This window comes from Flavobacterium aquicola, from assembly GCF_003385115.1.
GTDB lineage: Bacteria > Bacteroidota > Bacteroidia > Flavobacteriales > Flavobacteriaceae > Flavobacterium > Flavobacterium aquicola.
In genome coordinates this window covers 115,343-173,013 of record NZ_QUNI01000008.1, presented here as the reverse complement: position 1 = coordinate 173,013, position 57,671 = coordinate 115,343, and the positions used below count along the sequence as shown (strand labels likewise).

Genomic DNA, 57,671 nt, shown 5'->3' with positions numbered 1-57,671 from the left:
TTGCAAAATGCTTATACCGATTATTTTGAAAAAGGGGCGTTTAACTTTGTTAGAGGTCTAGGTGCTTCAAATGACAGTAATTATTTTTATGATCCTAAATTGTACCACCGATGAGAAATATATTAATGTTTATTTTCAGCCTTTCTGCATTGAATTTTTACTCACAGAAAAAAGATTTAACAATAACAGCAACATCGAATTCCGAGGCAGAAGTTGTTATAAGAATAATTAATAATACATCTAAAAATAAATATTTATTTTTAGATGTAAAAAATCTAGGTGTTTTTTACCAAAGTAAAATGACATTTGCTAATATTAATTCTTCAAAAATGTATTTAGATTTTTTACAATTGAATGAAAATAAATCTTTCATACCTGTATCGACATTTAATAACTATAATTCTAGTACAAAAAACGGAGAGGACTTTAAATCTGAAATAATAAATAATACTATTCTGTTTTTACCAAATCAAGAAAGGCAATTTGTAATTAATCTTTATAAACAAGATGAGTCTGATTATTTGAAGAGGTATAAAGTTTTGCCCTCAAAATATTATAAAGTTTCATTGAAAATATGTGGAAATAAAATAAAAGAAAAAATAAAAAACACAAATATCAAAAAAAAAGAATTTAGAAATATCATTTCAAAGTACGATTTTAATGATTATCAGTCGAATGAATTTATGATAAAAATTAAAGCAATAAAGAGTCCACCACCTCCGCCTTTACAACCAAGCAAAAAATATAATAAATATACTTTCAAAGAACTTATGATAATGATGAAGTAATTTGCGAAAATATTGGAGTATTAACGGGCTTGATGTTTATTGGACTGAATCATGCAATGCACGATGGCGCATATATGTTCTCACAACGATAGCACAGAATTGCATTCTGTGCCCGCAACGATTCGACACAGAAGAAAGCATCCGACCAATCGGGTTCTATTATTTTCCGAAAAAGCATTGTGACATTTATTGCAACAATTATAGAAAATCCTGATTTATATAAAAATGAAAATTTAAGAATCAGCAGACCCAATTAAAAGTATACTAATAATTAAAAAAATATTTGGTAAAAATGAGAGTAACTATACAGAGCTCGGCAGGATTTGAATTTTCATAAGGCCTACTTTAAGTTCTCAAAAAAAGTTAAAATAGGGATTAAGTGTTCGACTGTAAACCCTGACAGCCCACTGTGAGGGATAACAGAAATGTTATCCCTCTTTTTTTTTGTATATAAGATAACCTCTTTCCTCCATTTTTGTTTGCTTATTTTATATTTGAATAAACTATTAAAAATTTATGAAAATAAAGGACAATGTATTCAGCATGTATTTGTTCTATATTGTTTTATTTTCTTTATTTGTTAATAGAAATTAAAAAACAAACAAAATGGAGCAGTTTCTTTATACCTGCTGCAGCAAATCCGCTATTGTTTTATATTTTACCAGGCGTTATCTACTATTTTACTCTAGTCTTCAGTTTTCATATTATTCCCGATTATTTCAGGGAAGGTATGCCAGGCATTATTTGGTCATTTATTTTTTCAATCCTAATGTTGTTTGTAATGAAAATATGTAATAAATATAAAATTCAGCTCCATTTATAAAGCTAATTATTGTTTTGTCTTCAAAATCTGTTGTTTTTAAATAACATCTCTGTTTTATTGTTTTTATCAGTTATGATTTGAATTCATAATGGATTAATAAATTTGAAAAACGTTAAAACATTTTTTGCTTTTAGAAATGAAAAAAAATGCCTTATTTTTACACTAAATAATTTAAAAACTCATAGAATGGATTGGATTACCGCTAAAGAATTTGAAGATATAACCTATAAGAAATATAATGGTGTTGCAAGAATAGCATTTAATAGACCTAATGTACGTAACGCATTCAGACCCAAAACAACATCTGAATTATATCAAGCATTTTATGATGCACAGGAAGACACATCAATAGGAGTAGTTTTGCTTTCAGCTGAAGGACCTTCTTCTAAGGATGGTGTTTATTCTTTTTGCAGCGGTGGTGATCAAAATGCCCGCGGACATCAAGGTTACGTAGGAGATGATGGTCAGCATCGTTTGAATATTCTTGAAGTACAGCGTCTGATTCGTTTTATGCCGAAAGTGGTTATTGCTGTAGTTCCAGGCTGGGCTGTTGGAGGTGGACATAGTTTACATGTGGTTTGTGATATGACTTTGGCAAGTAAAGAGCACGCTATTTTTAAACAAACTGATGCTGATGTAACCAGTTTTGACGGAGGTTACGGTTCTGCTTATCTAGCTAAAATGGTGGGGCAGAAAAAAGCACGTGAAATTTTCTTTTTAGGACGAAATTATTCGGCTCAGGAAGCTTTTGAAATGGGGATGGTCAATGCGGTTATCCCGCATGCTGAATTGGAAGAAACAGCTTATCGGTGGGCACAGGAAGTTTTGGGTAAATCACCAATGGCAATTAAAATGCTCAAATTTGCAATGAATCTAACGGATGATGGTATGGTAGGACAACAGGTTTTTGCTGGTGAAGCAACCAGACTTGCTTATATGACTGAAGAAGCTAAAGAAGGCAGAAATGCATTTCTAGAAAAACGCAAGCCGAATTTTGAAAAAAAATGGCTGCCTTAAAAAAGGTTTGAAAGTTTAAAATAGTTTAAAGTTTTGCGTTTGAAACTGAAACGTGTAAACGAAACAATAATTTAATAAATGGAAGATTTTATAAACGAAACTATTGATACTACTCAACTGCCTAAATTTGAAGAAGTGCAATTTTCTGTATTACACCCAGACTATTGGAAAGTGATTTTGGTGTCAGTTGCCTCATTCTTTCTGATTAGCGGGATAGTAGCAGGACTTATATTGTACTTTAATGAGGAATTCAATCCGTTTATTATGGAATTCGGTATAGTTTATGTGATTTTGTTATTGCTTGTGGTTTTCTTTTCTCGATTAGGTTTTAAGAAAAAAGGATTTGCATTTCGAAATCACGATGTGCTATTCAGACATGGAATAATAGCTACAAATACTCTTGTAATTCCTTATAACAGAGTGCAGCATGTGTCTTTACATGAAGGCTTGATTTCTCGTTTTTTTGGTTTGGCTAAAGTCGAAATTTTTACTGCAGGAGGCAGTTCAAGTGATATAATGATACCTGGAATTGCTAAAGAGCAGGCCGAGAATATAAAACAGCTGCTGATGGGGAAAATTCAAAAGCAATTATAATGAGTGCCGATTTTAATCAGCCACAACGGCAATCCATTGTGGGGATTTTGGTTATGTTTGTGTATTCACTTCAGGCATACGCCAAGGCTTTATGGCCGATTTTGGTCATTTGGATTTTTAAATTCAATGAAGTCAATAAAATCTATCTACTGGCAGGGACTTTGGCCGTTTTTTTAATCATCGGAATTGTTTCCTATTTTAAATACCTGAATTTTACATTTTATATCGATCAGGAAAATGAAGAATTTATCATAACCGAAGGCGTTTTTAACAAAACAAAAACGGCAATACAGCTTTATAAAATTCAGCAAGTAAATATTAACCAGTCTTTAATTCAAAGATTGGTTGGTGTTTATGAATTAGCAGTCGATACTGCGGGTTCCAACAAAAAGGAAGGGAATATTAAAGCTATTTCACATGCATTAGCATTAGATTTGAAGGCACGTTTATTAGAAAATGATAAAAAAAATGTGGTTAATACTGATGAGCATATAGATTCTGATGAATTTCCAGCAGAAAAAACAGCTGATGCAGAAATTCCCTTTATGAAAATCAGTTTTTTGAGCTTATTGAAAATTGGAATTACGTCAAATTATGTAAAAAGTTTTTTTGTACTGTTAGCATTTTTTATCTCTCTTTTCGATCATATCAAACAAATTACCGGAAGAGATGTTTTGCACGATGAAAACATTGAGGATTATGTTGGAGAAAGCCAGATTGCAACAGCATTTTTGATTTTATTTATCCTTTTCTTTCTGACAGTAATTATTATTAATTTGGTCAGAACCATATTTACTTATTTTGATTATAAAATAGCGAGACAAAAAGGTTCTTTACTGCTTTCTTATGGATTGCTGAACACTAAAAGTACCATTATAAAACCTGAAAAAGTTCAAATTACAAGTATTACGCAGAATTTTTTCCAAAAGAAAATGAATGTTTTGCATTTAAAAATAAAACAGGCAACTGGCGGAGAAAAAGAAGATCACAAACAGCATATTGAAATTCCTGGCTGTAATAATTTAGAAAAAGACGCAATTTTAAAATTGCTGTTTCAAAAAATACCTGAAAAAGGAGCAATGCTAAAACCAAATTTTAGAAAGCTTGGATTTGCAGTTTTTCTAACCATCGGATTGCCATTACTGGGATTTTATTTTATAAGAGACCTTATAATTGAACAGCTTCCAAATGTTGATTATTTTGCAACGCTGTATATTGTTTTTGTAGGGACTATTCAGTTTTTTATATTCAAAAATAACCGTCTTTACATTAATGATGACTTTATAATTCTGCAAAGCGGGGCTTGGGATGTGACAAATAAAATTATTATTCCTAGTAAAATTCAAGCAATTACAACTTCGCAGTTATTTTGGCACAAAAATATCAACATTGGTTCCTTAACTTTACATACCGCAGGAGGAAATATTAGTTTTCAATTAGGTAATTTTACAGCAATAAAACAATACGTCAACCTTTGGCTGTACGAAATGGAAACTTCCGACAGCAATTGGATGTAAAAAAAATAGTTTCAAGTTTTAGGTTTTTAAGTTAGAAACCTAAACATGAAACTTTAAACTTTAAACAAAAAATATGAAACACTGGATTGAAGCAGCAAGATTAAGAACATTACCATTATCCGTTTCCGGAATTATAGTGGGAAGTATGTATGCACAGGCAAACCCAACCAATGAGATTTTGACTCCAAGTGAAGTTTTCAACTGGAAAATATTTGCGTTTGCATTATTAACAACTTTGGGTCTGCAGGTGCTTTCCAATTTTGCCAATGACTACGGCGATGGTGTAAAAGGAACCGACAATGAAGACAGAGTAGGACCAAAACGTGCTATTCAAAGCGGTGTAATCACTCCGCAGGCAATGAAAAAAGCTTTGGTAATCACTTCAGTACTTACATTATTTTCGGCAATATTCTTGATTTACCTTGCCTTTGGAGAAAGTAATCTTGTGTATTCTTTATTTTACTTGGTATTAGGAATTTTGGCTATAGCTTCCGCAATTCGTTATACTGTCGGAAGTTCTGCATACGGATACCGTGGTTATGGAGATATATTTGTCTTTGTCTTCTTTGGTTTAGTAAGTACTCTGGGCGTTAATTTCTTGTATTCAAAACAATTGGATGCCATTTTAATTCTGCCTGCAATTGCTGTCGGATTATTGAGTGTAGCAGTTTTGAATCTGAACAATATGCGTGATCAGGCATCGGATGCTAAATCCGGAAAAAATACTGTCGTGGTTAAAATAGGTGGCGAAAAGGCTAAAAAATACCATTATTTTTTAATAATTACCGCCATGGTTTCAGTTATTGCTTTTGCGGTTCTGAGTAACTTTCGTTTCGATCAATACTTGTTTTTATTGGCATATATTCCGCTGACAAAGCATTTAATCACAGTTTCTAAAAATCAAGATCCAAAACTGCTTGATCCAGAATTGAAAAAAGTAGCTTTGAGTACCTTTCTGCTTTCTATATTGTTATCTCTATCAATGATTTCGCTGATTTCAGACATCATTGTGAATGTTTTCTTAGGAGGAAGATAAATAGCAATGTCAAAAATCAATTGTAATTTAAAAAAAAAGCACTCTTTAGTCTAACAATAATAAGCTAAAAAAGATGAAAATAACATTCTACGGTCACGCCTCTTTGGGAATTGAAGTAAGCGGTAAAAACATTATTGTGGATCCTTATATTTCGGCAAATCCAAAAGCTTCACATATTGATATTGATACACTGGAGGCCGATTTTATTCTCTTGACTCATGCTCACGGCGATCATATACTCGACGTAGAAGCAATTGCCAAAAGAACCAATGCTGTAATTGTTTCCAATGCTGAAATCGCAGGATATTACGGTAAAAAAGGTTTTCAATCACACCCAATGAACCACGGCGGAAGCTGGAATTTCGATTTCGGAAAAGTAAAATATGTCAACGCAATTCATTCCAGTTCATTTCCCGATGGAAGCAATGGCGGGAATCCTGGCGGTTTTGTAATCGAAGGAGAGCATAAAAATATCTATATTGCCGGCGATACTGCTTTAACGATGGATATGAAACTTATCCCAATGCGTACTAAACTCGATTTGGCAATTTTCCCTATCGGCGACAATTTTACGATGGATATTGATGACGCCATAATCGCCTCCGATTTTGTGGACTGCGATAAAATCCTCGGTATTCATTACGATACCTTTGGTTATATTGAAATCAATCATGAAGAAGCTATTAAGAAATTTTTCGACAAAGGAAAAGACTTAATGTTGCTTGAAATAGGCGATTTCATTGAATTATAATTTGGAGCTATTTCCAGCTGTCCACTATATCTGTTGTCCCGAACCCCGGGACAACAGGATGCCGTTTCCATCTGGGCTAGGGCATTCCAGATTTCAAGAACATTTTTAAATTGTAATCCGAAATTGTTCAATTTTAAATCTTTCAATCATTTTTATAATGACCAAAAAACTTCTTTTATTCATAACATTTCTTTCTGCAGTAAATACATTTGCACAACAAGACGGTTATTGGGATAAAGACCGATCAACCACAAAAGAAATCAATGTCTCAGCCAGAGATAGAATCGTTATCAAAACTGAGGATTTACCTTTAGGAACCACTGAAATTGTTTATAGAATAACACTTCTAGACGAAAATCAGCAACTGGCTAGCAGTTTGGTTTCTGTTCTAAAATCAATTCCAGATCCAACAGGAATCAGTCAAGGTTCAGCTGGAGCTGTTTTTATTCTTTCAAAAATATCAGGGGACGACAAATGTACTTACGCAATTTTTCCTACCGATAAATTAGCTGTAGAATACAAAGATTCTGGAAAAACACTAGAGTCTTGTTTAATTCAGGATACACCTGTAAGTAAAGATGCCAAAAGGCTTTCGATAGATAAATCAAGCTGTTTAAGCGATAATTCATCTGCTTTATGGTTTGGTTTCGAAAGCAAAAACTGGATTATGAAACAAAAGATAATTTTGGAAGTTGTGCCTTGGGTTGATAAAAAATTAAGCCGAGGATGGAGTGTCGATAATCGAAAAATGATTATTGATCAATGCAAAACTTCCAATATGGCTCAAAAAATGACCAATTCGGATAATTTTTGTGTATGTGTTTTGGATAAAATACAATCTAAGTACAGATATCAGGAGTTTCAAAAATTATTGCCAGTAGAGCGTTCCAAAGTTTTTAAAGATGCAGGTGATTCCTGTTTTAGCGAAACAAGCACTTCTAGCGCTGTTTATTCTGATTTACGTAAAGAAGCCTCGCTTTTGATAAAAAAAGGCAAATACGGCGATGCAATTGCAAAATTGGGTATAATTATCAACGATGGTAAAGGAACGGTTTTAGATTATAGCACTATCGGAAATAGTTACTTAATGACAAAACAATATGGGAAAGCATTAAAATACCTGCTGGATGGCGAAAAACTGGACAATATTGAATTATTGGTTCAATTGAATCTCGCTCACGCATACCTTCTGAACGATAATTACAAAGAAGCTAAAAAAATCTACAAAAAATATCAAAATCAAAACGTAACTGACAGCCTGAGCTGGGTTCAAAAAACCGAACAGGACATCGAAGCTTTCAAAAAAGCCGGAATTAAGAATGAGGATTTTGAGAAGGTTTTGAAGTTGATTAAAGAGTAGGTGACGATTTCCTAACAGGTTTCTTTCAATTTGTTAGGTGTAAAGTTTTAGATCCTTAAATTCCACAATCGAAGCCATTGCAAGGAACGAAGCAACCTCAATAACCTAAGTAACTAAAAGGTGCGCTGCATAACTAAACTAAATGTGATTGCTTTGTTCCCAGCAATGACAAGACGATTAAAAATTAAAAATATGAAAGCAAGCTGCCACAAATACATTCTAAACTTCAAACGCCCATCAGGAACTTCCCGTGGCGTAATGACCGAAAAAGAATCCTTTTTTATCGTTTTGGGACAAAATGGAAAAATCGGAATAGGCGAGTGCGGTATTCTAAGAGGATTGAGTATTGATGACCGTCCCGATTATGAAGAAAAATTGCAATGGGCTTGTGATAATATTCAATTTGGGAAAGATTGGCTTTGGGATGCATTGTTAGAATTTCCATCCATACAGTTTGGAATTGAAATGGCATTTCTGTCTTTGGACAGTGAAAACCCTTTTTTACTTTTTCCTTCCGACTTTACAAATGGTACAAAATCAATCGAAATAAACGGCTTGGTTTGGATGGGTGAAGAAGCTTTTATGAAGCAGCAGATTGAGGAGAAATTAGCCGATGGTTTTCGTTGCATAAAACTCAAAATTGGAGCCATAGATTTTGATAAAGAACTACAGTTATTGCGCTATATTCGGGAACATTTCACTCCGGAACGAATCGAAATCAGAGTCGATGCAAACGGTGCTTTTAATTCAAATGAAGCTTTACTTAAATTAAATCAATTATCTGAATTTGAATTACATAGTATAGAACAACCGATTCGAAAAAACAACACTGACAGTATGTCAGAGCTATGTAAAACTACACCTTTTCCTATTGCTTTGGATGAAGAATTGATTGGTGTCTTTACATTAGCTGAAAAAGAAGATTTGCTATTAAAAATCAAGCCTCAATATATCATTTTGAAACCTAGTTTTGTGGGCGGATTTAGAGGAACTCAGGAATGGATTTCATTAGCTGAAAAACACAATATCGGATGGTGGATAACATCAGCTTTGGAAAGTAATATTGGATTGAATGCAATTGCGCAATGGACATATACGCTCAACAATCCGATGCCTCAGGGTTTAGGGACTGGAGCGTTGTACACTAATAATTTTGATTGTCCTCTCAAAGTTTCTCAAGGACAATTGTGGTACAGCAATGATTTAGATTGGAATTTGGATATAAACAATACTTTTGGTTCTTAAATTTGATTTGCATAAAACAAAAAAGGCTCGAAACTTAATTTTAGTTTCGAGCCTTTTGTATATCAAAAGATTGCAATTAATAAGGTAAAACTCTTTTGTTTTTTTGTTCTTCCAAAAGTTCAGCTACAGCTAGGTAAAAAGCACTGCTTCCGCAGATTACACCAATTCCTCCCGCGATTGGAGCTAAAGATTCGATACCAGTAATTTTTTCTATTGCTAAAACAAAAAACAAAATGGTTAAGGATAAAAACACAAACTGCTGCACTTTACTGCCTCCCCAAGTTCCCCACCACATAAAAGCAGTAAAGATTCCCCAAAGCGCTAAATAGCATCCGAAAAATGGCGCTGGTGTTGTTCCTGCCATTTCAAATCCAGTATTTGGAAAAAGCCAAATGCCAACTAAAGTAAGCCAAAAGAAACCATAAGAAGTGAAAGCGGTACCGGCAAAGGTTTTGCCGTTTTTGTATGATAGTATTCCTGCGATTATTTGGGCTAGACCGCCATAAAAAATTCCCATTGAAATAATTACGGCGCTTACTGGGAAGAATCCCAAATTGTGAATGTTTAATAAAATTGTGGTCATTCCGAAACCCAAAAGCCCTAAAGGCGCAGGATTAGCTAATTTGTTTTCCATTTTTTAGTTTTTTATTGTTAATAAAGTTAAATATAACGTTATAGTTCGTTACCAATTGATATAAAAATGACATTTTATGATAGGAAATGTTCATAGAATAATTCTTAAGCGTCTAAATCCAAACCAAAAGTAGTCCGCAATAATTCGATATTTGGGTTTATTTCCAAAAGACGATTGTAGCGGTCCTGATCAGTGAAACTTCTTTTTATCTCTATGCTTTCATTTACATTTACTTCAATAATTATATCGTGATTGTGTAAATGTCCCCGCAAATGTCCTAAAAGACCAATCATTTCTTTTTCAAAATCCAGCTTAGATCCTTCATTGGGTAATTCAAAGGTAATTTTTGTGCCGTTTAATTTTGGGTCGTTAATAAGTAATAACGATTCCATAATTTTATAGCCTTTACTCCCAAGGCGTTCGGCATATTTTGTCCATTGTAGGAGCATTTCTGTTTCAGTAAATGACTCGGTAGGAAGTATAGTGTTGTCTTCCTTTACAAATCCCTTTAAGTTTTCTTCTAAAGTTTTTTTGGCTCGGATACTGGAAAGCGACAAAGCTGAAAATTTCGCTTCGTTATTTGAAGGAGCTGTAACCGCAGGATTTGAAGTCTGAGGTTTTTCTTCTATTGAAATAACAGGTTTAGCAATTTCAGTGTTTGAAACTGTTTTTGCACTTTCTGGAGCAGCTGGAATCTGGTTTTTATCTTTTGAAATTTCTGCTATCGAATAATCTGCAGTTTTTCTAAAATAAGTAGACGGAATTATAAATTGCTCAACTTTTTTTTTTCTCCATCATAAGTGATAGAGGCAAGCTGCATCAAACAAAGTTCGACAAGCAATCGCTGGTTTTGACTGGCTTTGTATTTTAAATCGCAGTCATTTGCAATATCTATTCCTTTTAACAAAAACTCCTGACTGCATTTTTGAGCCTGAATTCCGTACATTTTTTGTGCCTGCTCGCCAACTTCCAGTAAAACAAGAGTAGAAGGAGTTTTGCTTACCAATAAATCTCTAAAATGGGTGGCTAATCCTGAAACAAAATGATGTGCATCAAAGCCTTTGGCAAGAATATCATTAAAAGCTATTAATAAGTCTGGGATTTTATTTTCCAGAAGTAAATCAGTAATGGTGACGTAGGTTTCGTAATCTAAAACATTTAAATTCTCGGTTACGGCCTGACGTGTCAAATTGTTTCCGCAAAAGGAAACCACTCGGTCAAAAATTGACAAAGCATCACGCATCGCTCCGTCTGCCTTTTGGGCAATAATATGCAGTGCGTCATCCTCAAAAGCCACACCTTGACTCGAAGCTACATCAGCAAGATGTTCCTTGGCGTCTTTTACGGTAATTCTTTTGAAATCAAATATCTGGCAGCGCGATAATATCGTTGGGATAATCTTGTGTTTTTCGGTGGTTGCCAATATAAAAATGGCATGTTTCGGCGGTTCTTCCAGTGTTTTCAAGAAAGCATTAAAAGCCGCAGAAGACAGCATATGCACCTCGTCAATGATATATACTTTGTATTGTCCGGTTTGTGGCGGGATACGAACCTGATCGATCAAATTACGAATATCATCAACGGAATTGTTCGAAGCAGCATCGAGTTCGAACACATTGAAGGCGAAATCTTCGTTTGGATCATCATATCCTGGCTGATTTATTTTTCGAGCCAAAATACGCGCGCATGTCGTTTTTCCGACACCACGAGGTCCTGTGAATAAAAGGGCAGAAGCTAAGTGATTGCTTTCTATGGCATTGAGCAGCGTATTGGTAATCGCTTTTTGCCCCACTACATCTTTAAATGTCTGAGGACGGTATTTACGGGCCGATACTACAAATTGTTCCATGCTTTTCTTTATTCGAAAGCAAATATAGGATTTGAAAATTCAAAAAACAAGTTCCAAAATTTTAATTTTATGCAGTTTTAATTTCTGCCAAAATGAAATGATTTATTCTTTTATCTAATGAGATTTGTGTATTTTCACAATACTTTATCGTTATGATTTTATAAATCGTCTTAATATGGATGTATCCAAAGGAATAATAATTGTTGGAGGTGGATTAGCAGGACTTACAGCAGCGATTCATTTGTCTAAAATTGGATTAAAAGTCATTGTATTCGAAAAAAACGAGTATCCAAAGCATAAAGTCTGCGGAGAGTATATTTCAAATGAAATTACGCCTTATTTAGATTGGCTTTCTCTGGATATATCAGAATTAAATCCTACACAGATTTCAAAATTGGAATTTTCAACCGCTGACGGTAAAATGATTCATTGTGATCTGCCTCTTGGCGGATTTGGTGTCAGCCGTTATGCTTTAGATGCTTTTCTGTATCAAAAAGCAATTCAAAATGGCTGTGAAATTATTCAGGACACTGTAGAAGATATTGTTTTTGAAAATGATGTCTTTACCGTTTCTACTTCGAATAGCAGAAAGATTACTTCCGCGATTGTAATTGGTGCTTTTGGGAAAAGATCTGTTCTTGATCAAAAATTAAAGCGCGGGTTTGTCAGTAAAAAATCGGGTTGGCTGGCTGTAAAAGCTCATTATTCGGGTGAATTTCCAAATGATTTAGTCGGGCTGCATAATTTTGAAGGCGGGTACTGCGGTGTTTCAAAAGTAGAAAATAATGCTGTTAATATTTGTTATCTGGTTAGTTATGATTCATTTAAAAAATATAAAAATATAGAAGATTTTCAAAATCAGATAGTTGTAAAAAACCCGCATTTAAAAGTGATTTTTGAAACAACTAAAATGCTTTTCGAAGCTCCGTTAACAATTAGTCAGGTGTCATTTGATAAAAAAGAACTGATTGAGGGTCATATATTGATGATTGGAGATACCGCCGGCCTGATTCATCCTTTGTGCGGGAATGGTATGGCTATGGCGATTCATAGCGCCAAAATTCTTTCTGAATTGATCGAGAAACTGCATAAAAATGAAATAAAATCCAGAGAGGAATTGGAAAAGAAGTATCGGTGTGAATGGAATTCTAATTTTGAAAAAAGATTAAGGATGGGACGTTTTTTAGCATTTATACTACAAAAACAGAAGGTGAGTGTTTTTTTGATGAAAATAATGATTAAATTCCCAAAGTTATTGCCGATGATAATAAAACGGACTCACGGTCAGTTAATATGTATGAATGATTAGTAAGAGATAATTTTCAAATTATAATTCTGATTAATAAAAATCGATGTTTGTAAATACCAGATATAGAACTGAAGCTCCGGAAATAATGGACGATTTTAATTTGAAAGGTGATGTTTTAAAAGCATCGCTGGATAAAATTGCTCAGATAAATCAGCTTTTAGGAGGGAATACATTGACATTGAAAGGAGTTACTGAATTACTTAAAAAAACATCCAATTCAGATTTGATTACGATTGTGGATGTTGGCTGTGGAAATGGTGATATGCTACGGAAATTAGCGGATTTTGGAATTGAGAATAATTTGGATTTTAAACTAATTGGTATTGATGCTAATGAGTTTACTGTGAATTATGCGGTTGATTTGTCTAAAGATTATTTAAATATCACATATGAAAAACTAGATGTTTATGATGAATCTTTCAAAGAGATAAAATGCGATATATTACTGTGTACATTAACGTTGCATCATTTTAAAAATAATGAAATTATTAAATTGCTAATTTCTTTTTATTCAAATTCCAAACTCGGTTTTGTGATTAATGATCTTCATAGAAGTTCTATGGCATATCGATTATTTCAGCTGGTTTGTTTTGTGTTTAGGCTGGGTGAAATGCCTCGAAAAGATGGCTTGACTTCTATTTTGAGAGGTTTTAAAAAGGAAGAACTGATTGCTTTTTCTAAAAAATTAGGATTCAAAAAATATAGCATTCAATGGAAGTGGGCTTTTCGGTATCAATGGATAATTGAAAAATAAATGGATTAGATTTTATTGATTTCAAATATAACTATCAAATGAAATAATGAGTGTAAAAATAAAATGTGTTGCCAAGCAGTTACCGAAGTTTTCAAGAACTACTGAGGAAATTCTTCCATTTTTGGATATTTGGTTAGAAGGGCAGGAGGAGCGTTTTATTCGAAAAGTAAAGAAGATTTTTGAGGGAGCTGAAGTTGATAAAAGGTATTCGATAATGGATCCGATTTCGGTTTTTGAAAATACTTCTTTTGAAGAGAAAAACGATATTTATATCAGAGAAGTCATTGATTTAGGGGAGAAAGTTTTGGATAAAGCTTTGAAAAAAGCACAATGGCAGCCCGAAGAACTGGATTTTATTATAACTGTGAGCTGTACAGGGATCATGATTCCGTCATTAGATGCTTATTTGATTAATAGTTTGAAATTACGGCAGGATATTGTGCGTCTGCCAGTTACCGAAATGGGGTGTGCGGCAGGAATTTCAGGAATTATTTACGCAAAGAATTTTCTCAAAGCAAATCCTGGTAAAAAAGCAGTGGTTATTGCAGTTGAAAGTCCTACGGCAACATTTCAATTGAATGATTTTTCGATGGCAAATATTGTGAGTGCTGCTATTTTTGGAGATGGTGCGGCTTGTGTGTTGCTTTCTTCGGCTGAAGAGGATGAAGGAGTTGAAATTTTGGATGAGGAGATGTATCATTTTTATGATAAAATTGATATGATGGGATTTAAGCTGACTAATTCTGGACTGCAGATGGTTTTGGATATTGAAGTTCCAGAAACAATTGCTTCTCATTTTGATGCAATTGTACATCCTTTTTTGCAAAAAAATAATTTAAAAATTGAAGCAATCGACCATTTAATTTTTCATCCGGGAGGGAAAAAAATTATACAGATTGTTGAACAGCTGTTTTCTGGTCATGAAAAAAATATTGATGACACCAAAGAAGTTTTAAAGCTATATGGAAACATGTCAAGTGCAACTGTATTGTGTGTTTTAGAGCGATTTATGGATAAAAAACCTAAAAAAGGCTCGAAAGGATTGATGCTGAGTTTCGGGCCAGGATTTTCGGCTCAAAGAGTTTTACTGCAGTTTTAGAGAAAATTTGTTTTAATAATGGAAAAAACTGATATAATTTCAAGGTTGCCTTATGCTAAGCCGTTTCTGTTTGTGGATGAGATTATAAGAATTGATGAAAACGGAGTGGAGGGAGAATTTACTTTTGATGAAAACCTTGATTTTTACAATGGTCATTTTAAGGATAAGCCAGTTACGCCAGGAGTTATTCTAACTGAGGTTATGGCGCAGATAGGAGTTGTTTGCTTGGGTATATTTCTGTTAAATGAAAATACGAATAAAATATCGCTAATTAGTTTAACATCAGTTAATATTGATTTTATAAAACCAGTTTTTCCAAATGAAAAAGTAACAGTGATTTCAGAAAAAATCTATTTTAGATTTGGAAAATTAAAATGTAAAGTCACTATGCAAAATGCAAAAGGCGAAACAGTTTGTAGCGGTGTAATTGCCGGTATGGTTGGTTGAATCAGAATCGAAATGACTAAGCAGTCATTAAATGTCACTTTTTTGAAATTTTACAGATATTTTAGTTTAAATGAAAAAACGCGTTGTCATAACAGGTATGGGTGTTGCAGCTCCAAACGGAGTAGGGCTTGACGCGTTTCAGCATGCGGTAAAAAATGGAATTTCGGGAATAAAGCATTTTGAAGAATTGGAAAGATTAAAATTTTCCTGCCAGATTGCCGGAATGCCAGATATCTCTACAGAATTAGCATTAAAATATTTCACAGAGCTTGAGCTTAAAAATTTTAATTCTTCAGGCATTTTATATGGGGTTATTGCAGGAATTGATGCTTGGAATGATGCCGGTTTATCAATGGAAAGATTTGACGAACCTGATTGGGACAGCGGTACAATCTTTGGTTCTGGAACTTCTGGAATTAATAAATTCAGGGAAAGTATTTATAAAATTGATGAATTTAAAGTTAGAAATTTAGGAAGTAATTCGGTAATTCAAACAATGAATAGTGGTGTCAGTGCTTATTTAGGAGGGAAATTAGGATTGGGAAATCTTGTTACTTCTAATTCTTCTGCCTGTACTACAGGAACCGAAAGCATTATTTTGGGATATGAGCGAATACAATCTGGGCAGGCAAAACGCATTTTAGCTGGTAGTACAAGTGATTCCGGACCTTATATTTGGGGGGGATTTGATGCAATGAGAGTTTGTACTTATAAACACAATCAATCGCCTGAAACAGGTTCAAGGCCAATGTCTGCCAGTGCATCGGGATTTGTTCCTGCAAGCGGTGCGGGAGCTTTGGTTCTGGAAGATTTAGAAACAGCTTTGGCACGCGGTGCGAGGATATATGCAGAAGTTACTGGAGGAGCCTTGAATTCAGGAGGGCAAAGAGGTTTAGGAACATTGACTGCGCCAAATCCTGCTGCTGTTCAAAAATGTATTCAAAGTGCGATGTTAAGTACTGGAATTACTGGTCAGGAAGTTGATGCTGTTAACGGTCATCTTACAGCAACTGCAAAGGATGGTTTGGAAATTCTGAATTGGAGTACGGCTTTAAACCGAAAAGGAATTGATTTTCCTTATATAAATTCGCTGAAATCGACTGTAGGGCATTGTTTGTCAGCAGCTGGAAGTATTGAAAGCGTTGCCACTGTTTTGCAATTGTATCAAGGATTTGTTTTCCCAAATCGAAATTGTGAAGACTTAAATCCTGAAATTGAAACGGTTATAGATGCTTCGAAAGTTCCTTTAAAACTGATTGAAACCGATTTAAATGTTGTTTTAAAGGCAAGTTTTGGTTTCGGAGATGTTAATGGATGCGTTGTTTTTAAAAAATATATATCTTAGTAGTCTTGATATTAAATAGTTAATGTTGTAAAAAGGTAAATTTATGGATAGAGAAGAAGCATTAGAAAAGTTGAAAAATATAATAAGGCCTTATGTTCAAGATCAAGGAGCTTTTGAATCTCTTTCTGAAGAAACAGATTTTATCAATGATTTGAAAATAAATTCGGCTAATCTGGTGGATGTCATTTTAGATATTGAAGAGAAGTTTGATATCTTAATTGATAACGAATCGATGAAACAAATGGTGAATGTAAAAGAAGCTATCGGTATTATTGAAAAGGAGCTCTTAAAAGAATGATTGGGAATGATATAATAGATCTGGAATTATCCCGGAAGGAAAGTAATTGGAAAAGAAAAGGTTTCTTAGAAAAAGTATTTTCTTGGGAAGAGCAGAATATGATTTATAATGATTCCAATCCGGAAATAATGGTTTGGAATTTATGGAGCAGAAAAGAAGCTGCTTATAAAATTTATAACCGCCGTACGGGAATTAGAGGTTATTTTCCGTGGTTGTTGCAGTGTTTTTATGAAAATCAGAATTCGGGAAAGGTTGTTATAGAAGATTTTGTTTTTTATACCCAAACAGAAATTACTGAAAACAGCATTTATTCTATTGCTGTTTCTGATATTGCCGATTTTGACAGAATAAAATCTTTGGAAACATTGGAAAATATAAAAAAGGCTAATGGAATTCCGTATTTTTTAGATACAACTGCAGAGACAAAACGGCCAGTTTCTATTACGCATCATGGTCGTTTCCAAAAGATAATTTCGCTCTAAGGTTTGCCGATTACTTAATGCCTAATTTTTTCTTCAATTTCAAAAATAATAAAGCAATCGTATAAGCATCTTCCGAAGGTGAATTGCGATAGTTTTTAGGGAGTTTAAAAATTTCTGACAATTCATCCAATGAAAACTGTTTGTCATTGATGTCGACTAGTTTTCGATACATTACATCAATGTCTAAGGCTTCATTTTTTAATCTGCCACAATCTAGTCTTTCTAAGGCATTGTTAATCATTTCAACATCAAAATCAACGTGATGTCCTATCAAAACAGCATTTCCTATATATTCTATAAAGCTTTGAATAGCTTCTGGTTCGCCTAATTTTTTCATTTTACTTTCCAGAATAAATTCATTTGACAAGCCATTGTCATGAAAATATTTGTATTGCAGTAAAATAGACTCAAAATTATCACCGATATGGATTTTATTATTAATTATAGCAAAAGAACCTATAGATAAAATAACATCTTTCTCGGGATTTAATCCTGAAGTTTCAGTAGTAAACACCACGTACCGCTTAGGTTTTTGGTCAAACTTAGCAAGGTAAGTTTTCCAAAATTCGGGATGTTCTTTGTTTATATTTTTTAGCCAATCTAGCATTATTATGAGAATTGCGTTAGTTTGAAATTACTTTTAATTAACTCTTCCAGGTCTTTCATTGGGGCTAAGGCATTCTTTAGTTTTTCCTTGTCTAATTTGCTAAGTTCATTCATACTTATATACTGACCAGAATTTTCATTTTTCAGTCCTTCATTTACTCTAAATTTAGATAAAGTCAAAAATGCTTCGGCACAGTTTAAATAAATATCTGAATGTTTGGAATCGATAATAGCTAATTGTTTGAAACGTGAATACGTATTGTTAAGTCCTTTGATGTTAAAATGTAATGCAAATAATCTTGCTCCATCAATAAGAGGCATTAAAGCTCTTGTTTTTATATCAAATTTGCCTTTGTATGGTTCTTCTTCTTCTAGTGCAAATTTCTTGAAAAATGTAAGAGGCGAATTTTTTCTTAACGCATCATTGCCTAGGAAATCGAAAAATAAAGAGTTGTGTTCCTGATTTTTTGAAATAACATTTTCAATAGCTTCAAATATTTTTTTCTCACCAAAAACAAGTTCTAAGTCAAAGAAAATACTGCTTAAGTCGTTGCTGTTTTCTCCTGGAGTATTCATCCAGCTGTCATATTGTTTAGTCCAGTCTGTCAGTGATTTACACCAAAGTATATTGCTTGCCATATGACCATTCGGACACAATTCGTAGCCTACTTTTTCGAGTGTGGCCGTCGTCCTTTTTCCTAATTTCAAAAAGTAATCTCTTACGTCCCTGTATTTATCAGGAAGTACATCTTCGAATATTAAAATACTATCTTGGTCGGTAAGTAATAATTGCTCTTTTCTGCCTTGACTTCCAATGCTTAACCAAACAAATCTTGCTAGGGGAGAACCCAATTCCAAAATCGATAATTCTACTGCGCGTTTTAAAATAGCGGAGTTTATTTCGCTCGCAATGTTGTTTATATTGGAAAGCGGAATGTTCTTGTGAATTGAATTTTGAATTAATTCTGTTAGTCGTTCTCTAATATGTTTTAAATCCTTAGGGCTGGATGCACGTTTAATTTCTTTTATTAAAACTCCAGGATTATTGGCCTGAGCTATAATTAAATCATGTTCGGAAATCACACCTTTAATTACTGATTTATCTGTCCCATCCAAAGTAACGCATAGGTGAGTCACATTGTTTTTCAGCATTAGCAGCTGTGCCTCAGCTAGTGAAATGTTTTCTACAACGGTTACAACAGGAGAAGACATAATAGCTTTCATGGTAACTGTCAAAGGAAATTGCCCCGTAGCGATTTTGGAACACATGTCACTATGAGTAATAATTCCGATAGGCAGCTGATCCTGACATATAGTAACACTTGTTGTAGCATTTTCTGTCATTAAAACAGCAACATCCTTCGCTGTATCATTGATGGAAGCTGTCAGTGGTGAACGATTATAATTTAAAGATTGAAAATACTGCATTTCTGACTTCTGATCTAAATTAAAGACATTGTCATTAGCCAGTTTCCCTCTTAAGCTTTCTTTTTCTTTAGGATTCCAGGTGTTAGTTGCAAAACTTTCCAAAAGGAAATTTAATACGTCTGGATTATTAGCAACAAAAGGCCTGAATGTTGTAATTGGAATACCATATACGATACTGTCTTCTCTGGATTTCGCCGTCATCATATAATTGTTTTTGGCAAAAAAGGGTCTTAGCCCTAAAACATCACCGGTATGACACTTATTTAAAAGTGTTTCTTCAGCATCTGCAATGACTGATAAATTAATCGTACCAGAGGCAACTACATAAAAACAATCATGTAATTTGTCATTTATTTGAAATAAAGTTTCGTTTTTATCTAAATTTAAAACGCGGATATTTGTCGCAATAGCTGATAGCTCTTGGAAAGTCAAGTTGTCAAACGGTGGATATTCTTTTAAAAAATCAGCAATATTTTCGGCAATTGTATTCATAGTTTTGTTCTAAAAGTAAGGCTTGTAAAAATAATAAAAAATTGGCTTCAAAACGAAGATATAAAATTGTTAAGTGTTTAAATTACAGAATAGTTAAATTTTTCATAAAATAATATGTGATGGTATGGTATTGGCGGCAATTATTTAATTTTATTTCAAAATAATTAAAAAAACACTATGAAAGCCTTAAAAAATCAATTCGCTGTATTAATTGCATTATTTACTTTAGTATTTGCAAATGCGCAAGACAAACCTAAAAGTCCGGCTGAGACTGTAACGGGAAAAATTAAAGGAGCTACAATTACAATCAATTATGGAAGTCCGTCTGTAAGAGAGAGAAAAATTTGGGGAGAATTAGTACCATTTGATGCTGTTTGGCGTGCTGGAGCAAATGATGCAACAACATTTGAAACAGATAAAGAAATTACTATTGAAGGTTCAAAACTGCCGGCAGGAAAATATTCGTTTTTTGTAATCCCAAATGAAAAAGAAAGTACAATTATATTTAATAAAGAAGCTAAACAATGGGGAGCTTATAAATATGATGAAAAGAAAGATCAGCTTCGTGTAAAAGTAAAACCAAAAACTGCTGGTTCAAGCGTTGAAAAATTAGTTTATAAAATTAATTCAAATGATGTTGTTTTGAGCTGGGATACATGGAATATCAGTTTTAGCGTAAAATAATATTTCTAAAATATTTTGCTGAATAATTTAAAATCATCGTCAAATAGGCGATGATTTTTTTTTGTCTTTAGTTTTCAAGTAGGTGTATGTATTTGTTTAAAGTTTTTTTTGTCTCGTGAGTTGAAGAAAGTAATAGAATGATTAAAAGAAATAGATCTTTTAATTATTCTATTTTACATAATATAAATTATAATTCATTTACATATGCATGTTTTTTATGAGAAACTGGTGAAAATCTCATTGTTTTGAACGTTTTATATATGATATCGTTCTTCAATTTAAAGCAGCAATAATTTTCATTTAACGCTTCATGAAAATTATAATATTTCAATACCCTATCTTTGCGGCAGACAAAAAAGATTATGACAAAAGGAAAATACATTCAGCTGATACTGATTTTGGGTTCTATGACGGCTCTTGGGCCATTTTCGATTGATATGTATTTGCCTAGTTTTTCGGGGATTGCTAAGGATCTTCATACTTCGGTAACTTTGGTTTCAGAATCGCTTTCGAGTTATTTTATAGGAATTTCATTTGGACAATTATTATATGGTCCGTTATTGGATCGTTTTGGACGAAAAAAGCCTTTGTTTATTGGGCTGATGGTTTATATTCTGGCTTCTTTTGGATGTGCTGTGGTGGCTGATATTCATGTTTTTATCGGACTTAGATTTATTCAGGCTGTTGGCAGCTGTGCGGCTACAGTCGCTGCGGTTGCGATGGTTCGGGATTTGTTTCCTGTGAAGGAAATACCAAATGTTTTATCCAAATTAATGCTGGTTCTTGGGCTTTCGCCAATGCTGGCACCAACCATTGGAAGTTATGTTACCACTTACTACGGCTGGCATCCAATTTTTTATATCCTAATGTTTCTAGGGACTTTTATATTGATTGCATCACAAGTAGGTTTGCCGGACAGTCATAAACCTGATCCAACTATTTCGCTGAAACCCAAACCAATCATTGCTAATTTTGTATCAATCATCAAAGTGCCACAGTTTTATACATATGCCTTGACGGGATCTATTGCATTCTCTGGGTTGTTTACTTATGTTGCAGCTTCTCCAATTCTGTTCATGGATATTTTAAAAGTTGATGCTACAGTTTACGGCTGGATATTTGCTTTTATGTCTGTGAGTTTTATTGGTTCAAGCCAATTGAATTCCATATTACTGCGAAGATTTTCCAGTGAGCAGATGATTTTTGGTGCATTGACTGCCCAAATAGCAATCAGTACGGTCTTTTTGATTTTGGCAATAAATGATGATTTAGGATTGTACAGTACAATGACACTGTTGTTTCTGTTTTTGGCTTGTTTGGGTATTTCCAACCCTAACACAGCTGGATTGACCCTCGCTCCTTTTGCTAAAAATACTGGAAGCGCCTCGGCATTGATGGGTGCTACTCAGTTGGGTATTGGTGCTTTATCATCGTTTGCAGTTGGGATTTTTGTAAAAGATTCGATGGTTCCGATGGTGGCTATTATGACCTGTACCACGATTATTGCTTTTATTGTTTTGAATATTGGCAAAAGGAATATTAAGGAAACTATTGTGAATAATGGAGATGATGAAATTGTGATTGGTCATTAAAATTTATTCTATATTTTTAAGAGCAATCATTGTACATTAGCAATCAGTTTATATCAAATAATTTTAAGCCCCCACTTTATGAAACATTTTAAAAGCATCTTTTTATTTCTATGCATAACCCATTTATTCTGTGCTAATGCCCAAGATAACGCACCAATTAAAGAATTTTATTTTGGTACAAATGCTGATAAAAAAACTGGTACTGTCATAAATAAAGCTGTTGTGTATACCAAAGCTATTGGATACGGATTTGATTTGCAATCTGATAAAAATGTAGCTTTTGACGACAAATCAATATCGGCTAAGAGCCCGTTTTATTTTTCGATGAAGCTTTCAGAAGGGAATTATAGTGTGGAAGTCGTTTTGGGTGGCAATAATAGCGGTATTACAACTGTAAAGGCCGAGTCCAGAAGATTGATGCTGCGGGAGATTAAAACTGCTCCAAAAGAAACTAAAACAATGCGGTTTGTGGTCAATGTAAGAAATGCGAAATTTGATATAAACAATACCATAAATCTTAAATCTGCCGAACTTAAAGGGCTGAATTGGGATGAGAAACTGACCCTAGAGTTTTTGGGGACATCAATTGTTCAAAGCATTAAGGTCACTCCTATTTCAAAAATTATAACAATTTATATGGCTGGGGATTCTACTGTTATGGAACATGATATGGAGCCGTGGGCATCATGGCCGCAGTTTTTTCAAAATTATCTAACGACAGATGTTGTGATTGCTGATTATGCTTATTCAGGATTGACACTCAGATCTTTTGAGGCCACCTATCGATTGGAGAAAATTTTATACTTAATGGAGCCAGGCGATTATCTTTTTATTGAGTTTGGCCACAATGACGAAAAAGCAACAGGAGACGGAAAAAGTGCTTCGGGGGTGTATACCGCTTTATTAAAGGATTTAATTACCAAAACCAGAAATAAAGGAGGTTCTCCAATATTGATAACTCCAGTACAAAGACGTATTTTTAATTCTAATGGGACTTTGAAGCCTACTCACGGCGAGTTTCCGGATGCAATGCGAAAAGTGGCTCAAGAGATGCAGGTTCCTTTGATAGATGTTACTAAAATGACAACTTCTTTGTACCAAAGCTGGGGTAATGAACTTTCGAAAAAAGCCTTCGTTCATTATCCAGACGGCACCTTTCCCGGACAAATAGGTGCTTTGGCTGATAATACCCATTTTAATAGTTTTGGTGCCAATGAAGTAGCTCGATGTATAGTACAGAATATTAAAAACGCAGGTTTTGCTTTTGCTAAACATATAAAACCGACAGTTCCTCATTATATTTTTAAAAACCCAGGCAAACCAAGTGACTGGACTGTGCCAATGAGCGCCCGAATTGGAACTGACAAACCTGATGGGGAATAAAAAGTTTCATTGAAAGTTGTACGAACATAACTTTTTTGAGATTCTTTCGTGTACTAGAGTGACGATCGGGCTAGCGGGAAAACTGCTTCATTCCTACCAATCACATTTTTTAAATACCCCAACAATCCGCAAACTTGTCATTCCGGCGTAGGAGGAATCTTCACTTGCTATTCCGTAACATTCAAGGAGTTTTATTGTAGAGCAGCTTGCGGAGATTCCTCCTGCGTCGGAATGACAATATTGGGTATTGAATTTATAAATTGGAATGCAATAACCATAAATGAGAATGTTATATTTATAAGTTGGAATGCAATATCCGTAAATGCGAATGCTATATTTATAAATTGGAATGCAATATCCGTAAATGCGAATGCTATATTTATAAATTGGAATGCAATATCCGTAAATGCGAATGTTATATTTATAAATTGGAATGCAATATCCGTAAATGAGAATGCTATATTTATAAATTGGAATGCAATATCCGTAAATGCGAATGCCATATTTATAAATTGGAATGCAATAACCGTAAATCAGAATGTTATAATCAAAAACAGGACAAGTGTATTTGAATATACCGGCCCTGTTTTTTAGTTTTATTTTAAGCTTTTCACAAATTTTAGTCCGCTTACTTGAGCGAACTGTGGGGATGCTGCTCCGTAGATTGATTTTATGTATTTTTTTACATCGGCGGCGATGTCCAGTAATCCTGTTTCTTCTTTGTATAATATGGCGTTACGGGCGATTCTTGAATTGCTGATCGCTGCATATGCTGTTGCAACGGCATTGTTTTTGGCAGTCAGGTCGGTTTGTTTTGTGGTTAGGGATGCCACTTTTAAATCGGCTTCGTTTGGCAGATAAGTTGTTTCCGATTTTAGTACTGAAATTAATCCCGCCAAGTGCTGTATCTGCTGATCATAGGACAGCTGACTTGTAGAAATAGTTTTTGGTACTTCGGCATTTGGGTCGATTGGCGTTTCGGCTTTTTTAGATTTGGTTCCTTGCAGTTTTTTGTTAAATCCTTTTGCATCATCAACTTTTTGACTTGAGGCATCGGTGATCTGCAATGCGTTTACTAGTCTGGTTGCCAGTGTTTTTAAATTTTTGAATGCCACTGCCCTCTCGTTGACTTTATTGTTGAAAGCGGTATTTTTGGTTACCACATCTCCTAAACTTGCCTGAACTGCTGTAGCAAGTGCGGTAAGCTGTGGCAGTTTTAATGCATTTTTGCTCGGGTTGTATGTTGCCCCATATGCGGTTACGAAAGCAATTAGACTCTGAAAGTTTGCCACGTTCTTGGCGTGACCTGTCTCGCTCACTGAATTTCTTTTTTTAGTGTCTGGACTTAATTTTGATGTAGATTCCATGGTTTGAAGGTTTTAAATAGTTAATTAATCCTTCAAATATAAATTATAAAATTTAACCTACACTATTTTTATTACAAAAAAAGAAAGCTATTGTATTACAATAACTTTCTTTTTTGTGATAAATTGTAGATGTAACTTTTTTGAGATTCAAAATGGGTACGAGCGGGACGCTCGCACTAGCAGGGGGCCAAATCCGTTGTAGTGGCTGTTGGCAGTAGTTGTTTATTCTTTCAAAACATTATCTATTTTAAAGTATCTTTCAGCTACTCTTTTCGGATTCATAATTTCTTCATCACATTCAGTTGGTTTTTGTTGTCTAACTTGTATTCCATTAAAATAGTTGGCTTCTAATTGTTTTAAATTTTTGGCTGGACTACTTGCTCCAATACTTATTTTATTAATATCAATTTTAAGATTATCAACAACTCTTATATTTTTGGTTGAAGAATTTTCATTAAGATACGTAAGGTCATAACTATCAATGCAATTACCATCGAAACCACTTTGAATTTTTCTTGCGAAAAAATTCAATACACTAATATCTTTCTGATTAGGAACAACCCATCTATAATCACTAAGACATATACCGTACCAGATTCCTGCTTCATCTTGGTTAAAGTCCATTACAACTCCAATATAATATTGTTTGTCAATAAAAATTGAAACAACATCTCCAATTTTAAATTTTAATTTTTCAGTTTTTATTCCATCCCAATTTGGTTTCATTATGTCTGGATGAAAATTATCAGACTTCTTATTCTCACAGCTTGTTATGAGGAATGTTAGGAGTGAAATTAAAAGAAGTTTTCTCATTAGAATAAATGTGTTTTTGGAGTACAATTACTGCCAACGTTCTGGCACTACAGCGGGTTTGGAGTTAAATTAAGCCCATTATTCGGATTTGCCAAATCTTCCAAATACATAACCATCTTTCAATTAAGCCTATTGGCCAAATCCGTTGTCGTAGCTGTTAGTGGCTGGGCTATTGTTCGATGGAAGTACTGTTATTATTATGTGTTTGTTTTGTTTGGGGTCTTCGTCCGATTGCATTCCATTCTAGTATTTCAGAATGTTTGTCTATTAGCCAGTCTTCAAGAGCTTTTCGCATATAAGGTGGTTCAATTGTGATTATCGAAATTCCAATACATTTCTTTTGTTTAAGTACTTCCTTTATCTTGTCGAGTTGGGCACCAGTAGCTTCGTTTTTCTTTGTCAAATGTGCTCTAATTCGTTGTCTGGATATTTTATTTCCCGCGTGTCCAATGTATTTAGGAGAAAAATTGTTTGGAGATATCCCAGTCCAAATACAGTAAATAATTGACTGTCCAGAAATACCATTTAGTAGGTCTTGATTATTTGCGTCAAAGGTTGTGTGGTCAAAATCAAAATATTTGATTATAGAAATGTTACCTTTATCAAAAAGCATAGTTTCGGATTTTAAAAAGTCTGCTTCAATAATTACTTTGTCGAAGGTAATCTTGCCCATAAATTGGTCTAGTTCTAATTGTTTATTTTTTTCCAAGTCCAAGTGTCTCCTAAAATATCTTGTTTAGACTTAGAATGTCCAATCCATTTTCCTTCCATATTGCTAGAATCTATTACTCTTAACTCGAAAGTGCCAAAATATCCAAGTTTGTCGTTTTTGTCAAACCAACTACCGTAAATGAAGTTTTCTCTTGTCTGTGCATATATGCAATAGGTTTTCCCCTTAGAATGAAACTCTCCGTAACAGAAAACACCCAATTGTCTTATAGTGACATTACTATGCCTATCAATGTCTTTGGGAAAACTTGAAGTTGAATCAAAATTCCAGACTTGCTCCCATAATCCTGCAACAACATTTGGTGTTGCCCTGAAGAGCCATCTTACAGGAAGCCAATGAAACCAGCGAATTATGTATATTGCAATATTAAAGTCTAAAAGAGTTTTGAGAATTAGTCCGATTGCAAAACCAATTGCTCCGGTTAATATATTATTCCAGTCTATTGTCATTTTTGATTGTTAGTTTTATGTAGTAAGTTTTTGTTAGCACATCTGCGTCAGCCTTGCCACTAACGTTCTGGCACTACAGCGGGTTTGGGACTAAATTAAGCCCATTCTTCGGATTTGCCAAATCATCCAAGTACAAAACTATCTTTCCATTAAGCCAATTGCCCAAATTCGTTGTAGTAGCTGTTATATGACGGCTTTTTTTGATATAGTTCTATTTTTTGAACCATTCCAATTTTGCGTCAAAGTATAGGTTTCAATTTCATCTTTTGGATAGTCTGAGCCATTTTTATTAAAAATTTCAAGTTGGTAAATTATTCCGTCTTTTACATGAAGAATCGCGTCAGCCAAAATATTAAGTTCCTCATTCTTTATTTCAACTCCGTCAAAAGTCAGGTTCTTATCGACTTTAAAACACTCTTTTTTGAGTTCGTTTTCAAAATTTATAAATAATCCGATTCCTGTATGTTCAATTTCCGTTACAGTTAGAAAACCAATTTGATTGCGTAAAAGTTTAGCTTCTTTTTCGTCATCAAGTATTAAGTCTAAAATGTCAATTATAAATTTAGAACTAATCATTTTTTAAGGTTTTATTTTTCTGCTTTTTTTCAAAGCTGTCATATAACTTCTTTATACAAGAAACAAACCTTAGCAAATCATCCAAATTTAGGATGTTATACGAAGGTTTGTTTTGCTTTGTATTTCTCAAATATATAGCTTTTTAATCAGAAATTATGGTCTTAATTAAAACTATTTTGAAGTTACTACAAACTTGTTACATTAAGGGTTTCTCGGCAATTTTTTTTAAAATGTAGATCTACAAACTTGTCCATTTAACGAAAGAGAAATCTCCGTAATACTATTCGATAAAGTGGCTCTTTTTTTTACTTTGATTGTGGAGTAAGTGGTTATATTTTAGAATTTAATAGTTCATTTAAACCTGCTTTTTCAAACAAAATTCTTCCAACCTTAATTTCTGACCACCCTTTTTTTAGTTTATATGTAAAAGTAGGTGTATTATTAATTATCTCACAGTCTAAATAATAAGTTGAAATAGCAGGACTAGTAAGATTTTTTAGTTCTTGAATGTGTGTAGAAATAAAAAAAAATGAATTAGAATAAGAACTGACACCATTTATTGTGGTGGTGCATATTTCCAAGGCATCTTCAATATTTGTTCCGCTGAAAAGTTCATCAAAAACAACAAAACATCTTTTTCCTTCGACTGCTTTCAAAAGAATATTTTTAAGACTCATGATTTCTGTCATAAAAAGACTGTAACCACTTAAAATATCATCACGCTTACTAATTCCTATTGAAAAATCAGTACAAAATGGAATTTTCGCTGTTGATGCTGGAATTCCAAAACCAAGATTTCCTAAATATACACATAGGCTGACGGACTTCAAGAAAGTTGATTTTCCTGACATGTTTGGTCCATTCAATACAATAACATTAGTGGAAGATGTAAAGCTGTATTTTACCGGGTTTTTAATTAGTGGATGATAAAAATCAGTAAGAGTTATACAGTTTTTTTCAAAAGCAGGGAAAACAAAATTTTTATCGATAATAGCCCTACTAATAGATAAATAGCTTTCGAACAAAAAAAGATCTTCCCAAAAGGTTTGGATCCTATTTTCTGACTTTTGTTTTAAAATTATAGCTATTATTTCTTTACTATCCTTATTTTTCCACTTCTTCTCTTTAATAATTTTCTCATATTTATTTAACTGGAAAGAAGAAAGAAAAGTTAAAATTCTTTTTAAATCGGTTCTATATGTTTCAGGGAAATCACTTAAATTAAGTCTTAAAAAGCAAATAGATTCAAGCCTATAGAAAAACAATATTAATTGATGGATTTTATTGTTCAATAATATCTCGTCTGTACTAGAGCTAAAAAACAAAAGGGATTTCCTTTCAGCCTGCTCGATTTTAAAATTATTTAGAAAAAAATGAACTTCATTTAAATATAGAACAGTATATGAATATTTTTTTAATAGCTCTATATTGGTAATGAAACTTTTAAGAATATCTTGCCGTTCAATAATTTGACTTTCGCTTGTAAGAGATGTTTCTAATAAATTAAGGATTTTATTTCTAGTGAATGAATTTAGAGAATAATCAAAAATAGGTAATATTTCTTTTTTTATATTTAAATCTTGAATATCACTCATAAATTAATGTTTTATAATATACTTAAACCAGTGGAGCTGCTGGAGGAGATTGCTTCGCCAATTCGCTTTCGCTCGTGTCCTCCTTAGTCAGGAATGACAATATTGTTAAAAATGCTTGTAAATATTACATTGACCTACGCCTCCCCTTTTGTTCTTTTCTCAGGCCTGATAATCATTCGCAGTGAGTGGTATTTTGAGAAATAAGCTTTATTACTCTATAGAGATTTCTTTGCTTTTAGTTACTTTAGGACTATAAATAAGATAATCATAACCTTTTATAACTCTCGATAAATATATATCATCTACTTTTAGCTTGTTCTGTAAAATAGATTTTTTTAAAGGTCTTAAATCAAAACAGTACCATTGGTCATCTTTTACAATATTTAGAAAAGATTTAAAACTATTGTTATCATCGTCATCTTCTCCTTTTCCAACAAGCATTATATGCAGCGATTTTCTATAATTTGCCTCTTCAATATTAGAAATCAAGTTACCTATATCATATATATCCGTTTTTGTTAATATCGTTTCACCTTTTGGCACATGCACCGCACCAAATTTGAAAAGATTCTTTTTGTTTTTCCAATCAGGCATTTGGTTTACCAAAATGCTTTTCATCAGCTGAATCCTTAAGAGATGACTTCTTTTAGTATAGATTTCTCTGCTTAACTTTAATGCTTCTATTTGTTTTCGCTCATTGTCAGAAAGTTTTAATTGCAGGAGCAGATCTATTTTCTGAAGGCAGTCTTCGGACAATAGGTAGAATTTTTCTAAACCTTCTTTTGAAGCAAGTGATTTGGAATTTTGAAGCATTTGATTATATATCTCAATCACTTTTTTATTTTTTGATTCTTCTTTTAAATTTGAAATTATCATTTGATCTGCAAAAATGCTGATTTGTTCTACACCATATATTTTGGTATTACGTTTCACTAAATCCTTAAACAAATTAAATTCCGGTTCATATTCCAAAAAAGAAAAGTTTGTGCTATATTCTTTGACAAAAAGGTTAAGCTTTTCAGCAGACAGCGATTTAATTTTTGTTTCGATAATATCTACTGAATATGGATCGACCTCAAGGAAAAAGTTGTCAAACTTAACCTCATTTATAACAGCATTTGTGAAATAAGGAATTTCGTTTGTAAAGTGAGTTTCTCCTAGCAAAACAGAATTAGATTGTTTTATTTCGTCTAGCAAAACATCCCATCCTTTTCCCTGAAACGATATGTTTTTATCATTTTGGAAAGGAAAACTATTCTTTTGGACTAAACTGTCAAGTACTATGTTTTGAGCATGATTAAAATTTGTAATGAATACTGTAAGAAGCAAGAATGTAATTTTTTTCATTATGTATTATCTTTTTTTATTTTATTTATTGAAGTTGTATTATATAAAGCATATGGTGGTGGTAGAATTTATTTTTTAGATTGTTGTTTTTCAATTAATTCGTATTTTTCGCCATTATGAAGTTTTATTTGAACTAATCCAAGTTTTTTGCTCCAAATGAAATTTTTTATTTTGAAATCTGGAAGATTATTGAAATTTTGAAAATTGCTAAAAACATGGCATTGCTGAATCCCAAAATTCTTTAGAACTACTGTTGTATCTTTCAGAGTTTTACCATTAAACTCTATGTCATATATTCTAATTACAGGCAAACTCAATCCAATTTCTTTGACATGCTGAATTAAATAATCTGTATCACTCATTTTTCCATTATGAGAATATTTATAATGTATAATATAAGATTCAGGATCAACATTAGAGACTGAGGGATTGCAATTTCCCGTAGGCAAAGAATGGGTATTATCTAAAATAAATATCGTGTCTCTTTTAAGTGAATCCAAATTGGATTGAAATATTTCAATGTTGCCTTTTTTGTATGGAGTTATCCAATATTTTTCATTTTCATTAAAATAGATTTTTTTGCAACTAAAATCACATGCTGAAAATAAATTAAACAAGATTAAAGAAATATAGAAGGTAAATGTTTTATACATATTTTTTATTCGCTGCGTTCGGATTTTGCTGTTAACGTTGTAATAGCTGTTATCTGCCGTTTCTTATTTTTCTATCATTACATCAACATTAATTGACGGCTCTCCTCCTGAATATTTTTTCCATTCCCCCAAATAATTTCTGTAGTAAGTATCTTTTGAAAATGCAAAAATATTTCCGCCAAAAGAAAGTTTTCCTTTAAAGTCCTCTGCCATTCTTACTGAGATAAAAAAGTCTTTATCAGTCCAAATGTTTTTATCAGATATATCGAGGGACAATTTCTTGTTTTTTATATCATTTTCTGAAACTGTCAATTTTAAAGTTTCATTAATTAAAGATTGTGTGTCATCTGGGAAACCATTTTTTGCATTTTGAATATCAAAAATAAATATTGCGTTTTTTTCAAATTTGGAATCAACAATATTAATATTTATGTTCTTTATCTTTAGTTTCTTTTTGTTACTAATTTTTATGGAGTGTTCTATAAAAATATCATCTGGGTCATTTGAATCAATACTGAAATATGCTTTTTTAGCATTTGAAGTGCCGAAATTCTTATGGACATATTTTTTTGGATTGATTATTACCGCATTAAGATCTATAGCTTTTTTCTTGAGTTGGAATATATAGTTTTGAGATTTGACGAAGTCAGCAATGGAAACTTTAAAAGGTTCATATTCACTAGCTATCACTTTGAAAGTTTCGGTTTTGTCAATGTTATTTAAGTCAATAGTATAATTTCCGTTACTATCTGTTATACCTCCAATTTCTTTGTTTTCAATTCCGATTCTTGCTTCAGAAATGGGATTATTGTTTTCATCCAAGATTTTTCCTGAAATTTTTTGGGCGTGAAAACTAATAGTAATTAAAATAGATAGTAGTGTAAATTTAATTTTTTTCATTTAAAATGATTTTTTGGTGAAATGTAAGGGTTTCTTGCTGATTTTTTTAAAAAATACAGCTTTACTAACTTGTCCTTTCAACGAAGGAGAAATCTCCGCAATACTATTCAGCAAAGTGTTTTTTTTTACTTTGATTGTTGAGCTACTGGTGGAGATTGCTTCGCCAATTCGCTTTCGCTCGTGTCCTCCTTCGTCGGAAGGACAATATTGTGTAAAAATGCTGGCAAAATATTATATTGACCTATGCATCGGCTTTTGTTCTTTTCTCAGGTCTGATAATCATTCGAAGTGACTGATCTTTTGAGAAATAAGCAATCATCCAGTTGTAGAATGTCTGCAGTCTATTGCGATAGGTTATTAATGAAATGAGGTGTATGAATAACCAAATCATCCAGGCAAAGACGCCTTTGAAATGCATTTTGGGTTTTGGCAGATCAACAACGGCTTTGTTTTTTCCGATGATTGCCATCGAACCTTTGTCGTTGTATTTGAAGGGATTTAATGGTTTGTTCTGAACCATTAACTTGAAGTTTTTTGCTAGGTTAATGCCCTGCTGGATTGCTACCTGCGCTACCTGCGGATGACCGCCCGGGAAATCGGGATCATTGGTTTGAATAGAAGTATCTCCAATAGCGTAGATGTTTTCGGTTCCGTTTACTTTGTTGAACGCATCGGTTGCCATGCGCTTGCCTCGTCCGTAACTTTCTGCTGGAATTCCTTCGAATTCTCTTGCTGAGACTCCAGCCGCCCAGATTAAATTTTTGGTCTGAATGGTGTTTCCATCGGCAAAGAAAACGGTGTCGTCTTTATAATCTACGACTCTGGTGTTTAGTTTTACCACAACGCCAAGTTTTGTCAATGCATTCAGGGTGTCTTGCTGGGACTCTTTGCTCATTGGCGACAGCAGAGCATCCCCGCCGTCGACTAAATAAACATTACTGACAGAGGTGTCTAACTCTGGATATTCTTTGAGTAAAATGTTTTTGCGCATTTCGGCAAACATCCCTGACACTTCAACTCCTGTGGGTCCGCCTCCTGCAATTACAATAGTTAACAGTGTACGGCGCTTGCGGATGTCTTTGCAGATGGCGGCTTTTTCGAGGTTTTTCAACAATGCATTTCGCATTTCGATTGCATCATTGAGGGTTTTCATTGGGATGGCATTCTTTTTTACATTTTCCATCCCGAAATAGCTGGTTTCGGCACCTGTGGCAAATACTAATTGATCGTAATGCAGTTCGCCGTTATTGAGAATGATTTTGTTTTCAGATGGAACGACTTTCTGCAGTTCGCCTAAACGAAACTGCAGATTTTTTTTTCCTGCAAAGAATTTTCGGAACGGATAGCTGATGCTTGAAGGTTCTAAAAAAGCTGTAGCCACTTGATAAATGAGCGGCGGAAAGAAATTATAGTTGTTTTTGTCTACAAGGGTTACTTCGATCCCTTTTTGATCAGTTAGTTCTTTGGCTAAATTGATTCCGGCAAAACCTCCGCCTATGATTACTATGTGCATATTTACTTTTTTTAGTGATTAGAAACCTCACCCCCAACCCCTCTCTAGTGGAGAGGCGGGCTTGTTGGGGATTAATTAACTTTGTGTTGGTATAACCCAACTAATGGTTACACTAACAGCTAATTGTTACTATTTATAAAAGTACAATATATATCTAGGAGGAAAATTTAGTTTTTGAATTTTTTAACAGGCTTTTCCGTAACTTCAGTTTTGTTCTGAAGTAAATAATTGGCTAACAATTTTTCTATCAATTCGTCTTTGGTGAGATGATGAAAAATGGTTTTTATTTTTGTTTTCAATTCGGCATCAACGTCGTGGTTGGGTTTGGTTTTGAAGATTTGTTTTGCCCATAAAAGGGTATTATTCTCTTCAATACTGGCGAAAGATGGTTTTTTATATTTAGAAAACTGGATTCCTAATTCTCTTTCGAAATCAGCAATTTCAGCTTCTTCTTCGGGCTGTAAAACGGTTAAAGAAAGCCCTTTGGCTCCTGCCCTTGCGGTTCTTCCGCTTCGGTGAACGTATACTTCGTAAACATCAGGCAAATGATAATTAACTACATAAGAGATTGCTGCCACGTCAATTCCTCTCGCAGCCAAATCGGTTGCTACCAAAATATTAATATGTCCTTCGCGAAACTGCTCCATAATCCGGTCACGGATTCCCTGCGACAGACTTCCATGCAGTGCACCTGATGAAAAGCGGTTGATTGCTAGGTTTTTTGCCAATTTATTGACAGCGGCTTTGGTTTTGCAAAAGATAATACCGCGCTCTCCTTCTTTGGAATTTAGGAAATGCATTAAAACATCCAGTTTTTCTATAGGATCGACTACAATATAATTATGATCAATGCTTTGATTGCCGGCAGTTTCCATACTGGCGCTCACTTGAACCACATTTTTATTTAGGTAGTTCTGAATTAACTGTTTGATGGTTCCAGGCATAGTCGCCGAAAACAAAAAGGTTCTGTATGTTTTTGGTAATTCGGTTATGATTTCGTCCAAAGCTTCTTTAAGAATCGATATCATTTCATCAGCTTCGTCGAGAACCAGAAATTTGGTTTCTTTCAGGCTGATAGCTTTGCGCTGCAATAAATCGATTAAACGTCCCGGTGTTGCTACTACGATATGTGCTGGTGATTTTAAACGTTCTATCTGCGGTTTTATTGGGATGCCGCCACAAACAGAAGCTATAGAAACTTCCGGCAGGTATTTGGCGTAACTTTCCAGATTGTCAAAAATCTGATGTCCCAATTCTCTTGTCGGCACTAGGATAACAGCCTGCACAGCAACAATATTTGTGTCAATTAACTGCAGTAACGGCAGTCCGAAAGCAGCAGTTTTTCCTGTTCCGGTCTTTGCAAGTCCCACAATATCGGTATTGTCTGCTAACAATAGCGGAATGGTTTTCTGCTGAATTTCGGTTGGGGTTACAATTCCCATTTCGGTAATCGCTTTTAGTATTCCTGCTGAAACTCCTAAATCTGAGAATTGTTTTGACATGCTTTTCCGTTTTTTTTAATTGTAAAATGCTTTATAGCAGAATTTTATTTTAGCCCCGATAGTAGTGAAAATCCTTTGTGGGCTGGGGTTCAGCCCACAAAGATTGTAACGGATAGCGGGATTAGCTCCTGAAAATATTTATGATATTTATAAATCTATTCCTGTCGTTTCGTTGGGTTGAGATGCACTGCAGTGCATCTCTACAGATGTGCGTTATATAAATTATTAATCCAGTTCGTTCATGACTTTCTCACGGTATTTTTTACCGATTAACAAAGTCATTTTCAGTTTATAATCATCCAGAAGCCATTCTCTGTAGTTTTTACTGCATTGGCTGAGGCATTTTGAGAAACGCTTAACACGATCTTCAATATCGGCTTCTAATTCTTTTGAAAGCGCTTTGGCTTCCTGCAGTTCTTCGGTATTGTCAACACACATGGCAGCGTGCTGATCTATTGATTTTTCTAAAACCACTTTGGATCTTAAGTTCTGAGCTATAGCCAGTTTGTGCTCTTCATCTACATCAAAAGTTACATCGGCAGTTTTACTGAATTTCGCTCTTAATTCTGGAGGCATTGTATATTTGAAATGTAGTTCGATTTCGCTGTCGTCTCTTAAATTCTCTAAATAAAACTCAGGAGATTTAAAGATATGCTGCCAGTTTACAGGATCGCTCCACAAACCGAAACGTGCGGCATTGTTTCCTAAATCGATAACCGAAAATTCATCTTTTCCAGGTAATTTTCTAGAACCTCGGCCTATCATTTGGAAATATAATGTAAGGGATTTAGTGGCTCTGTTCAAAATGATGGTTTCGACAGTTGGCTCATCAAAACCAGTTGTCAAGATCCCAACAGAAGTTAAAATTGCATCTGGAGTGTGTTTGAACCAATGCAGGATTTCTTTTCGTTCTTCGTTACTGCTGGTGTTGTCAAGATGACGAATGCCGTAGCCTGCTTCCCTAAATGTTTCATAAACATATAAAGAAGTATTAATACCATTGTTGAAAATCAAGGTCTTTTTGCCTAAAGATTTTTCGGTATAAGCATGCAGCAGTTTTTCCTGCATTGCCATATTGGTATATAAATCATCAGATGATTTTACTGTATAATCTCCGTTGATACCTACTTTTAATGATGTTAAACCCACATCATAACTATAGGTTACTGCTCTAGCCAGGAAACCATTGTCTATTAATGAGCTGATGGTGTCACCCACAATCAGTTCATCGTAGCTTTGATGCATTGGCAGTTTTATGTTGGAACTCAATGGAGTTGCTGTAACCCCAAGAATGAATGCGTTTTTGAACGATTTTAATAATTTTCGGAAAGAATTGTAATGCGCCTCATCGATAATCACCAAACCGATATTGTCTAAATGCAGTTTTTCGTCGTTGATACGGTTCTTCAAAGTTTCGACCATCGCCACAAAACAAGAATAATCATTTTGATCTGGTAGTTCTTTTACCTTACTGTTGATGATTTTATTCTTTACATCAAAACCTTTCAGCATTTTTGACGTTTGCTTGCACAACTCAATACGGTGCGTAAGTACAACCACTTTTTTGTCGTGCTGCGACAAATAACGGCGGACAATTTCGGAAAAAATCACCGTTTTTCCTCCGCCAGTAGGCAATTGATACAATAAATGATGCTGTGCAGGTGCGTTGTCTATACGCTCAAATATGGCGTCAATGTCTCCTTGCTGATAAGCGTAAAGTTCTTTTCTTGTTTCAGTTTCAATTTCTAAACTCTCTTGATGCATTGTATATTTTTGGATTTTTGCAAAAATACACCTAAAAAACAGTTATTAAGCCATGTTTTTAAAAAAAATATTCTTGGAAATGAATTAAAATTATTTTTTAAATCTGCTATTAATCTTCTAAAATCGCGATAGATGTTTTGAAATCAGACATATTCTGCCATTTTTGTTGTAAAACTTCGTTGTGAACAGCAAATATGCGGGCTTTAAATTCGGCCAAAATTCCGTTAGAAATAATGAAATTTAATGCTTGTTCAAATGAATTAAACATGCTTTTGTAGAATAAATCCTGCCTTATTATGTTTTCTGACGCAAAAGTCTGGGCAATTTCGATGTTATAAAGCATGACATCGGCAATTACGAATGGGTCTACTCCCAATGTTATAAAATGCTTGATGTATTTTTGAGCAACCGAACGCCTCATTTTTGGCTTTTTTCTTTTGCCTTTTGTCTGCAATGGAAAATATTCATGAGATATTTTGAGTTTGCATTCCTGCAATAATGTTTCTTCTTTTGGATTGAATACAAAATTGTAATACACTTTCACAGGACTGAACTTCTCATACAATTCAAGAATCTGCTCTTCAAGCTGTTCTTTAGTGAGTTCGTTTAAATACTTTTTTAAATCGCGCTTGCTCATTATAAATGTTTAAGAAGACAAAAGTAATTTAGTTTTCTATTGTATACACCGATAATCATTGATAATGACTAATTTTGCTCTTTAATTCAAAAAAAAACAATCACAAATGCTTAAGATTTTTAAAATTACCGCTATTTTAGAAGGTATCTCGTATCTGGTTCTATTTTCGAATATGCTTTTTATCAAGCCAACGAATATGGAACTTTATAAAACATTATTATATCCTATTGGGATGAGTCATGGCGTATTATTTATAGGTTATGTTTTATTGGCCATTTTGCTAAAGAATGTACAAAAATGGGATTTTAAAACTTTTGGAATTATTTCGGTTGCTTCGTTAGTGCCTTTTGGAACTTTTTATATCGAGAAAAAATATTTGTAAAAAATGAATAAAATCATTCACTCCATTTTCAATTTCCTTTACCCTATTTTTAGGGATTGGGGAATGAGCCGAAGCCTGTCAACTTATGTTAGTCTGTTTTTCAACATAATTTTGCTTTGCATTCTGGTTTATGGATTGTATGTAGTTTTCCGGTTTATATTGGTGACCGTATTGACTATAGTTTCTCAGAACACAAAAACAAAATTCGATGATTTGCTCGTAAGCAATAAAACAGCAACTTATATTTCGTATTTATTCCCGCTATCTTTTGTTGTTGAATCTGTTCCAGTCATTTTAGATAAATTTGAATATTGGGAAAATGTTTTTGGGCAGGCGGTTCGTGCTTATATCGTTTTAATGATTATGTGGATTATCCGAACCATTTTTAATACACTTCGTGATTATTTAAAATTGATTCCGAGATATAGCGACAAACCAATTGACAGTTTCATTCAGGTTATTATGATTGTGCTGTGGATGATTGGTATTACCTTTATAATTTCGAAATTATTTGACATTGACCAAAAGGAATTGTTGACTCTTTTGGGGGCGGTTTCAGCAGTAATTATTTTGATTTTCAGAGATACTATTTTAGGTTTCGTGGCAAGTGTTCAGGTTGCAATAAACGATATGGTGCGAATTGGCGACTGGATTACTATGGATCGTTATGGAGCTGACGGCGATGTGATTGAGATTAATCTGGCTACGGTAAAAGTTCGAAATTTTGACAATACTACGACCACAATTCCAACGTATAGTCTGAGTTCCGATTCTTTCCAAAACTGGCGAGGAATGCTTAATTCTGATGGAAGAAGAATAAAAAGACATATTATAATAAAAGCCAGCAGTATTCGGTTTCTGAAAGATGATGAACTTAACGAATTAAAGAAAATAAATCTTTTGAGTGCCTACATCGATACCCGAAAAACTGAAATTGATAACTATAATATAGGTCATAAAATCGATAAAACGCTGGCGATTAATGGCCGAAACATTACTAATTTAGGTTTGTTTCGAAAATACATTACCCAATACCTTAGTCAGAATCCTGGAATAAATAAGGATATGACTATGCTGTGCAGGCAATTACAGCCTACTGCTTATGGCGTTCCTCTCGAAGTATATGCTTTTTCGAAAGATAAACGTTTTGAGAATTACGAATACATTATGGCCGATATATTTGACCATGTTATCGCATCGGTTCCCTATTTTGATCTGGAAATTTTTGTGATGTCTTCAGAAAATGAGGCAAAACCTTATAAGCAGAAATAAATAAAAAAATCCGCTGAATCACAAGTATTTGTTTTCAGCGGTTTTTTTTATGTTTTGCAGTCTAGCATAAATTTAATTTTCGAAACTAACCCAATCTGTCTTTCACAAACTCAATTTCGGTTTTTCCATGAGCTTGCGGCTTTCCGTCATCTCCTAAGTTTACCATAACAGTTTCATCAATTGTAATGATGGTTTCTCTGGTCATCATATTTCGTGCTTCACATTTTAGTACTAATGAAGTATGTCCAAATTTTACCACATCGATTCCAATTTCGACTATATCACCTTGTCTTGCAGAGCTTCTGAAATTGATTTCCGACATATGTTTAGTTACAATTCTGCGGTTTTCTAATTGTATAATCGAATACAGAGCCAATTCTTCGTCTAACCAAGCTAATAGTTTACCTCCAAATAATGAACCATTGGGATTTAGATCTTCTGGTTTTACCCACTTTCTAGTATGAAATCGCATATTTTTTTATTTAATAATGCTAAAATAAGACTTTGCTATCAGTTAATTTTATATTTTTAAGAAAAAAAAGATGGACAACAGAGATAAATTAATCAAAGAAATTCGCGGAGAATCATTGGGAGACAGCAGTATTCAATCATCTTCAGAAGAGTTGTTTCAAAATGAGGTAATTAGACCTATTTTGAAACTGCAGAATGATTTATTCATAGCTTCATTTTTAAATTACATCAGTAAGTATAAAAGGGATTTTAATACAAAATCCGTCGAAAGTAAATTATCGGTTATCGAAAATGCAGTCCAAAAAGACATCAAATTCCGAAATGCTCTTAAAGGAATGATTATTGCCTTATTTACTACTGATGAATACGCACTTTACATTAAAAACTCATCCAGCCTAAATAAAAGGATGATGAACTTATTGATCGAAAGATTAAAAAGTCAGGTGCAGCTGTTTGATCAATCAAATTAAAAAATAATCTCTATTTAGTCCCAATGACAGTTTTTATAAATTTTTTATCATATAATTAACAGGTTTTTATTTCACAAAACCCTTCTTTACTGTGTTGCAGTAAAAAAAAATATCTTAAAATTTTGCGTTATTCTTCTGCATCTTTATTAAATGCCGTAATTTGATTTTAAAATATATACTAAAACGTTTTATTAGTTGCGAATTATTAATATTTGATAATTTATTAACTTTTAAAAGGGAAATATGTTGGTTTTTTGATTATTATTGTAATTCAATGAATAATTTAATTATCGGCAGTTAATACCTTTATATTTTTAATATTTAGCAAATGGAAAGACGAGAAGCACTAAAAAAAATTGCCTTTTTAATGGGGGGAGCGATTTCTGCGACCACAATGGGAGTTTTATTTGAAAGTTTTACAGTATTTGAACCGGAGAAGAATATCTATTTATATACTGCCACCGATGAAGAAATCTTAGCTGAATATTCCGAAATTATTTTACCCACAACAGCAAAATCTCCGGGTGCAAAAGCCGCGGGAGTTGGTGCATTGATTCCTTTAATTATAAAAGATTGTTATCCGGCAAATCTTCAAGCTGTTTTTAAAAAAGGTTTTGATAATATGTTAATTCTGTCTAAGACTAAATTTAATAAAGAATTTTTAAGTTTAAATGATGAGGAAAAAAAACAGCTTATGAATGACTTAACACAGCAATCAATCAATAATAATCACGAGCCTTCTTTCTTTTTGATTGCCAGAGATTTGACAATATTAGGTTATTTCTCTTCAGAGATTGGCTGTACGATGGCAAGAGAATATTTGCCAATTCCAGGTAAATATGATGGAAATGCAGACTACATTCCTGGACAGAAAGCTTGGGCAACATAAATGTTTAAGTATTTAAAATTATTTTATTAATTGTTAAAAAGCGACTTGTGAATATAAATACCGACTTAAAAAAGCAAAATACCTATGACGCAATTGTAATAGGTTCGGGAATAAGCGGCGGATGGGCAGCCAAAGAATTAACACAAAAAGGGTTGAAAGTCCTGATGCTGGAGCGTGGTGAAAATATAGAACATATAAAAGATTATGATTCGGCGATGAAAGCTCCTTGGGAAATAGCTTATTGCGGAAAAATGACCGAAGAACAAAAGCGAACTCACCCGGTGCAGACCAGAGATTATCCATACCAGCAGGCAAATGAAAAATGGTGGGTAAACGACTTAGAATGCCCTTATACCGAAGATAAGCGTTTTGACTGGTACAGAGGTTTCCATGTGGGTGGAAAATCTTTGATGTGGGGACGCCAGAGTTATCGTTTTAGTGATCTTAATTTTGAAGATAATATAAAAGACGGTCATGGGAATGACTGGCCAATCCGTTATAAAGATATTGCACCGTGGTATGATTATGTTGAGAAATTTGCAGGCATCAGCGGTCAGAATGAAAATTGGCCTCTATTGCCAGATGGTCAGTTTTTGCCTCCGATGGATATGAACTGCGTTGAAAAATCAGTGAAAGACCGCATCGAAAAGCACTATAATAAATCCAGAATAATGACTATTGGCCGTACGGCAAATTTAACTGTGCCTCATTTAGGAAGAGGAAGCTGTCAATATAGAAATTTATGCAGCCGAGGATGTCCTTTTGGAGCTTATTTCAGTACGCAATCTTCAACTCTGCCAGCGGCAATGGCTACTAAAAAATTAACCGTGCGCCCCTACTCGATTGTCAATCATATTATTTATGATAAAGAAACGAAAAAGGCCAAAGGTGTTATGGTTATTGATTCTCAAACAAATGAAAGCATGGAGTTTTATGCTAAAATTGTTTTTGTAAATGGATCGACGCTGGGCTCCACTTTTGTTTTATTGAATTCAACTTCTGAAGCTCATCCCAATGGTTTAGGTAACGGCAGCGGACAGCTTGGACACAATTTGATGGATCATCATTTTAGATGCGGCGCAGAAGGAACTGTTGAAGGTTTTGAAGACAAATATACTTATGGACGCAGAGCCAATGGTATTTACATCCCAAGATATCAAAATTTTAAAGAGGATAAACGTGATTATTTGCGTGGTTTTGGATATCAGGGTGCAGCAAGCAGAGGAAACTGGCATAAAGAGGTTGCCGAATTGGATTTTGGAGGAGATTTCAAAGAAATTTTATCAAGACCGGCAGAATCATGGACAATGGGACTTGGCGGTTTTGGAGAAATGCTTCCTTATTTCGAAAATAAAGTATATATAGATCATTCTAAAAAAGATAAATGGGGACAGCCTGTACTTGCAATCGACTGCGAATACAAAGAGAATGAAGCAAAAATGCGTGAGGACATGATGTATGACGCTGCCGAAATGCTTGAAGCTGCTGGTGTCAAGAATGTAAAAGCTTACGACAACGGCTGTTATCCGGGAATGACAATTCACGAAATGGGAACTGCCCGTATGGGGAATGATCCAAAAGAATCAGTATTAAACAAGTGGAACCAAATGCACGAAGTAAGCAATGTTTTTGTTACTGATGGTTCCTGTATGCCTTCGAGTGCCTGCCAAAATCCTTCACTGACATATATGGCCTTAACTGCTAGAGCTGTGGATTACGCTGTAAAAGAATTAAAGAAAAAAAATATATAGAGTTTAGGACTATTTAATTATGAGAAAATTAAAAATGGGAATGATTGGCGGTGGCAAAAATGCTTTTATCGGAGCAGTTCACCGCATTGCAGCAAACATGGACGGATTAATCGAACTGCATTGCGGTGCTTTTAGTTCCAATCCTGCTTTTTCCCTTGAATCTGGTAAAGAATTAGGTTTGTCTCAGGATAAATGTTATCAATCCTATACTCAAATGATCGAGACAGAAGCAAAATTGCCTCAAAACGAGAGAATGGATTTCGTTTCGATAGTTACTCCAAATCATGCCCATTTTGCTCCTGCCATGTTAGCATTGGAGAATGGTTTTAATGTGGTTCTGGACAAGCCGATGACTTTGACTTTGGCGGAAGCCAAATTATTAGAAGAAAAAGTGGAAGAGACAGGGCTTTATCTTTGCCTGACACACACTTACGCCGGCTATCCAATGGTTAAACAGGCAAGGAATATGGTCGCCGAAAATCATTTTGGAAACATTCGGAAAATAATGGTTGAATATCCGCAGGGCTGGCTGAGTACTGACTTTGAAAATGGAGGAAACAAACAGGCTGCTTGGAGAACCGATCCATCCAAAAGCGGGATTAGTGGCTGTATGGGAGATATTGGAACTCACGCGGCACATTTGGCAGAATATATCTCAGGATTAAAAATAACACAGCTTTGCGCTGATATTAATACAGTGGTTGATAATAGAAGACTGGATGATGATGGAAATGTTCTCCTTAAATTTAATAATGGCGCCAACGGAATTTTGGTAGCCAGCCAAATAGCAGCCGGTGAAGAAAACAGCTTAAAAATTAAAGTGTATGGAGAAAAAGGCGGTTTAGAATGGCATCAGATGGAACCAAATACTTTAACTGTAAAATGGCTGGACTCCCCTGCTCAATTGTACCGAACCGGAAACGGATATTTATCAACAATTGCTGCTTTTAATACCCGAACTCCAAGCGGACACCCAGAAGGATATTTGGAAGCTTTTGGGAATTTATATAAAAACTTCGCTTTGACTTTGCAGTCAAAATTAGAAGGTAAAGAACCAACAGCTGAAATGCTTGATTTTCCAACAGTAAAAGATGGTGTTCGAGGAATGGCTTTTATAGAAAATGTAATCGCCTCCGGAAAATCATCTCAAAAATGGACTGAATTTAAAATCTAAATAGAATCAAATGACCACAATGCAAGGACCTGCCGTTTTTTTGGCACAATTTATATCTGATGAAGCGCCTTTTAATTCTTTGGAAGGAATTTGCCAATGGGCAGCTAGTCTGGATTTTAAAGGAATACAAATACCAACTCTGGATTCCCGATTTATTGATTTAAAAAAAGCAGCTGAAAGCAAAACATATGCTGATGAACTTACAGGAATTGTGGGCTCGTACGGATTAAAAATATCTGAACTCTCTACTCATTTGCAAGGTCAGCTGGTTGCTGTTCATCCTGCATATGATGATTTTTTTGATGGATTTGCACCACAGGCTTTGCGCGGAAACCCAAAAGCAAGACAAGAATGGGCAGTACAGCAATTGCATTATGCCGCAAAAGCTTCTCAAAATTTAGGGCTTAATGCACATGCTACTTTTAGCGGTTCGTTATTGTGGCAGTATTTTCATCCTTGGCCACAGCGTCCGCCAGGCTTAATCGAAGAGGGATTCAAGGAATTAGCAAATCGCTGGTTACCTATCCTTAATGAATTTGATAAAAACGGTGTGGATGTCTGCTATGAAATCCATCCAGGTGAAGATTTATTTGATGGCGAAACTTACGAAATGTTTCTCAAAGCAGTAAATAATCATCAGAGAGCCTGCATACTTTATGATCCTTCACATTTTGTACTGCAGCAATTGGATTATATTCAGTATATCGATTTTTATCATGAACGAATTAAAGCTTTTCATGTTAAAGATGCCGAATTTAATCCAACAGGAAAACAAGGAACTTTTGGAGGTTATCAAAGCTGGATAAACCGTGCGGGGCGCTATCGCTCGCCTGGCGATGGTCAAATAGATTTTAAAACCATTTTCAGCAAATTAGCGCAATATGATTACAAAGGCTGGGCGGTAATGGAATGGGAATGCTGTTTGAAAAATCAAGAAGACGGTGCTCGCGAAGGAGCTGAGTTTATAAAAAAACACATTATCAAAGTGACAGATAAAGCTTTTGACGATTTTGTAGCGGTAGAAACTAATTCGCAGCTTAACAGGAAAAATTTAGGAATTTAAAAATACGTAAATAATAAAAAATGAAAATTAAAATTTTAGCAGCAATAGTAATTCTGGGCGGTTTAAGCTCTTTTTCAAAATATGAATCAATTCCGGTAAAATACAGTCACGGCAAAGATGAAGTGCAGTCTTCTGATGGAGAAAAAATAATGGCAAAACTAGATTGTGCGACTTGCCACAAAATAGATAAAAAAGTAATTGGTCCCTCCTATTTAGATATCGCAAAAAAATACCCTGCGAATGATAAAAACATCAATTATTTATCTGATAAAATTATCAAAGGAGGTTCTGGAGTTTGGGGAGCAATTCCTATGGCAGCTCATACTGCATTAAAAAAAGACGATGCTAAAAAAATTGCTAAATACATCCTATCGTTGAATAAATAAACTATTTATGGATCAAGATCTAAATAAAAATAAAGAACCAGAATCTACTGTCCGCAGGGATTTTCTAAAGAAAGGAGTGCTGGCGACAGCCGGTTTAATGATTATTCCCAGACATGTTATGGGAAAAGGATTTGTAGCACCTAGCGACCGACTAATAATTGCCAGTATTGGTGTAGGCGGAAAAGGAAGATCTGATGTTGGTTCATTTGAAAAGAGCGGTCTCGCAAATGTTGCTTATTTATGCGATGTCGATACCCGAAGAGCCTCTGATGCCGTAAGGGCACTGCCGAAAGCCAAGTTTTATAAAGACTGGCGTGAAATGCTGGACAAAGAGCATAAAAATTTTGATGCAGTTTCTGTTTCTACTCCAGATCATAATCATGCTATTCAGGCCTTTTCGGCTATGCAGTTAGGAAAACATGTGTATGTGCAGAAGCCAATTGCACATGATATTTACGAAGCGCACATGCTGACTCAGGCTGCTTCTCGTTATAAAGTGGTTACTCAGATGGGAAATCAAGGATCGTCTAATGATGGTACCCGAATTATGAAAGAGTGGTATGATGCCGATTTGATTGGTGATGTGCACACTGTTTATGCATGGACAGACAGACCAGTGTGGCCACAGGGAATTCCTTGGTCTACAGCAAAAACTGAAATACCTAAAGAGTTAGATTGGGATTTGTGGCTGGGAACTGCTCCGCATAAAAACTATGTAGACAAATTAGTACCTTTTAACTGGCGAGGCTGGTGGGATTATGGAACAGGTGCATTGGGAGATATGGGATGCCATCTGATGGAAGCACCGTTTTCTGTTTTGAACTTAAAGTACGCCAAAGATGTGCAATGCAGTGTTGGTTCAATTTATATTGATGAGTTTAAAAGAGGATATTTCCCAGAAAGCTGCCCTCCTTCAAGTCATGTTACATTAACATTTCCAAAAACTGATAAAACGAAAGGCGATATCAAAATGCATTGGATGGATGGCGGTATTCAGCCAGAACGTCCAGATGAATTAGGTGCAAACGAAATTTTTGGTGATGGAGGAAATGGTACTTTATTTATTGGTACCAAAGGGAAAATGCTTTGTGATACTTATAGTGAAAATCCAAGATTATTGCCTTTGAGCCGTAATGAAAATCTAAAAATAGCCGAAAAGTTTCCCCGAGTAAACGGAGGCGCGGGTGGCCATCAAAAACAATGGATTGAAGGCTGTATTGCTGGTTACGGCAAGAAAGAGCTGAGTTCTCCTTTTGAAATAGCAGGTCCTTTGACAGAAGCTTTGTTGATGGCAAATCTTGCAGTAAGAGGATATGATTTACACAAGGAATATCTAGGCGAAGATGTGTATCCAGGCCGTTCGGTTAAATTACTTTGGGATAATGATGCAAAGAAAGTAACCAATGTGGATGATGTTAACCAATTTGTCAAACGAAAATATAGAGAAGGTTGGAAAAACCTAAGTTTTTAAAGAATATTAAAATTAAATATTAAAACCATGAAAAAGATTATTATAACAGTATTAGCATTTACTTTATTTCAAACACTACAGGCTCAAAAAGGCTTTAAACCTATTTTTGACGGAAAAACTACAACTGGCTGGCATACTTATGGTAAAACTACTGCTAGTGCTGGCTGGAAAGTTGAAGATGGTGTTTTACACTTTGATCCTGAAGCTGCCAAAAACGGTCAAGGCGGTGATTTAGTAACTGATCTTGAATATGAAAACTTTCATTTAAAAGTGGAGTGGAAAGTTGCTCCGAATGCAAACAGCGGTATCATTTTTTATGTAAATGACAATCCTCAAAAATATAAAAACACTTATGAAACTGGTTTGGAAATGCAGGTTTTGGACAATGATGGCCATCCTGATGGAAAAATTACCAAACACCGCGCTGGTGATTTGTATGATTTAATTCAAAGTAAATCAGAACCGGTTAAACCTGTTGGAGAATGGAATACTGCCGAAGTTGTTTCTAAAAATGGTAAGCTTACCTTAGTTTTAAACGGAGTTCTTGTTGTTGAAACAGTACTTTGGGATGATAATTTTAAAGCATTGGTTGCAGGAAGCAAATTTGCTGGCTGGCCAGGTTTTGGAACTTTCAAAAAAGGGAAAATTGCTTTACAGGACCACGGTAATAACGTATGGTATCGCAATATTGTGATTAAAGAATGGAATACAATGGAAACTACAACCGGCTGTAAATAATAAATTTATAATTAACTAACCAAAACCAACTTTTTTTGTATGAATACAACTATCCGAATTAAATTATCTGTAATGATGTTTCTGGAATTTTTTATTTGGGGAGCATGGTTTGTTACCCTCGGAACTTTTCTAGGAAACAATTTAAAAGCTACCGGCTCAGAAACAGCTGCAGTTTTTTCTACCCAATCCTGGGGAGCTATCATTGCCCCATTTATTATTGGTTTGATTGCAGATCGTTATTTTAATGCGGAGAAAATTTTAGGGCTTTTACATTTGGCAGGCGCATTTTTAATGTATCAAATGTATCAGTCATCAGATGTAGGGCTGTTTTATGCTTACGTTTTGAGTTACATGATCTTGTATATGCCAACATTGGCCTTGGTAAATTCAGTTGCATTCAATCAGATGAAAGATGCTGAAAAAGAATTTGCAAATATCAGAGTCTGGGGTACTATCGGCTGGATTTTAGCAGGTTTATCGATTAGTTTTCTGTTTCATTGGGATTCTGTCGAAGCTGTTTCCAGCGGATTGCTTAAAAATACTTTTCTTTTGGCAGGTATTGCAGCTTTTATTTTAGGCTTATTTAGTTTTACACTGCCAAAAACACCGCCAAAAGTTAGTACTGAAAAAATTAAGATCAGCGATATTATTGGACTTGATGCTCTAAAGCTTTTAAAAGACAAAAATTTCTTTATATTTTTTATTTCATCAATCTTGATCTGTATTCCTTTGGCCTTTTATTATCAAAATGCCCACCCATTTTTGACAGCTGCTGGTATAGAAAATCCAACTGGCAAAATGGCAATCGGCCAAATATCCGAAGCATTATTCTTATTGTTAATTCCTGTATTTTTTGCCCGTTTTGGATTTAAGAAAACAATTTTGGTAGGAATGCTTGCTTGGGCAATCCGTTACGTTTTATTTGCTTACGGTAATGGTGATGATTTGAGTTTCATGCTCATTCTGGGAATTGCTCTTCATGGAATCTGCTATGATTTCTTTTTTGTTTCAGGCCAGATATATACGAATTCAAAAGCGGGAGACAAATATAAAAGTGCGGCTCAGGGACTTATCACTCTTGCAACTTATGGCATCGGAATGTTAATTGGTTTTGCTGTCGCAGGCTGGATTACTGATAATTTTAAAACTGTTGAAGGAGCAACAAACTGGCAGATGGTTTGGATAATTCCTGCAGGAATTGCTTTTGCAGTATTTTTGATTTTTGCTCTTTTGTTTCAGGATAAAGACAAAGCTCAAAACGAAATTTAAGGATTTAAACACGGAAAAGATGAGTGATAATTTTGACAGAAGGACAGCTATAAAAGGAATTCTTGCGGGAACTGTATCGTTAGGTATTCCAACAGGTTTATCTGCTTTTGCTCTTCCTAAGGAGGAATTAAAATTAGAATCCAATATGTTGAAAGGAAGAATTAATCATTCGGTGGCCCGCTGGTGTTATAATGATTTTGATATAGAAACACTTTGTGCTGAAGCTAAAAAAATAGGAGTTACAGGAATTGATTTGGTTGGTCCTAAAGATTGGCCAATATTAAAAAAACACAATTTGGTTTCCACCATGTGCAATGGTGCCGAATTGAATTTAGTAGATGGTTTCAATGATTTACAATTTCATGAACAGTTAATTAAAAACTATACAGAAATGATTCCGCTGGTGGCAGAAGCTGGTTATAAAAACCTGATCTGTTTTAGCGGAAACCGCAGAGGAAAAACGGATGAAGAAGGCTGGAACAATTGTGTGCTTGGTTTAAAAAAACTGATTCCAATTGCTGAAAAGCACAAAGTAACCTTAGTAATGGAGTTATTAAACAGTAAAATTAATCATAAAGATTATCAATGTGACAAAACCTATTGGGGAGTTGAACTGGTAAAAAGGATTAATTCTGAAAATTTCAAACTTCTTTACGATATTTACCACATGCAGATAGACGAAGGTGATGTGATTCGTACCATACAGGAAAATCATCAGCACTTTGCTCATTATCATACTGCGGGAGTTCCAGGCCGAAACGAAATTGATGAAACTCAGGAACTCAATTACAGAGCAATAATGAAAGCCATCGCAGATACCGGTTTTACTGGATTTGTTGGGCAGGAATTTATTCCAAAACAAAAAGATAAAATCGCCTCATTGAAAAAGGCTATTGAAATATGTGATATTTAATTTTAATAAAAAGCAAAAACAATGATAAAAAGAAGAGATTTTATAATAAACAGCGGTTTAGCATTGGGAGCAATAGCAATAGCTCCTTCCCTAGCCTTTTCGGCTAAATCAAAAAATATAGGTCTTCAGCTGTATACTTTGAGAGAGTCATTTTCTAATGACGTGAAAGGTGTTTTAGAGCATGTGGCCAAGTCTGGGTATAAAGAAGTGGAGACTTACGGATATTCCAGTGATAAAGGTTTTTTTGGTACATCTGCAAAAGATTTCAAAAAAATACTCGCTGATAATGGACTAAAAGCTCCTAGCGGTCATTATGATTTTAATTCTTTCATAAAAGATAATAATGCTGATTTTCTAAAATCTTCTATTGAATGCGCTAACCAATTAGGAAGTGAATACATAACTGTTCCTTATTTAGATGAAAAATTAAGAAGTACTTTGGATGATTTTAAACGAATTGCTCAAAAAATAAATGAAGCAGCAGTTTTATGTAAACAATCAGGATTGAAATTAGCTTATCACAATCATGATTTTGAATTTAAAAAATTTGGAAATCAAACAGGATATGATGTTTTATTGCAGGAAACCGATAAGAAATTAGTTGATTTTGAATTAGACTTGTATTGGGCAGTCCGTTCAGGAAACGATCCTCTGCAATTATTTAAGGCTAATCCAGGCCGATTTACAATGTGGCATGTAAAAGATATGGATAAATCCAAAGCCGAATGGAATACTGAAATAGGTGAAGGAAGCATCAGCTTCAAAGCCATTTTTGCAGAAGCTAAACTCTCAGGAATGCAGCACTTTTTTGTAGAACAGGAAACTAATTATTCTCCAAACCCAATGGATTCTATTAAAACAAGCTGGGAATATGTATCCAAAAATTTAATTTAAAACATCTAAATTCAATAACACTGAATTTCTTTAATACAAAAAAGACCAGCAAAACTGCTGGTCTTTTTTGTATGTATTAAAGGAAAATGAACTTTTAATTTATATTCTTGGAGTACACATAAAAATTCTTGTTTACATCCACTTTGTCAATTTTAGAAGAATTTGAATAGTCGCTCCAGTCAGCCTTTGGTTTCAAAGTAACTTCAGTTCCGTTTATTGACACATTTACAGGCATGTCAAATCCAGAAACAGTATTTGTCCAGCGGTATTTTAGAATATTTTCCTTAAAAGTATATTCAAATGCTGGAATTCGGGTATCTCTTAAATACTGATCAAAGATTTTGCTCAAATCTAATCCAGTTTGAATACTCAAATAATCTTCAATTTGTTTTGTTGTAACAGTTTGATGATAAAATGTACTATTTAAACCTCTCAAGACAGCTCTCCATTTGGCATCGTCATTTACTAACTGACGCAAAGTGTGCAGAATATTAGTCCCTTTGAAATACATATCTCCAGAACCTTCGCTGTTTACATCATAATGCCCAATGATAGGTTTGTCGTTTTGAATGAGTTTCCGCATTCCCCTAACATACTCTGCTCCTGCATCTTTTCCATAATAATATTCCACAAAAAGACTTTCAGAATAGCAGGTGAAACTTTCATGAATCCACATATCTGCAATATCTTTATAAGTAATATTATTGGCAAACCATTCATGCCCAGATTCGTGAATAATAATATAATCAAATTTTAATCCCCAGCCAGTTCCGCTTAGATCACGGCCCAAATAACCGTTTTTATAACCATTTCCGTAAGTTACACAGCTTTGATGCTCCATACCTAAATAAGGTGCTTCTACCAGTTTATAGCTGTCTTCATAAAATGGATAAGGACCAAACCAGTATTCAAAAGCTTTAAGCATTTTGGGAACATCTTTGAACTGCTTATTGGCTGCCTCTAGATTATCTTTTAAAACATAATAATTACAGTCTAAATTACCTTTCTCTCCTTCGTATTTCTCTGAGAAATTAACGTAATCACCGATATTGATATTTACACCATAATTGTTGATTGGATTTTTGACAAGCCATGTATAGGTTTTGGTGCCATCCTTTAATTCTTTTACATTTTGTAAACGGCCATTAGAAACATCAGTTAAGTTTTTTGGAACATTCACACTGATTTTCATTCCCTCAGCTTCATCATACATGTGATCTTTGTTTGGCCACCAGACACTGGCACCTAATCCTTGGCAGGAAGAAGCTATAAAATCATTCCTGTTTTTATCTTTTCTCCATGTAATTCCGCCATCCCAGGGCGGATTCACAGCTTCTTTAGGTTTACCGCCAAATGAAATTATTATTTCTTTTGCTTCTCCAATTTTTTGATTGGCAGATAATTCAATTAAAAAAGCATTTCCATCTCTTGTGAATTTTTGTTCTTTACCATCTTGCGTTACTTTGATGATCTGCATGGGTTCCTGCAGGTCAATCTGCATTTTATTATATTCTGATACAACAGTATAGCGTACCGTATTGGAACCTGAAATGGTTTTTTCTACTGGATTTACTTTTATATTCAGATCATAATATTTTAAATCCCACCAAGCTCTTTCTTTCGTGATGCTTCCGCGTAAGGTATCCTGATGAGTAAAAATCGTTTCGGACTTATTGAGAAGTCCTTGCGCTTGAATTCCACTGGAAATTAAGAATGCAATTAATAACGTTTTTAGATGTTTCTTCATTGATTTGGAAATTTTCAATCAAAATTACATGCTTTTTTTGAGTTTTTAAAAACAAAAAAGCCAACAGCAAAATAAATTGCTATTGGTTTCTATATTATTTGATTAATAAGTTTAATGTTATTTTACTTCGTAATATCTAAGTTCATTATCAACTAAGAATTTAAAAAACTTGTTTTCCTCTTTCATTTTATAAATTTCAAATATAGATTTATTTACTTGAAAATATGAGTTACGTAAAAATCGGTCGCTTAAATTACCATAGAATGTATAGGTTTTCAAAAACATAGAAATACCATTTTTAAAAACTGTAGGATTAGATAGCTCCTTAGGAGCAAATATATCTATAAAAGCATTATTATCTACGTACAATTCTCCTGTACTAGCATTAATAGTGCTAAAATTATTGACTGATTTTTTTTCTAAAAATAAAATTAATCTTTGTCCAACTTTTAATTCTTTAATTCTGGGATCACATAACCATTCCTCCCAGATTGCAACATTAATTTTTGAGTTGGATTTTCCTTTTACGAACTCATTTACTGTAAATTCATAGTTGCCTTTTGAAATTTTTGAAATTTTTCCATCAACAATAAGGTCTGCTTTTGAAATAATAAATGAATATGGCCATATGTCTTTCTTGAACCCATAGTTTAAATGTGGAATTAAAAACAGCAACAAACAAATATACAATTTCATAAAATATTTTTTTAACACTAAAAATACTCTTTTTTAAAATAGGAATCAAAAAAAGATGTATTATGTTTAAAGCTTTTTTAGCTATAAACTAATGCATCTGTAAGTTATAATTAACTAATGTTATTTCTGACGTCCTTTCAAAACGTTTACAACATCGTTCAATTGATAGCCTTTCGCCTGAAGCAAAATCAAGTAATGAAACAGTAAATCAGCACTTTCGCTTAAGAATAAATCATCATTATTATCTTTGGCCTCAATAACTACTTCGACTGCTTCCTCACCTACTTTTTGAGCAATTTTATTGATTCCTTTTTCAAATAAAGAGGCCACGTAACTTTTCTCAGAATCGGCATTCTTTCTTCTGGTTTTGATTGTATCCTCCAAGGATGAAATAAATCCATAATTAGCCTGATTTGGTTCCTGCCAGCAAGTGTCTGCTCCAGTGTGACATGTTGGTCCAACCGGTTTTGCCTGAATCAAAAGTGTATCGCCGTCACAATCGTTTTTAATATCTACAAGTTCCAAAAAGTTACCGCTTTCCTCTCCTTTTGTCCAAAGTCTTTGTTTGGAACGGCTGAAGAAAGTTACTTTTTGAGTTTCTATTGTTTTTTGAAGCGATTCTTCGTTCATATAACCCAGCATCAAAACATTTTTTGTTTCTGAATCCTGAATTATCGCTGGAATTAATCCGTGTGCACTTTTGATATCTATGTTCATATTTTTAGTCTAAAGTTTGAAAGCCGAAAGTCTTAAAGGTAAAACTATATTCGAACTTCTATATTATTGTTTTTTAATTCTTTTTTGAGTGTTTTGATTTCTATTTCCTTAAAATGAAATACACTTGCAGCCAAAGCGGCGTCTGCTTTTCCATCAATAAAAGTATCGGTGAAATGCTGAATGTTTCCTGCTCCGCCAGAAGCGATAATCGGAATATTAACTAATTCAGATAATTTTGCCAAAGCTTCATTAGCAAAGCCGTTTTTGGTTCCGTCGTGATCCATCGAGGTAAAAAGGATTTCTCCTGCACCTCTTTCTTCCACTTCTTTTGCCCAATCAAACAATTTAATTTCTGTTGGCACTTTTCCACCAACTAAATGCACGATCCATTCGCCGTCAATTTGTTTGGCATCGATTGCCACAACTACACATTGGCTTCCAAATTTCTGTGCCAAATCGTTAATCAACTGCGGATTTTTTACCGCCGATGAATTGATAGAAACCTTATCAGCTCCGTTTTGAAGCAAAACTTCCACATCTTCAACTGCTGAAATTCCGCCACCCACGGTAAATGGAATATTAATCGTCGAAGCTACTTTTCGAACCAAATCTACTAAAGTTCTTCTTCTTTCCTCAGTCGCCGAAATATCCAGAAAAACCAATTCATCAGCACCTTCATCCGAATAGATTTTGGCTAATTCAACAGGATCACCCGCATCACGTAAATCTACGAAATTAACGCCTTTTACGGTTCGTCCGTTTTTAATATCAAGGCAAGGTATAATTCTTTTTGTTAACATGTTTTTAATGTGTCAATTTGAGAATTAGTCAATTAGATAATTATTCTACATCAAGCAGAAATTATCTAATTATCAAATTTTCTCATTATCTAATTATAAAATCTTCCAATTGTTTCAAAGAAATTCTTCCTTCATAAATTGCTTTACCAATGATGGTTCCTTCGCATCCCAATTCAGCTAATTTTGGCAATTCATCAAAGGTTGAAATTCCACCTGAGGCAATTAATTTCAAATCTTTTGCTTGCTCTAAAATTTTAGCATATAAATCAAAACTTGGCCCTTCCAGCATTCCGTCTTTGGCAATATCAGTACAAATTACATATTCAATTCCTTTGTTTTGATAATCCTGAATAAATGGAACCAAATCTTCATTTGAGTCTTCCAACCAACCAGAAACTGCCACTTTTTCATTATTCGCATCGGCTCCCAAAATAATTTTGTCTGCACCATATTCAGAAATCCATTTTTCGAAAATAGCTCTGTTTTTTACAGCAATACTTCCACCAGTGATTTGGTTTGCACCACTTTCGAAAGCGATTTTCAAATCAGAATCGGCTTTTAAACCACCACCAAAATCAATTTTTAATTTGGTTTGAGTCGCGATTTGTTCTAATATTTTATAATTGACAATCTTGCTGGATTTTGCACCATCCAAATCAACTAAATGCAGATATTCAATTCCGTGCGCTTCAAATGATTTAGCCACTTCCAGCGGATTTTCGTTGTATATGATTTTGGTATTGTAATCGCCTTTGGACAAGCGGACACATTTTCCTTCGATAATGTCTATTGCGGGTATTATTCTCATTTATTTAAGTCTTAAAGTTTGAAAGTCTAAAGTTGCAAAGTTTTAGAAGTTCAAGTTATATTTTTAAAAAATTTTCCAAAATTTTCTCTCCAACATCACCGCTTTTCTCTGGGTGAAATTGTGTTCCGTAGAAATTATCGTTTTCCAAAGCCGAAGAATACTCAACGTCATAATCAGTAGTTGCAATGGTTTCTTTGCAAATAGGAGCATAAAAGCTATGCACTAGATACATATATTCTTTTTCAACTACATCTTTAAACAAATCCGATTTTAAGTTGGAGATAGTATTCCAGCCCATTTGAGGCACTTTTACTTTTGGGGAAAATTTAATAACATCCACATCAAAAATACCCAAACCTTCCGTGCTTCCTTCCTCTGATTTATTACACATCAACTGCATTCCCAAACAAATTCCCAAAACAGGCTGTTTCAGTGTAGGAATCAAAGTGTCTAGACCGCTTTGTTTTAACATTTTCATCGCATAACTCGCTTCACCTACGCCTGGGAAAATCACTTTGTCAGCCGATTTTATTTCGTCAGGATTATTGCTCAAAACCGCTTTGAATCCCAATCTTTCGATGGCAAACATAATGCTTTGAATATTTCCTGCTCCGTAATTTATGATTACTATTTTCATTTATTTAGTCTTAAAGTCAAAAGTCAAAAGTCATAATGTCGCTTAACTTTCGACTTTAAGACATTTGACTTTATGACTTAATTAAAGCATTCCTTTAGTACTTGGCAAAATCATTTTCTCTGTATCACGCTTAACCGCTACTTTTATCGCTTTGGCAAAAGCTTTAAAGATAGCTTCGATTTTGTGATGTTCGTTATCGCCTTCTGCTTTGATGTTGATGTTCGCTTTTGCACCGTCAGAGAATGATTTAAAAAAATGAAAAAACATTTCAGTTGGCATTTTACCCACCATTTCACGTTTGAATTCGGTTTCCCAAACTAACCAGTTTCTGCCTCCAAAATCAATAGCTACTTGAGATAAGCAGTCGTCCATTGGCAAACAGAAACCATAACGCTCAATTCCTAATTTATTCCCTAATGCTTTTGCAAAAACTTCTCCTAATGCAATTGCTGTATCTTCGATTGTGTGGTGTTCATCAACTTCCAAATCACCTTTTACCTTTATTTCCAAGTCCATTTGTCCGTGGCGGGAAATTTGGTCCAGCATATGGTCAAAAAAGGCAATTCCTGTATCAATTTTACTTTGTCCTGTACCGTCCAAATTCAAATTGATGTAAATATCTGTTTCGTGTGTTTTTCTTGTGATTGAAGCCGAACGGGCATCCAATTTTAAAAACTCATAAATAACTTTCCAATCAGTGGACTGTAAAGCAATCACTTCGTCTAATTCTTCTTTTTTACTTGAGATTTCAGCCAATCCCAAATCATCTTCTGATTTAAGGAAAATAGCTTTTGCTCCTAGATTTTTTGCCAATTCCACATCGGTAATTCTGTCGCCTAAAACAAATGAGTTTGCCAAATCATAATTTGGATTATCAATATATTTAGTAAGCATTCCTGTGCGAGGCTTGCGGGTTGGCGCATTATCTTCTGGGAAAGAACGGTCTACAAAAATATCATCAAAAAGAACGCCTTCATTTTCAAAAGCTCTCAAAATGAAATTTTGTGTTGGCCAAAAAGTATCTTCTGGAAAGCTGTCTGTCCCCAATCCATCCTGATTGGTTACCATTACCAATTCATAATCTAATTCTTTGGCAATTTTAGCCAAATATTGAAATGCTTTTGGGTAAAATTCCAGTTTTTCTAAACTATCCAGCTGATATCCTGCCGGTTCTAAAACGATCGTTCCGTCACGATCTATAAAAAGTACTTTTTTCATTTGTTTTTTTATTAAACACGAATTTCACGAATTTACACAAATTCGAAATCTATAAATTATTTGTTTAAGTTTATTTAATGCGATTTTTACATTTATCATTTTTACAATAAACACTTCTAAAAATTAGTGCTAATTAGTGAAATTCGTGTTTAAATCGATTTTAATGCTTCCATTAATTTTTTATTCTCCTCTTCTGTTCCAATAGTCAAACGCAATGTGTTTTCGCATAACGGCTGAGTCGTTCTGTTACGGATTACGATTCCTTTGTCAATTAACTCATCGTAACGTTTGTTGGCATCATCCACCTTTATTAAGATAAAATTAGCTTCAGTCGGATAGATTTTTTCCACGAAAGATACTTTGTCTAAAACTGAAAGTAATTCGGTTCTCTGCGCTATAATTGAAGTGATTTCGTTTGCAATTTTTACTTCATCACTCAAACGTTCCAAAGCGCGAAGCTGTGTCAATTCGTTTACGTTATAAGGCGGTTTGATTTTATTTAAAATCGAAATAACTTCTGCGGAAG

The 57,671-nt window shown here is 34.2% G+C and carries 60 protein-coding genes (2 of these 60 running past the window's edge); 32 read left to right on the top strand and 28 right to left on the bottom strand.

Annotated elements, in window-relative coordinates; genetic code table 11:
* The 9 genes from C8P67_RS14770 to C8P67_RS14725 all read left to right on the top strand — a co-directional run.
* On the top strand, positions 1–114 hold the 3' end of the coding sequence (locus C8P67_RS14770; RefSeq protein WP_115813937.1) for a hypothetical protein. 384 nt of this gene lie to the left of the window's left edge; only the last 114 of its 498 coding nucleotides appear in the window; the start codon falls outside the window, past its left edge; the stop codon is at positions 112–114.
* On the top strand, positions 111–788 hold the full coding sequence (locus C8P67_RS14765) for a hypothetical protein (RefSeq protein ID WP_115813936.1): 678 nt from the start codon (positions 111–113) through the stop codon (positions 786–788). The genes C8P67_RS14770 and C8P67_RS14765 overlap by 4 nt, the downstream gene beginning before the upstream one ends.
* 1,009 nt (positions 789–1,797) lie before the next feature.
* Positions 1,798–2,628, top strand: a complete 831-nt coding sequence (locus C8P67_RS14755; RefSeq protein ID WP_115813969.1) for a 1,4-dihydroxy-2-naphthoyl-CoA synthase — start codon at positions 1,798–1,800, stop codon at positions 2,626–2,628.
* A gap of 78 nt (positions 2,629–2,706) precedes the next feature.
* The gene (locus C8P67_RS14750; protein WP_115813935.1) at positions 2,707–3,222 is read left to right on the top strand and encodes a PH domain-containing protein; all 516 of its coding nucleotides are present in this window, start codon (positions 2,707–2,709) and stop codon (positions 3,220–3,222) included.
* Entirely contained in the window at positions 3,222–4,739 is a 1,518-nt protein-coding gene (locus tag C8P67_RS14745; RefSeq protein ID WP_115813934.1) for a PH domain-containing protein, read from the top strand. The genes C8P67_RS14750 and C8P67_RS14745 overlap by 1 nt, the downstream gene beginning before the upstream one ends.
* 73 nt (positions 4,740–4,812) lie before the next feature.
* Positions 4,813–5,775: a 1,4-dihydroxy-2-naphthoate octaprenyltransferase gene (gene menA / locus C8P67_RS14740; protein WP_115813933.1), complete on the top strand. Its 963-nt coding sequence runs from the start codon at positions 4,813–4,815 to the stop codon at positions 5,773–5,775.
* Positions 5,776–5,848: 73 nt separating this feature from the next.
* A complete protein-coding gene (locus tag C8P67_RS14735) occupies positions 5,849–6,526 on the top strand; it encodes a metal-dependent hydrolase (RefSeq protein WP_115813932.1) in 678 nt (225 codons plus the stop codon).
* A gap of 157 nt (positions 6,527–6,683) precedes the next feature.
* Positions 6,684–7,886, top strand: a complete 1,203-nt coding sequence (locus C8P67_RS14730) for a tetratricopeptide repeat protein (protein WP_115813931.1) — start codon at positions 6,684–6,686, stop codon at positions 7,884–7,886.
* 192 nt (positions 7,887–8,078) lie between these two features.
* Complete coding sequence (locus C8P67_RS14725; RefSeq protein WP_115813930.1) at positions 8,079–9,131, top strand: o-succinylbenzoate synthase; 1,053 nt, start codon at positions 8,079–8,081, stop codon at positions 9,129–9,131.
* Positions 9,132–9,207: 76 nt separating this feature from the next.
* Here C8P67_RS14725 and C8P67_RS14720 read toward each other — a convergent pair whose 3' ends face one another.
* From C8P67_RS14720 to dnaX, 3 genes are all read right to left on the bottom strand, one after another.
* Positions 9,208–9,765 carry an acetate uptake transporter gene (locus C8P67_RS14720; protein WP_115813929.1) on the bottom strand — a complete coding sequence of 186 codons (558 nt, stop codon included), beginning with the start codon at positions 9,763–9,765 and terminating at the stop codon, positions 9,208–9,210.
* A gap of 104 nt (positions 9,766–9,869) precedes the next feature.
* Positions 9,870–10,322: a DNA polymerase III subunit gamma/tau gene (locus C8P67_RS14715; protein ID WP_245980465.1), complete on the bottom strand. Its 453-nt coding sequence runs from the start codon at positions 10,320–10,322 to the stop codon at positions 9,870–9,872.
* 206 nt (positions 10,323–10,528) lie between these two features.
* The gene (gene dnaX / locus C8P67_RS14710; RefSeq protein ID WP_115813928.1) at positions 10,529–11,614 is read right to left on the bottom strand and encodes a DNA polymerase III subunit gamma/tau; all 1,086 of its coding nucleotides are present in this window, start codon (positions 11,612–11,614) and stop codon (positions 10,529–10,531) included.
* 175 nt (positions 11,615–11,789) lie between these two features.
* Between dnaX and C8P67_RS14705 the strand changes: the two genes are divergently transcribed.
* The 7 genes from C8P67_RS14705 (at position 11,790) to C8P67_RS14675 (ending at position 17,348) form a co-directional block, all read left to right on the top strand.
* On the top strand, positions 11,790–12,923 hold the full coding sequence (locus C8P67_RS14705) for an NAD(P)/FAD-dependent oxidoreductase (protein ID WP_115813927.1): 1,134 nt from the start codon (positions 11,790–11,792) through the stop codon (positions 12,921–12,923).
* Positions 12,924–12,966: 43 nt separating this feature from the next.
* Positions 12,967–13,677 carry a methyltransferase domain-containing protein gene (locus C8P67_RS14700; RefSeq protein ID WP_115813926.1) on the top strand — a complete coding sequence of 237 codons (711 nt, stop codon included), beginning with the start codon at positions 12,967–12,969 and terminating at the stop codon, positions 13,675–13,677.
* A gap of 46 nt (positions 13,678–13,723) precedes the next feature.
* Positions 13,724–14,776 carry a type III polyketide synthase gene (locus C8P67_RS14695; protein WP_115813925.1) on the top strand — a complete coding sequence of 351 codons (1,053 nt, stop codon included), beginning with the start codon at positions 13,724–13,726 and terminating at the stop codon, positions 14,774–14,776.
* Positions 14,777–14,794: 18 nt separating this feature from the next.
* Positions 14,795–15,223: a 3-hydroxyacyl-ACP dehydratase FabZ family protein gene (locus C8P67_RS14690; protein ID WP_115813924.1), complete on the top strand. Its 429-nt coding sequence runs from the start codon at positions 14,795–14,797 to the stop codon at positions 15,221–15,223.
* 70 nt (positions 15,224–15,293) lie between these two features.
* Complete coding sequence (locus C8P67_RS14685; protein WP_115813923.1) at positions 15,294–16,568, top strand: beta-ketoacyl-[acyl-carrier-protein] synthase family protein; 1,275 nt, start codon at positions 15,294–15,296, stop codon at positions 16,566–16,568.
* A 43-nt stretch (positions 16,569–16,611) separates the two neighbouring features.
* Positions 16,612–16,866: an acyl carrier protein gene (locus tag C8P67_RS14680; RefSeq protein WP_115813922.1), complete on the top strand. Its 255-nt coding sequence runs from the start codon at positions 16,612–16,614 to the stop codon at positions 16,864–16,866.
* Positions 16,863–17,348 carry a 4'-phosphopantetheinyl transferase family protein gene (locus tag C8P67_RS14675; RefSeq protein ID WP_115813921.1) on the top strand — a complete coding sequence of 162 codons (486 nt, stop codon included), beginning with the start codon at positions 16,863–16,865 and terminating at the stop codon, positions 17,346–17,348. Before C8P67_RS14680 ends, C8P67_RS14675 begins: the two co-directional genes overlap by 4 nt.
* Before the next feature lie 10 nt (positions 17,349–17,358).
* Here C8P67_RS14675 and C8P67_RS14670 read toward each other — a convergent pair whose 3' ends face one another.
* On the bottom strand, positions 17,359–17,955 hold the full coding sequence (locus C8P67_RS14670) for a 3'-5' exonuclease (protein ID WP_115813920.1): 597 nt from the start codon (positions 17,953–17,955) through the stop codon (positions 17,359–17,361).
* A gap of 2 nt (positions 17,956–17,957) precedes the next feature.
* Complete coding sequence (locus tag C8P67_RS14665; protein WP_115813919.1) at positions 17,958–19,874, bottom strand: DUF294 nucleotidyltransferase-like domain-containing protein; 1,917 nt, start codon at positions 19,872–19,874, stop codon at positions 17,958–17,960.
* 177 nt (positions 19,875–20,051) lie between these two features.
* Between C8P67_RS14665 and C8P67_RS14660 the strand changes: the two genes are divergently transcribed.
* From C8P67_RS14660 to C8P67_RS14650, 3 genes are all read left to right on the top strand, one after another.
* Complete coding sequence (locus C8P67_RS14660; RefSeq protein ID WP_115813918.1) at positions 20,052–20,558, top strand: DUF2911 domain-containing protein; 507 nt, start codon at positions 20,052–20,054, stop codon at positions 20,556–20,558.
* Between the two features lie 362 nt (positions 20,559–20,920).
* The gene (locus C8P67_RS14655; protein ID WP_115813917.1) at positions 20,921–22,150 is read left to right on the top strand and encodes a multidrug effflux MFS transporter; all 1,230 of its coding nucleotides are present in this window, start codon (positions 20,921–20,923) and stop codon (positions 22,148–22,150) included.
* Between the two features lie 78 nt (positions 22,151–22,228).
* Positions 22,229–23,533: a rhamnogalacturonan acetylesterase gene (locus C8P67_RS14650; protein WP_115813916.1), complete on the top strand. Its 1,305-nt coding sequence runs from the start codon at positions 22,229–22,231 to the stop codon at positions 23,531–23,533.
* Between the two features lie 191 nt (positions 23,534–23,724).
* Here the strand turns inward: C8P67_RS14650 and C8P67_RS22010 are convergent, their stop codons facing one another.
* The 14 genes from C8P67_RS22010 to C8P67_RS14580 all read right to left on the bottom strand — a co-directional run bounded on the left by C8P67_RS22010 (position 23,725) and on the right by C8P67_RS14580 (position 37,379).
* Entirely contained in the window at positions 23,725–24,036 is a 312-nt protein-coding gene (locus C8P67_RS22010; RefSeq protein WP_147298239.1) for a hypothetical protein, read from the bottom strand.
* A gap of 93 nt (positions 24,037–24,129) precedes the next feature.
* Positions 24,130–24,900 carry a hypothetical protein gene (locus C8P67_RS14640; RefSeq protein ID WP_115813914.1) on the bottom strand — a complete coding sequence of 257 codons (771 nt, stop codon included), beginning with the start codon at positions 24,898–24,900 and terminating at the stop codon, positions 24,130–24,132.
* Positions 24,901–25,122: 222 nt separating this feature from the next.
* On the bottom strand, positions 25,123–25,713 hold the full coding sequence (locus tag C8P67_RS14635; protein ID WP_147298238.1) for a hypothetical protein: 591 nt from the start codon (positions 25,711–25,713) through the stop codon (positions 25,123–25,125).
* A 169-nt stretch (positions 25,714–25,882) separates the two neighbouring features.
* Positions 25,883–26,386 (bottom strand): hypothetical protein, encoded by a 504-nt coding sequence (locus C8P67_RS14630; RefSeq protein ID WP_147298237.1) that lies wholly within the window; start codon positions 26,384–26,386, stop codon positions 25,883–25,885.
* A gap of 14 nt (positions 26,387–26,400) precedes the next feature.
* Positions 26,401–26,892, bottom strand: a complete 492-nt coding sequence (locus C8P67_RS14625; RefSeq protein ID WP_115813911.1) for a hypothetical protein — start codon at positions 26,890–26,892, stop codon at positions 26,401–26,403.
* 183 nt (positions 26,893–27,075) lie between these two features.
* Positions 27,076–27,468: a hypothetical protein gene (locus tag C8P67_RS14620; RefSeq protein ID WP_115813910.1), complete on the bottom strand. Its 393-nt coding sequence runs from the start codon at positions 27,466–27,468 to the stop codon at positions 27,076–27,078.
* Between the two features lie 329 nt (positions 27,469–27,797).
* The gene (locus C8P67_RS14615) at positions 27,798–29,063 is read right to left on the bottom strand and encodes a MutS-related protein (RefSeq protein WP_115813909.1); all 1,266 of its coding nucleotides are present in this window, start codon (positions 29,061–29,063) and stop codon (positions 27,798–27,800) included.
* Between the two features lie 210 nt (positions 29,064–29,273).
* Positions 29,274–30,410 carry a hypothetical protein gene (locus tag C8P67_RS14610; RefSeq protein WP_115813908.1) on the bottom strand — a complete coding sequence of 379 codons (1,137 nt, stop codon included), beginning with the start codon at positions 30,408–30,410 and terminating at the stop codon, positions 29,274–29,276.
* A 68-nt stretch (positions 30,411–30,478) separates the two neighbouring features.
* Positions 30,479–31,063, bottom strand: coding sequence for a hypothetical protein (locus C8P67_RS14605; protein WP_115813907.1), 585 nt, complete (start codon positions 31,061–31,063; stop codon positions 30,479–30,481).
* A gap of 63 nt (positions 31,064–31,126) precedes the next feature.
* Positions 31,127–31,963 (bottom strand): carboxypeptidase-like regulatory domain-containing protein, encoded by an 837-nt coding sequence (locus tag C8P67_RS14600; RefSeq protein ID WP_115813906.1) that lies wholly within the window; start codon positions 31,961–31,963, stop codon positions 31,127–31,129.
* Between the two features lie 241 nt (positions 31,964–32,204).
* Positions 32,205–33,476, bottom strand: a complete 1,272-nt coding sequence (locus C8P67_RS14595; RefSeq protein ID WP_115813905.1) for an NAD(P)/FAD-dependent oxidoreductase — start codon at positions 33,474–33,476, stop codon at positions 32,205–32,207.
* A gap of 167 nt (positions 33,477–33,643) precedes the next feature.
* A complete protein-coding gene (locus tag C8P67_RS14590; RefSeq protein WP_115813904.1) occupies positions 33,644–34,978 on the bottom strand; it encodes a DEAD/DEAH box helicase in 1,335 nt (444 codons plus the stop codon).
* Between the two features lie 225 nt (positions 34,979–35,203).
* A complete protein-coding gene (locus tag C8P67_RS14585) occupies positions 35,204–36,742 on the bottom strand; it encodes a DEAD/DEAH box helicase (RefSeq protein WP_115813903.1) in 1,539 nt (512 codons plus the stop codon).
* Positions 36,743–36,851: 109 nt separating this feature from the next.
* Positions 36,852–37,379: a DUF6155 family protein gene (locus tag C8P67_RS14580; protein WP_115813902.1), complete on the bottom strand. Its 528-nt coding sequence runs from the start codon at positions 37,377–37,379 to the stop codon at positions 36,852–36,854.
* Positions 37,380–37,485: 106 nt separating this feature from the next.
* On the opposite strand from C8P67_RS14580, the gene C8P67_RS14575 reads away from it, so the two are divergent.
* Together C8P67_RS14575 and C8P67_RS14570 are read left to right on the top strand one after the other, a co-directional pair.
* Complete coding sequence (locus C8P67_RS14575) at positions 37,486–37,761, top strand: DUF3817 domain-containing protein (RefSeq protein WP_115813901.1); 276 nt, start codon at positions 37,486–37,488, stop codon at positions 37,759–37,761.
* 3 nt (positions 37,762–37,764) lie between these two features.
* Complete coding sequence (locus tag C8P67_RS14570) at positions 37,765–39,033, top strand: mechanosensitive ion channel family protein (RefSeq protein WP_115813900.1); 1,269 nt, start codon at positions 37,765–37,767, stop codon at positions 39,031–39,033.
* 85 nt (positions 39,034–39,118) lie between these two features.
* Here C8P67_RS14570 and C8P67_RS14565 read toward each other — a convergent pair whose 3' ends face one another.
* Positions 39,119–39,505, bottom strand: coding sequence for an acyl-CoA thioesterase (locus tag C8P67_RS14565; protein WP_115813899.1), 387 nt, complete (start codon positions 39,503–39,505; stop codon positions 39,119–39,121).
* A gap of 70 nt (positions 39,506–39,575) precedes the next feature.
* Here C8P67_RS14565 and C8P67_RS14560 point away from each other — a divergent pair, with 70 nt between their 5' ends.
* The 11 genes from C8P67_RS14560 (at position 39,576) to C8P67_RS14510 (ending at position 50,522) form a co-directional block, all read left to right on the top strand.
* The gene (locus C8P67_RS14560; protein WP_115813898.1) at positions 39,576–39,974 is read left to right on the top strand and encodes a glyoxalase; all 399 of its coding nucleotides are present in this window, start codon (positions 39,576–39,578) and stop codon (positions 39,972–39,974) included.
* A 328-nt stretch (positions 39,975–40,302) separates the two neighbouring features.
* The gene (locus C8P67_RS14555) at positions 40,303–40,863 is read left to right on the top strand and encodes a gluconate 2-dehydrogenase subunit 3 family protein (protein ID WP_115813897.1); all 561 of its coding nucleotides are present in this window, start codon (positions 40,303–40,305) and stop codon (positions 40,861–40,863) included.
* Between the two features lie 47 nt (positions 40,864–40,910).
* Positions 40,911–42,614, top strand: coding sequence for a GMC oxidoreductase (locus tag C8P67_RS14550; protein ID WP_115813896.1), 1,704 nt, complete (start codon positions 40,911–40,913; stop codon positions 42,612–42,614).
* Positions 42,615–42,633: 19 nt separating this feature from the next.
* A complete protein-coding gene (locus C8P67_RS14545; RefSeq protein WP_245980464.1) occupies positions 42,634–43,788 on the top strand; it encodes a Gfo/Idh/MocA family protein in 1,155 nt (384 codons plus the stop codon).
* Between the two features lie 10 nt (positions 43,789–43,798).
* Positions 43,799–44,851 (top strand): sugar phosphate isomerase/epimerase family protein, encoded by a 1,053-nt coding sequence (locus tag C8P67_RS14540; protein WP_115813895.1) that lies wholly within the window; start codon positions 43,799–43,801, stop codon positions 44,849–44,851.
* Between the two features lie 20 nt (positions 44,852–44,871).
* Complete coding sequence (locus tag C8P67_RS14535; protein ID WP_115813894.1) at positions 44,872–45,237, top strand: c-type cytochrome; 366 nt, start codon at positions 44,872–44,874, stop codon at positions 45,235–45,237.
* A 7-nt stretch (positions 45,238–45,244) separates the two neighbouring features.
* Positions 45,245–46,708 carry a Gfo/Idh/MocA family protein gene (locus C8P67_RS14530; protein WP_115813893.1) on the top strand — a complete coding sequence of 488 codons (1,464 nt, stop codon included), beginning with the start codon at positions 45,245–45,247 and terminating at the stop codon, positions 46,706–46,708.
* A gap of 27 nt (positions 46,709–46,735) precedes the next feature.
* Positions 46,736–47,446 (top strand): 3-keto-disaccharide hydrolase, encoded by a 711-nt coding sequence (locus tag C8P67_RS14525; RefSeq protein ID WP_115813892.1) that lies wholly within the window; start codon positions 46,736–46,738, stop codon positions 47,444–47,446.
* 39 nt (positions 47,447–47,485) lie between these two features.
* Complete coding sequence (locus C8P67_RS14520; protein ID WP_115813891.1) at positions 47,486–48,715, top strand: nucleoside permease; 1,230 nt, start codon at positions 47,486–47,488, stop codon at positions 48,713–48,715.
* Positions 48,716–48,734: 19 nt separating this feature from the next.
* Entirely contained in the window at positions 48,735–49,628 is an 894-nt protein-coding gene (locus tag C8P67_RS14515) for a hydroxypyruvate isomerase family protein (protein ID WP_115813890.1), read from the top strand.
* Between the two features lie 21 nt (positions 49,629–49,649).
* Positions 49,650–50,522, top strand: a complete 873-nt coding sequence (locus tag C8P67_RS14510; protein WP_115813889.1) for a sugar phosphate isomerase/epimerase family protein — start codon at positions 49,650–49,652, stop codon at positions 50,520–50,522.
* Positions 50,523–50,616: 94 nt separating this feature from the next.
* Here C8P67_RS14510 and C8P67_RS14505 read toward each other — a convergent pair whose 3' ends face one another.
* From C8P67_RS14505 to hisC, 8 genes are all read right to left on the bottom strand, one after another.
* Positions 50,617–52,269 (bottom strand): M1 family metallopeptidase, encoded by a 1,653-nt coding sequence (locus C8P67_RS14505; protein ID WP_115813888.1) that lies wholly within the window; start codon positions 52,267–52,269, stop codon positions 50,617–50,619.
* A 117-nt stretch (positions 52,270–52,386) separates the two neighbouring features.
* Positions 52,387–52,965, bottom strand: coding sequence for a hypothetical protein (locus C8P67_RS14500; protein ID WP_115813887.1), 579 nt, complete (start codon positions 52,963–52,965; stop codon positions 52,387–52,389).
* 120 nt (positions 52,966–53,085) lie between these two features.
* Positions 53,086–53,682 carry a bifunctional phosphoribosyl-AMP cyclohydrolase/phosphoribosyl-ATP diphosphatase HisIE gene (hisIE, locus tag C8P67_RS14495; RefSeq protein ID WP_115813886.1) on the bottom strand — a complete coding sequence of 199 codons (597 nt, stop codon included), beginning with the start codon at positions 53,680–53,682 and terminating at the stop codon, positions 53,086–53,088.
* Positions 53,683–53,726: 44 nt separating this feature from the next.
* Positions 53,727–54,482 (bottom strand): imidazole glycerol phosphate synthase subunit HisF, encoded by a 756-nt coding sequence (gene hisF, locus C8P67_RS14490; protein ID WP_115813885.1) that lies wholly within the window; start codon positions 54,480–54,482, stop codon positions 53,727–53,729.
* Positions 54,483–54,567: 85 nt separating this feature from the next.
* On the bottom strand, positions 54,568–55,290 hold the full coding sequence (gene hisA, locus C8P67_RS14485) for a 1-(5-phosphoribosyl)-5-[(5-phosphoribosylamino)methylideneamino]imidazole-4-carboxamide isomerase (protein ID WP_115813884.1): 723 nt from the start codon (positions 55,288–55,290) through the stop codon (positions 54,568–54,570).
* A 55-nt stretch (positions 55,291–55,345) separates the two neighbouring features.
* Positions 55,346–55,927, bottom strand: coding sequence for an imidazole glycerol phosphate synthase subunit HisH (hisH, locus tag C8P67_RS14480; RefSeq protein WP_115813883.1), 582 nt, complete (start codon positions 55,925–55,927; stop codon positions 55,346–55,348).
* An 81-nt stretch (positions 55,928–56,008) separates the two neighbouring features.
* Positions 56,009–57,145: a bifunctional histidinol-phosphatase/imidazoleglycerol-phosphate dehydratase HisB gene (gene hisB / locus C8P67_RS14475; RefSeq protein ID WP_115813882.1), complete on the bottom strand. Its 1,137-nt coding sequence runs from the start codon at positions 57,143–57,145 to the stop codon at positions 56,009–56,011.
* A gap of 149 nt (positions 57,146–57,294) precedes the next feature.
* Positions 57,295–57,671, bottom strand: the end of a protein-coding gene (gene hisC / locus C8P67_RS14470; RefSeq protein WP_115813881.1) for a histidinol-phosphate transaminase. 667 nt of this gene lie beyond the right edge of the window; only the last 377 of its 1,044 coding nucleotides appear in the window; its start codon lies beyond the right edge, outside the window; the stop codon is at positions 57,295–57,297.

Excerpts from the sequence above, each read along its gene's own strand:
- C8P67_RS14605 (WP_115813907.1), bottom strand. The coding sequence starts at position 31,063 with ATGTATAAAACATTTACCTTCTATATTTCTTTAATCTTGTTTAATTTA.
- C8P67_RS14565 (WP_115813899.1), bottom strand. The coding sequence starts at position 39,505 with ATGCGATTTCATACTAGAAAGTGGGTAAAACCAGAAGATCTAAATCCC.
- C8P67_RS14530 (WP_115813893.1), top strand. The coding sequence starts at position 45,245 with ATGGATCAAGATCTAAATAAAAATAAAGAACCAGAATCTACTGTCCGC.
- hisA (WP_115813884.1), bottom strand. The coding sequence starts at position 55,290 with ATGAGAATAATACCCGCAATAGACATTATCGAAGGAAAATGTGTCCGC.
- hisIE (WP_115813886.1), bottom strand. The coding sequence starts at position 53,682 with ATGAACATAGATATCAAAAGTGCACACGGATTAATTCCAGCGATAATT.
- C8P67_RS14515 (WP_115813890.1), top strand. The coding sequence starts at position 48,735 with ATGAGTGATAATTTTGACAGAAGGACAGCTATAAAAGGAATTCTTGCG.
- C8P67_RS14615 (WP_115813909.1), bottom strand. The coding sequence starts at position 29,063 with ATGAGTGATATTCAAGATTTAAATATAAAAAAAGAAATATTACCTATT.
- menA (WP_115813933.1), top strand. The coding sequence starts at position 4,813 with ATGAAACACTGGATTGAAGCAGCAAGATTAAGAACATTACCATTATCC.
- C8P67_RS14545 (WP_245980464.1), top strand. The coding sequence starts at position 42,634 with ATGAGAAAATTAAAAATGGGAATGATTGGCGGTGGCAAAAATGCTTTT.
- C8P67_RS14690 (WP_115813924.1), top strand. The coding sequence starts at position 14,795 with ATGGAAAAAACTGATATAATTTCAAGGTTGCCTTATGCTAAGCCGTTT.
- C8P67_RS14670 (WP_115813920.1), bottom strand. The coding sequence starts at position 17,955 with ATGCTAGATTGGCTAAAAAATATAAACAAAGAACATCCCGAATTTTGG.
- hisB (WP_115813882.1), bottom strand. The coding sequence starts at position 57,145 with ATGAAAAAAGTACTTTTTATAGATCGTGACGGAACGATCGTTTTAGAA.
- C8P67_RS22010 (WP_147298239.1), bottom strand. The coding sequence starts at position 24,036 with ATGGCATTCGCATTTACGGATATTGCATTCCAATTTATAAATATAGCA.
- C8P67_RS14630 (WP_147298237.1), bottom strand. The coding sequence starts at position 26,386 with ATGGGCAAGATTACCTTCGACAAAGTAATTATTGAAGCAGACTTTTTA.
- C8P67_RS14600 (WP_115813906.1), bottom strand. The coding sequence starts at position 31,963 with ATGAAAAAAATTAAATTTACACTACTATCTATTTTAATTACTATTAGT.
- C8P67_RS14500 (WP_115813887.1), bottom strand. The coding sequence starts at position 52,965 with ATGAAATTGTATATTTGTTTGTTGCTGTTTTTAATTCCACATTTAAAC.
- C8P67_RS14720 (WP_115813929.1), bottom strand. The coding sequence starts at position 9,765 with ATGGAAAACAAATTAGCTAATCCTGCGCCTTTAGGGCTTTTGGGTTTC.
- C8P67_RS14650 (WP_115813916.1), top strand. The coding sequence starts at position 22,229 with ATGAAACATTTTAAAAGCATCTTTTTATTTCTATGCATAACCCATTTA.
- C8P67_RS14765 (WP_115813936.1), top strand. The coding sequence starts at position 111 with ATGAGAAATATATTAATGTTTATTTTCAGCCTTTCTGCATTGAATTTT.
- C8P67_RS14705 (WP_115813927.1), top strand. The coding sequence starts at position 11,790 with ATGGATGTATCCAAAGGAATAATAATTGTTGGAGGTGGATTAGCAGGA.
- hisH (WP_115813883.1), bottom strand. The coding sequence starts at position 55,927 with ATGAAAATAGTAATCATAAATTACGGAGCAGGAAATATTCAAAGCATT.
- C8P67_RS14750 (WP_115813935.1), top strand. The coding sequence starts at position 2,707 with ATGGAAGATTTTATAAACGAAACTATTGATACTACTCAACTGCCTAAA.
- dnaX (WP_115813928.1), bottom strand. The coding sequence starts at position 11,614 with ATGGAACAATTTGTAGTATCGGCCCGTAAATACCGTCCTCAGACATTT.
- C8P67_RS14640 (WP_115813914.1), bottom strand. The coding sequence starts at position 24,900 with ATGGAATCTACATCAAAATTAAGTCCAGACACTAAAAAAAGAAATTCA.
- C8P67_RS14510 (WP_115813889.1), top strand. The coding sequence starts at position 49,650 with ATGATAAAAAGAAGAGATTTTATAATAAACAGCGGTTTAGCATTGGGA.
- C8P67_RS14675 (WP_115813921.1), top strand. The coding sequence starts at position 16,863 with ATGATTGGGAATGATATAATAGATCTGGAATTATCCCGGAAGGAAAGT.
- C8P67_RS14635 (WP_147298238.1), bottom strand. The coding sequence starts at position 25,713 with ATGAGAAAACTTCTTTTAATTTCACTCCTAACATTCCTCATAACAAGC.
- C8P67_RS14695 (WP_115813925.1), top strand. The coding sequence starts at position 13,724 with ATGAGTGTAAAAATAAAATGTGTTGCCAAGCAGTTACCGAAGTTTTCA.
- C8P67_RS14535 (WP_115813894.1), top strand. The coding sequence starts at position 44,872 with ATGAAAATTAAAATTTTAGCAGCAATAGTAATTCTGGGCGGTTTAAGC.
- C8P67_RS14745 (WP_115813934.1), top strand. The coding sequence starts at position 3,222 with ATGAGTGCCGATTTTAATCAGCCACAACGGCAATCCATTGTGGGGATT.
- C8P67_RS14585 (WP_115813903.1), bottom strand. The coding sequence starts at position 36,742 with ATGCATCAAGAGAGTTTAGAAATTGAAACTGAAACAAGAAAAGAACTT.
- C8P67_RS14580 (WP_115813902.1), bottom strand. The coding sequence starts at position 37,379 with ATGAGCAAGCGCGATTTAAAAAAGTATTTAAACGAACTCACTAAAGAA.
- C8P67_RS14595 (WP_115813905.1), bottom strand. The coding sequence starts at position 33,476 with ATGCACATAGTAATCATAGGCGGAGGTTTTGCCGGAATCAATTTAGCC.
- C8P67_RS14505 (WP_115813888.1), bottom strand. The coding sequence starts at position 52,269 with ATGAAGAAACATCTAAAAACGTTATTAATTGCATTCTTAATTTCCAGT.
- C8P67_RS14730 (WP_115813931.1), top strand. The coding sequence starts at position 6,684 with ATGACCAAAAAACTTCTTTTATTCATAACATTTCTTTCTGCAGTAAAT.
- C8P67_RS14590 (WP_115813904.1), bottom strand. The coding sequence starts at position 34,978 with ATGTCAAAACAATTCTCAGATTTAGGAGTTTCAGCAGGAATACTAAAA.
- C8P67_RS14660 (WP_115813918.1), top strand. The coding sequence starts at position 20,052 with ATGAAAGCCTTAAAAAATCAATTCGCTGTATTAATTGCATTATTTACT.
- C8P67_RS14610 (WP_115813908.1), bottom strand. The coding sequence starts at position 30,410 with ATGAAAAAAATTACATTCTTGCTTCTTACAGTATTCATTACAAATTTT.
- hisF (WP_115813885.1), bottom strand. The coding sequence starts at position 54,482 with ATGTTAACAAAAAGAATTATACCTTGCCTTGATATTAAAAACGGACGA.
- C8P67_RS14540 (WP_115813895.1), top strand. The coding sequence starts at position 43,799 with ATGACCACAATGCAAGGACCTGCCGTTTTTTTGGCACAATTTATATCT.
- C8P67_RS14755 (WP_115813969.1), top strand. The coding sequence starts at position 1,798 with ATGGATTGGATTACCGCTAAAGAATTTGAAGATATAACCTATAAGAAA.
- C8P67_RS14655 (WP_115813917.1), top strand. The coding sequence starts at position 20,921 with ATGACAAAAGGAAAATACATTCAGCTGATACTGATTTTGGGTTCTATG.
- C8P67_RS14570 (WP_115813900.1), top strand. The coding sequence starts at position 37,765 with ATGAATAAAATCATTCACTCCATTTTCAATTTCCTTTACCCTATTTTT.
- C8P67_RS14625 (WP_115813911.1), bottom strand. The coding sequence starts at position 26,892 with ATGACAATAGACTGGAATAATATATTAACCGGAGCAATTGGTTTTGCA.
- C8P67_RS14685 (WP_115813923.1), top strand. The coding sequence starts at position 15,294 with ATGAAAAAACGCGTTGTCATAACAGGTATGGGTGTTGCAGCTCCAAAC.
- C8P67_RS14520 (WP_115813891.1), top strand. The coding sequence starts at position 47,486 with ATGAATACAACTATCCGAATTAAATTATCTGTAATGATGTTTCTGGAA.
- C8P67_RS14560 (WP_115813898.1), top strand. The coding sequence starts at position 39,576 with ATGGACAACAGAGATAAATTAATCAAAGAAATTCGCGGAGAATCATTG.
- C8P67_RS14620 (WP_115813910.1), bottom strand. The coding sequence starts at position 27,468 with ATGATTAGTTCTAAATTTATAATTGACATTTTAGACTTAATACTTGAT.
- C8P67_RS14725 (WP_115813930.1), top strand. The coding sequence starts at position 8,079 with ATGAAAGCAAGCTGCCACAAATACATTCTAAACTTCAAACGCCCATCA.
- C8P67_RS14735 (WP_115813932.1), top strand. The coding sequence starts at position 5,849 with ATGAAAATAACATTCTACGGTCACGCCTCTTTGGGAATTGAAGTAAGC.
- C8P67_RS14525 (WP_115813892.1), top strand. The coding sequence starts at position 46,736 with ATGAAAAAGATTATTATAACAGTATTAGCATTTACTTTATTTCAAACA.
- C8P67_RS14575 (WP_115813901.1), top strand. The coding sequence starts at position 37,486 with ATGCTTAAGATTTTTAAAATTACCGCTATTTTAGAAGGTATCTCGTAT.
- C8P67_RS14665 (WP_115813919.1), bottom strand. The coding sequence starts at position 19,874 with ATGAATACAATTGCCGAAAATATTGCTGATTTTTTAAAAGAATATCCA.
- C8P67_RS14680 (WP_115813922.1), top strand. The coding sequence starts at position 16,612 with ATGGATAGAGAAGAAGCATTAGAAAAGTTGAAAAATATAATAAGGCCT.
- C8P67_RS14555 (WP_115813897.1), top strand. The coding sequence starts at position 40,303 with ATGGAAAGACGAGAAGCACTAAAAAAAATTGCCTTTTTAATGGGGGGA.
- C8P67_RS14700 (WP_115813926.1), top strand. The coding sequence starts at position 12,967 with ATGTTTGTAAATACCAGATATAGAACTGAAGCTCCGGAAATAATGGAC.